We start from the raw sequence: 56,344 nt of genomic DNA on the forward strand, positions 1-56,344 counted from the left end.
CCAACGACACCCTCTACGGGTTGGGTGCCGGTGTGTGGAGCCGTGACGGCAACGTCGCTTATCGGGCGGGCCGTGACATCAAGGCCGGCCGGGTGTGGACGAATTGCTATCACGCCTATCCCGCGCACGCGGCGTTCGGCGGCTACAAGCAGTCGGGCATCGGCCGGGAGAACCACAAGATGATGCTCGACCACTACCAGCAGACCAAGAACCTGCTGGTGTCCTACAGCAACAAGGCCCAAGGCTTCTTCTGACGACCAAAGACTCTACCGACAAACCACTTTCAGGATTGGAATAAGGAAATGACACAGACACTCGGCGCACCAAGCGCCTCCGATACCGCCGAAACCATGCGGGCAGCCGTCGTCACCGAATTCGGCGCACCGTTACAGGTCACCGAACTCGACCTACCCACACCGGGCCACGGTGAAGCGCTGGTGAAGCTGGAAACCTCCGGCGTCTGCCACACCGATCTTCATGCCGCACACGGAGATTGGCCTGTCAAGCCGCAACCGCCGTTCATTCCCGGCCACGAGGGCTACGGAACCGTCGTCGCGCTCGGCGAGGGCGTCGACGACCTCAAGGTCGGCGACAAGGTCGGCAATGCATGGCTGTGGTCGGCGTGCGGCACGTGCGAGTACTGCCGAACCGGTTGGGAGACGCTGTGTGAGAGCCAGAAGAACGGCGGCTACTCCGTCAACGGCAGCTTCGGGAGCTACATGCTCGTCAACGCCGCCTACGCGGCGCGCATCCCGGACAACGTGGACCCGCTCGAAATTGCGCCCATCCTGTGCGCAGGCGTCACCGTCTACAAAGGCCTGAAGGTGACCGATACGCGGCCCGGTCAGTGGGTGGCGATCTCCGGCATCGGCGGCCTCGGACACATCGCCGTGCAGTACGCGCGCGCCATGGGGCTGCGGGTCGTGGCCGTCGACATCGACGACTCCAAGCTCGCCCTCGCCAAGCAACTCGGCGCCGAGGTGGTCGTCAACGCCAAGACCACCGACGTCGTCGAGGCCGTGCAGGCGGCCACCGGAGGCGTGCACGGCGTGCTCGTCACGGCGGTGCATCCGCAGGCGTTCGGACAGGCCATCGGTCTGACCCGGCGCGGCGGCACCATCGTCTTCAACGGGCTGCCGCCTGGCGATTTTCCGGCACCGATCTTCGACATCGTGCTGAAGGGCCTGACGATCCGCGGTTCGATCGTCGGCACGCGGCAGGACATGGCCGAGGCGCTGGACTTCTACGCCCGCGGCTTGATCCACCCGACCGTGCAGAGCGCCGGGTTGGACGACATCAACGAGGTGTTCGACAAGATGGAGCGCGGGCAGATCGACGGCCGCATCGTCATCGACTACCGCTGAGCTGGCGCAGGGCCCCGGACCGCCTCGGCTTCCGGGGCCCTTGCGCGTTTTGACCTGCGACGACACCCGCCGGTATGCTGCTCGGTTGGCGTGCGGTATGCACGGGTCCTCGGGTCAACGTCGGTCGCCGAGAACCGCCCAGTCGTCACGCCTGACCGGCAGCCCGGGTCACACCGGGATCCAACCCGAGAAGAGAAGGTAAGCGCTGTGCCTACGTACACGCCGAAGGCGGGTGACACCACGCGCACGTGGTACGTCATCGACGCCACCGACGTGGTGCTCGGCCGGCTCGCCGTTGAAGCAGCCAAGTTGCTGCGCGGCAAGCACAAGCCGACATTCACGCCCAATGTCGACGGCGGCGATTTCGTCGTCATCATCAACGCCGACAAGGTCGCCATCAGCGGCGACAAACTCCAGAACAAGTTCGCCTACCGCCACTCGGGTTTCCCAGGTGGTCTGAGGGCGCGTTCGCTCGGCACCGAGATGCAGAAGCATCCCGACCGCGTCGTCGAGAAGGCGATCGTCGGCATGCTGCCGCACAACAAGCTCAGCCGTCAGGTCCAGAAGAAACTGAAGGTCTACGCCGGCCCGGAGCATCCGCACACCGCGCAGAAGCCGGTGCCGTACGAGATCAAGCAGGTGAGCCAGTGACCGAGCCAACCGATACCACCGAAACCACGGAAGCCGAGGCTCCAGAGGTGACCGAGGCCGCCGCAGAGGCGACCGAAGCCCCCGAGGCCGTCGCGCCCGTGACCGAGGCCGAGACCGAGGCGGCTCCCGAGCCGCCGCGTGAGCCGCGCGAACCGGTCATCATCGACCGTCCCATCCAGACCGTCGGTCGCCGCAAGGAGGCCGTGGTTCGGGTGCGTCTGGTTCCCGGCACCGGCCAGTTCCATCTGGACGGGCGGACGCTGGAGGCCTACTTCCCCAACAAGGTGCACCAGCAGCTCATCAAGGCTCCGCTGGTGACCGTGGATCGGGTTGACGCCTTCGACATCTACGCCCACCTCGACGGCGGCGGCCCCTCCGGGCAGGCGGGCGCGCTGCGCCTGGCGATCTCCCGCGCACTGATCGTGGTGCAGCCCGAGGACAGGCCCGCGCTGAAGAAGGCCGGCTTCCTGACCCGCGACCCGCGGGCCATCGAGCGCAAGAAATACGGACTCAAGAAGGCCCGCAAGGCGCCTCAGTACTCCAAGCGCTGATCTGCTTCACCTCACCGCCCGGTATGCCACGCGCATGCCGGGCGGTGTGCGTTTAGCGGCCGAGGAAGTTTCCGAGGATCCCTGCGGCGGCGGACCCGGGTTGGCCCGCCTGCTGGCCGCCGCCCGTGCCGCTGACGAACGAGCCGGGCACCTCTTCTGAGGGCTGCACGACGACGAAGCCCTGACCGTTGAACGACATCGTGAAGGCCTCGCCGGTGGTACGGCCGATCAGCGTGCCGAGGCCGAACTGGTCGGCGCGGTGGAAGCCGGTCTGCAGTGAGGCCGACCAGCACACCGCGGCCTGCGGGTCGGCGTAGGTCGGCTGGTCGACCTGCAGCACCACCGGCGTGCCCTTCGTGGTGATCGCGATGCGGCCCTGACCCGAGAACACGCAGTTGAACAAGCCCGCGTTCGAGAGCATCCCGGCGCCCTGCACCCGGCGGATGTCGTAGGACAGCGTCGGCTCGAACGCGAGCACGTTCTTGCCGTTGATGGTCAGGCCGTCGTGTCCGCCCTCGAGGTCGATGAGGTGGATGTCGGAGGCCAGGTCGGCGAGGAACATGTCGCCGGTGCCGGTACACCTCATCAGCGGGACGCCTTCGCCGGTCAGATGCTGCTTGACGAACTGGCCGACGCCGCTGGCGCCCTGTCCTTGGAACGAGATGTTGCCCTGGTAGGCCACCATGGCGCCCTGGCGCACCATCATCTCGCCGTTGAGCGCGACCTTGAGCATCTTGCCGTTCTGCAACTTCATGCCCGGCTGAGTGGTTTGGGCTTCGGCGTTCTGCGGGGAGAACAGGTCGCTGCGCATGGGGTTTCCTTTCGTCCCTGGCGACGTTATCGAGTGCTCCGCTGCAGATAAATAGGGTGTTTCCCTATCTCGATCCGCGCGAGCGACCGGTTCTGTACGCGATTTCGCGGCGTTTCGTGCGCAGACACGGTCGCTCGCCGGGGAGGCGGTTGTGTCTTCCGGGGTCATCTATGAGAAATTTGACCGATGGCTCGCCTGTTCGGCACCGACGGAGTCCGCGGGGTCGCCAATCGCAATCTGACCGCTGAGCTGGCCCTCGGGCTGGGCTCGGCGGCGGCGCGTCGGCTGGCAAACTCCTCGCGGGCACGCCGTCGCGTCGCCGTGGTCGGCCGCGATCCGCGGGCCAGCGGCGAGATGCTGGAGGCCGCGGTCATCGCGGGGCTGACCAGCGAGGGCGTCGACGCGCTTCGGGTCGGTGTGCTGCCAACGCCCGCGGTCGCCTATCTGACCAATGCCTACGACGCCGAGTTCGGCGTGATGATCTCGGCGTCGCACAACCCGATGCCCGACAACGGCATCAAGATCTTCGGCGCGGGCGGGCACAAGCTCGACGACGCCACCGAGGACCGCATCGAAGAACTGCTCGCGGCCGGGCCGGGAGAGCGTCCGGTCGGTGCGGCCATCGGCAGGGTCGTCGACGCCGACGACGCACTCGATCGTTACCTGCGCCACGCAGGCAAGGCGCTCACCACCCGCCTCGACGAGCTGACCGTCGTCGTCGACTGCGCCAACGGCGCCGCGTCGGCGGCCGCGCCACGGGCATACCGCGCCGCGGGCGCGAACGTCATCGCGATCAACGCCGAGCCCAACGGGCTGAACATCAACGCGGGTTGCGGTTCGACGCATATGGAGACGCTGCAGCAGACGGTGGTGTCCCGGGGCGCCGACCTCGGGCTGGCCCATGACGGTGATGCCGACCGCTGCCTGGCCGTCGACGCCAACGGCGACATCATCGATGGTGACGCCATCATGGTGATCCTTGCGCTCGCGATGCAGGAGGCCGGCGAGCTGGCGTTCAACACGCTCGTCACCACAGTGATGAGCAACCTTGGCCTGCACCTTGCGATGCGCGCGGCCGGCATCGAGGTCCGCACCACCGGCGTCGGCGACCGCTACGTGCTCGAGGAGATGCGGGCGGGGGAGTACTCGCTCGGCGGCGAGCAGTCCGGCCACCTCGTCATGCCGGCACTTGGTACCACCGGCGACGGTATTGTCACCGGGCTGCGGCTGATGTCGAGGATGGCGCAGACCCGCGCGCCGCTGGCCGAGCTGGCGTCGGTCATGAAGCAGCTGCCTCAGGTGCTGATCAATGTCGAGGTGCACGACAAGGCCACCGTCGCCGATGCACCCTCGGTGCGCACGGCCGTGGCCAAAGCCGAAGCCGAGCTGGGTGACACCGGCCGAATCCTGTTGCGGCCCTCGGGGACCGAGCAGATGGTGCGGGTAATGGTGGAAGCCGCCGACGAGGACACCGCCCGGCAATTGGCCATCCGCGTCGCCGAATCGGTCAGCGAACAACGCTGAACTCCGGTGGAACCTGGAGGGTTTCGCCGACGTCGAAGTTTGTGTGGGAGAACCTGACACCGCGCGTGTCGACGTTGCGGCGGTGCTCGACGCTGCACGCCAGTACGACACGGCCGCCGACATCGTCGACGCCGCCATTCGAACTCATCTGACCGGCCTTCGGTTCGACGGCGCGGTCGCGGGTCGCATACACACAGCACACGGCGACGCCCTACGCCTGGCGATCGACGAGTTGGTGCACCGGCTGCACCAGTGGGCACGCGCCGCCACCGAGATCGCCGCCGAGCTGCGTTCGTGTGCAGATCGTTACGTCGACGTCGACGACCGCGGCGCGCGACGGATCGGCTGAGTCATGGCTGAACCGCTCGACGTCACCGCGCGGCTTGGCGACGGGCGTCCCGCCGTCGAAACCGTCGGCGAGTACGTGTGGGCGTGCCATCTGGTCGGCTACCAGAATCCGGATCTCACGCTGCACGCCGCACAGGTGCGTGACTGGTACGGCAGCGAAGACGGGTTGGACCTGCGGGCGCTGGATGCGGATCGCGCGGCCTTGGACGCGGCCGCAGCGGCGGCGGACAGCGCGCAACGGGTGCAGCAACAGCAGCTCGGCCCACTGGCAGGCGCGTGGCAGGGGCGCGGCGGCGATGCCTCACGCGAGTTTCTGGTCCGGCACGTTGAGGCGTCCGCGGCGGTGGCGTCGGCGGTGCGCAATGCAGCCGATGCCCTCGCCGCACTTCGCGACGAGCTGTGGCACGCGGTCGACGACAAGGTCGGCGCAGCCGTGGCGATCGAGGAGCGCCGCCAGACCGAGCGTGCCGAATGGCTGGCCGCGACGCGGACGGTGACCACAGGATCCGGCGACCGCGCAATGGCGAGCGAGCTCATCGACCAGCGGGTGAAGCCCTTCGTGGACAACGACATTCGATCCGACTGGTTGACCGCGATGCAGAAGGCGATGGCCGCCGTTTCCACCGCCTTCGATGACGCGACCAGCATCCTGACCGATGCCCCCGCCGCACCGTTCGAGGTGCCCGGCGATCTCGGCCCGGTGTCGATGCCGTCGTCACCCGCCAGTGCCCCGGTGGCCGAGGTGGCGGGCACAGTGCCGGCGGCGTCGATGGGTCCGCTTCCTGCGGCGATCGCCCAGGGCCTCGGGCCGACGGCCGCTCCGGCACCGGCCTTGGCCGCCGCACCGGAACCGCTCGCAGCGTCGATGCCGGCAGCCCCCGCGCTTGCGACACCACCACCGTCTGTGCCACCGGCGATGCCGTCGACGCCGCCGCTCGGTGAGCTGGGTGGCGGATTGCCCGGCGCCGCAGGCGGGCTTGCCGGGCTCGGCTCTCAGCTAGCCGACACCATCGGCGGTCTCGTCAACCGCCCTGACGACGCGCTGCCCGATCCGGCACCGCTGGAGGACAACGCCATCGGCGAAGACGAGCCGGGCACCGATGACGAGAAGTCGGTGGTCGACGAAGACGGCGAAGACGAATCCGACTCAGAGACAGACGATCTCACCGAAGTCGATGATCCCGCTGCAGAGCCCGTCGACGTGTGCTCGGATGACCCCGTCGACGATGTTGCCTCGCCAGATTCGGCCCCGACGCCGCCGCAGGCACCGATGCCACCGCCTACCCAGCCCATCGTGGACCCGCCGCCAAACGCCGAAGCGGTCGGAGCCGAGACGCCGTGCGAGATCGCCGCCGACGAGCTGCCCCAGGCGGGGCCGTGACGATGGTGGTGCAAATCGACGCAGGCTAGGGCAGCAGGCCCTGTAGCTCCTCGACGAAGCGCACCGACTCGCGCCGGTCGCCCGTCAGCGGATGCACCAGCAACGTCGTCACTCCGGCCTCCGCGAAGGCGGCAACGCGTTCCTTGACGAAACCGCTTGGCCCGATGAGCGATACGTGCCGCACCAAATCGTCTGGCACCGCATCGATCGCCTCGACCTTCTTGCCGGACAGGTAGAGATCCTGGATGTGATCGGCTACCTCGCCGAACCCGTAGCGGGTCGCCAGATTGTGGTAGAAGTTCTTGCCGCGAGCGCCCATGCCGCCGATGTAGAGCGCCAGTTGCGGTTTCGCCCACGCCAGCCGATCTTCGACGTCGTCGCCGATGGCCAGGGTGGCGCTGACCATGATGTCGAGCGGCCCAAGCTCCTGGTCGCGGTTGGCCATACCTGCGCGCAGCGAGTCACCCCAGGCCTCGTCGGCCTTCTCCGGATAGAAGAACACCGGCTGCCAGCCCTCGGCGATCTCGGCGGTCAGCTCAACGTTCTTCGGCCCAAGGGCGGCGATGGTGATTGGAATGCGTTCGCGGACAGGGTGATTGATCAGGTGCAGCGGCTTACCGAGTCCTGTGCCGCGGTCGTGGGGGAGCGGCAGCTGGTAGTACTTGCCGTCGAACTCCACGTCTTCGCGGCGCCACACCTGCCTGCAGATCTCGACGACCTCACGGGTGCGGCCGAGGGGGGCGTCGAACGGGACGCCGTGGAAGCCCTCCACCACCTGCGGCCCCGACGTCCCGATGCCCAACCGGAACCGGCCGTCGCAGACGTAATCCAGCCCGGCGGCCGTCATCGCCAGCAGTGACGGGGTACGGGTGTAGATCGGGACGACGCCGGAGCCCAGCTCGATCCGCGACGTCCTCGCCGCGAGGAACCCAAGCTGGCTGACCGCGTCGAACGAGTACGCCTCGGCGACGAGCGCGATATCCACGCCGATCTTCTCCAACTCGACGACCTCGTCGACGGCTTCCAGGAAACCGCCCGCGTAATTGAGAAAGATTCCGGTTCGCATCGAGGTCTCCTTAAGGCTTCAGCAGCGCGACGACCTTGTTCTCCAGGTCAACGGGGTCGTCGGCGAACGGATCCATCGTCGCCGCCTTGGGCAGATCCACTTCGGGGTCGGCGAAGTCGCGGTAGGTCTTGTCGCCGGTCAGCATGTGCAGCAGATAGCCCGTCATCAGCGCCCGCACCATCTTCTGGGTGTCGCGGTCGGCGCCGGGCAGGCCGACGACCCTGGCCAGGCGGCGACCCTCGATCAGGCCGCCCGCCTTGGCCTTCGGCATGGCGCGCAGCGTCGCGGTTTTCCACACCCGGGCCAACTCGATCGCATTGGACCGCAACGACATCGGATCGCCGGGGTCGGTGAGGATCAGGCCGGGGACCTTCAACGTCGCGGCGGCTTCCTCGGCGCGTGGTTTGGTCACCGTCGGAAACGCCGCTACGACGGCCTTCGGCTTTGCCGCCATGCCTGCGGCGGCGAACACCGCGGTCGACGCGCCGAAGCCGTGGCCCACGATGCCGAGCTTGGTGGGATGCACGCTGATCTTCCCCTCGCCAAGGCGCACCCCGGCGATGATGTCCAGCGTGGTGCCGACGTCGAACGCCAGGTTCAGCACCGACGGTGCGATGCCCTTCTCGGTGTCTGGCGCGGCCGCGACGATGCCCCACGAAGCCAGATGCTCGAGGGTGCCCTCGTAGCGCTCCGCCGAGGTCAGCCATTCGTGCGCGAACGCGACGCCGGGAAGGTTGAACCCGGATTCGGGGGTGTACACCACGCCGGGCAGACCGGCGAATGCCAGGTCGCCGCGCAGCACGCGATGCGGCCCGCGCCGTTTCAAGGCGGCGAAGAGCTTCTTCGTGCTGGCCACCTGACGACCGTAGCCCACAGCCGTAACCTCGACGTTAGGGTCCTCCTTTGTGAAATTGCGTCGGCCTGTCGCGCTGCTCGGGGTGGTGGCGCTGCCGGCCGAGATCAGCGGCCTGCGCCGGGATACATAATCTCTTCACAGCGTCTACACATACGACGTGGAGTAACGTCAAAGTCAGACATCAGGGGACGGGTCACGGTGTCCTGGAACGGCATTCGTCGTGCAGTGAACGAGTCAATTCGGGAGTTCACATGAAAAATCTGAGGAACATCGCAGCGGGTCTCGGCATCGCCGGGGCACTCGGGTTCGCGGCTGTTGGCGTCGGTGCGGGCACAGCGAATGCGGCGCCGCCGGTACAGGCGGACTTCGCGCAGTTTGGTCCCGGCTGGGGTCCTGGCCCATGGCTGCCTGCGCCACCGCCACCACCACCAGCATGGGGCGGCGGGTACGGCGGCGGGTACAACTACGGCGGCTGGAACAACTACGGGCCACCGCCACCACCGTGCCTAAGCGGCCCACTCGGGTTCATCCAGCTTTGCGCCTAGCGCTCCTTTAGGTACGAAAACCTACGTTATCGCCGTCGTCACGGCGACTGTGCAGTTAGCTGGATAGTCGTCTAGGCTTGATACCTATGTGTGGAATCGTCGGCTACGTCGGGACGCGGGACGCTCGCGGGGTCGTCGTCGACGCGCTGCGCAGGATGGAGTACCGCGGTTACGACTCCGCCGGTGTCGCCCTGCTCGACGGTGTCGGCGGGCTCACCGTGCGGCGACGCGCCGGACGTCTCGCCAACCTCGAAGCGGCGCTGGCCGAGGTCGATGCCGCAAGCCTCGTCGGCAGCACCGGTCTGGGCCACACCCGGTGGGCCACCCACGGCAGGCCGACCGACCGCAACGCCCACCCGCACCGAGACCAGTCGGGCAAGATCGCGGTCGTCCACAACGGAATCATCGAGAACTACGCCGAGCTGCGGCAGGAGCTGGAAACCGGCGGCGTGGAGTTCGCCAGCGACACCGACACCGAGGTCGCCGTTCATCTCGTCGGCCAGCAATATCGCGACGGCGACACCGCGGGCGATTTCGCGCAGTCCGTCTTCGCCGTGCTACCCCGGCTCGAGGGCCACTTCACGCTGGTGTTCGCCAACGCCGACGAGCCGGGCACGATCATCGCCGCCCGCCGATCCACACCGCTGGTACTCGGTGTCGGCGACGGAGAAATGTTCGTCGGCTCAGACGTGGCGGCGTTCATCGAATACACCCGCGACGCCGTCGAGCTCGGCCAGGATCAGGCCGTCGTGGTCACCGCCGACGGCTACCGGATCACCGACTTCCACGGCAACCCGGACGACGCCAGTGCCCGACCCTTCCGGATCGACTGGGACCTGTCGGCCGCCGAGAAGGGCGGCTTCGAGTACTTCATGCTCAAGGAGATCGCCGAGCAGCCCGCCGCCGTCGCCGACACCCTTCTCGGGCATTTCGTCGACGGCCGCATCGTGCTCGACGAGCAGCGCCTTTCCGACCAGGAGCTGCGCGAGATCGACAAGGTCTTCATCGTCGCCTGCGGTACCGCGTACCACTCCGGGCTACTGGCCAAATACGCGATCGAGCACTGGACCCGGCTACCCGTCGAGGCCGAGCTGGCCAGCGAGTTCCGCTACCGCGACCCTGTGCTGGACCGCAGCACGCTGGTGATCGCCATCTCGCAGTCCGGCGAGACCGCCGACACCCTGGAAGCCGTGAGGCACGCCAAGGAGCAGAAGGCCAAGGTACTGGCGATCTGCAACACCAACGGCAGCCAGATCCCGCGCGAGTGCGACGCGGTGCTCTACACCCGCGCGGGCCCCGAGATCGGGGTCGCATCGACCAAGACGTTCCTTGCGCAGATCGCGGCCAACTATCTCGTCGGTCTCGCGCTCGCACAGGCCCGCGGCACCAAGTACCCCGACGAGGTGGAGCGCGAGTTCCGCGAGCTGGAGTACATGCCCGAGCTGGTCAAACAGGTGCTGGGGACCCTGGAACCCGTCTCGGAGCTGGCCCGCCGGTTCGCCAAGTCGCAGACCGTGCTGTTCCTCGGCCGCCACGTCGGCTATCCCGTCGCGCTCGAGGGCGCGCTGAAGCTCAAGGAACTCGCGTACATGCATGCCGAGGGCTTCGCGGCCGGTGAGCTCAAGCACGGCCCCATCGCCCTCATCGAGGACGGCCTGCCGGTCATCGTCGTGATGCCGTCGCCCAAGAATGCGGCCGTGCTGCACTCCAAACTGTTGAGCAATATCCGCGAGATCCAGGCCCGCGGAGCGATCACCATTGTGATCGCCGAGGAGGGCGACGACACGGTCCGGCCGTACGCCGACCACCTGATCGAAATCCCCGCGGTGTCAACGCTTCTCCAGCCGCTGCTGTCAACGATTCCGCTGCAGGTGTTCGCCGCAGGTGTGGCGCAGGCCCGCGGCTACGACGTCGACAAGCCACGCAACCTCGCGAAGTCCGTCACCGTCGAGTAGGTGTGCAGAAGCGCCGCGAGGTCGGCACTTCCGAAGCCTCAAGCGGACGTTCGCGCCCACTCACTGGGGGACTTCCCAAAGTGGCGCCGGAACGCGCGCGTGAAAGTGCCGGTTTCACTGAATCCACTTGCCCGGCAGGCGTGGTGCACCGACGTGCCGCGCGCGATGAGGGAACTGGCGAATTCCAGTCGCCTCCTGCGAATCTCGGTCGCCGGAGAGCGGCCCTCCTCGGCCAGCAACTGTTGAACCGAGCGAAGCGAGACGTGCAGCTCGGCGGCCAGGGTGGCCGCGGTGAAGCCCGGGTCGCGGAACCGGGTGCGTACGTGGGCCAGCAGGCTCGCCCGCAGCGCCGCACGTGACGGGGCCGCGGCCGCTTCGACGGCCGCGAGGACATCACGCTCGTCGTCGTGGGTTCCTTTGGCTGCCAGTCGTTCCGTCGCATCGGCGAAGGAGAGCAGTCGGGCGCCGCCGGTACCGATCGGCCGCGTCGACCACGTGACGGGAATTGGTCGTCCCGCGCGGGTGATGAACCACTCAGGCGCCGACGTGGCATGCGAACCGCGCCCATCCAGGATCGGGCAGGAATCCGATGGGTACCGCGAACCGTCGGGCCGCCACTCGTGCAGGGTGTCGTGGCTCGGTGCTCCGATCACATCACCCGCAGACCGGTAGCCCAGCATGCCGAGCGCTGCCTGGTTCGCCAACGCAACGTTTCCGTTGGACCCTATGACCCACAGCGGGGTCGGCGCCATGTCGATCACCGCCGACAGCATGTCGGAATCGACCGCGGTCGCCGTGGGATTTGCTTGGGGCCCCATTCGTCTGACTCCGCATCCATGAGTTGAGGGGACGCTACGTCCGGGGAGTTTCGAAGCCTTTCCCTGTCCGTTACGCGCTAGTTAATCGACCCAGTTGATCGGCGGCCATGCGCGAATTGCCGCATTGTGTGCGCCTCTTGCCATTTGCGGGCGCGGCGCCAGCGGCTGACATAGAGGGACCAGCGGTCGACGGTGATCGCGCCGCTCCCAACACGCAAAGGAGAAGAGAATGGCGTACCACCCCCCAACGCCACCGACCTCAGAGATCGAAGAGCGTCGCGCCGCGACCGGCATCAGTTGGCAGAAGCTGGCCGACCACATCGATCGGCCGCTCGTCTGGACCGTCGCCGCCCTGCTGGGAAGTCATCCGGTGCCGGCCAAGGAAGCCTCGGCCATCGGGGAGCTGCTCGGCCTCAGCGACGAGGCCGTCGCGGCGATCCAGCGACAGCCCTACCGGACGGCCGACGATTCGCTGTTGTCCGACCCGACGATCTACCGGTTCGTCGAGCTCATCAATGTCTACGGGCCGACTTTGAAAGCCCTGATCCACGAAGAATTCGGCGACGGGATCATGAGCGCCATCAATTGCAACGTGTCATTTGACCGCCGTCTGGATCCCGATGGCGACCGCGTCGTCGTGACCATCGATGGCAAGTTCCTCCCCTACCACTGGTGACCCTCGAGAAGGAATGAACCCATGTCATATGTGAAACCACAGGAACTCGCTATGCGGATCATCGACGCCGGCGAGTCCAAAGTGTTCATGTCCACCCGGGATACTCTTATCCGCTCCTACATGGCAGGAGCGGTACTTGCTCTCGCTGCCGCGTTCGCGGTGACGATCACGGTCAAAACCGGTGAGCCCCTTTTGGGCGCCGTACTCTTTCCGGTCGGCTTCTGCATGCTTCACCTACTCGGATTCGACCTGCTGACCGGGGTGTTCACCCTCGTGCCGCTGGCATGGCTCGACAAGCGTCCCGGTGTGACTATCGGTTCCATGCTTCGCAACTGGGGACTTGTCTTCCTGGGCAACTTCGCCGGTGCGCTGACCGTGGCCGTATTCATGGCGATCTACTTCACCTACGGCTTTGACATTCCGCCGGACGCCGTCGGCCAGGCAATCGGCAAAATCGGTGAGGGCCGAACGGTGGGATACAGCGACCATGGCGCTGCAGGCATGCTTACGCTGTTCATCCGCGGCGTGATGTGCAACTGGATGGTTTCGACCGGCGTTGTCGGCGCAATGATGTCAGACAGCCTGCCCGGCAAGGTGATCGCGATGTGGATGCCGATCATGGTGTTCTTCTACCTTGGTTTCGAGCACTCGATCGTGAACATGTTCCTCTTCCCGTCCGGGCTCCTGCTCGGCGGCAACTTCACCATCGGCGACTACCTGCTGTGGAACGAGATCCCAACGGTAATCGGCAATCTGGTCGGCGGCCTCATGTTCGTCGGCTTGGTGATATACGCAACTCACGGCAAGACCGCGCCCTTTCGGCCGCGGCCGAAGGGCCTGGTGTCGGTGGACGAGAGACTGCCGGTGCAGAGCAACGCCTGATCGGTGCTTCTGCCGGTGGCCAGGCCCTCGCGGTGCGTCCTACAGCCCCGTGGCGGGCCCCACGGGTACTGGTAACCGGCAAACCCGCGCCGGGAGGCCAAGTGGCCCCTCCTCGAATCGGCCGGTCAAATCTGTGTCGTTATGAGCACCGCGCCACGTAACCTAGGGCAACGATGCGGTACTACTACTCCGCTGATGCGATCCGCGAAGCCGAAGCACCGCTGCTGGCGTCGCTGCCCGACGGTGTGCTGATGCGGCGGGCGGCCGGCGGCCTGGCCACCGCGATCGCCCGCGAGCTTCGTGTGCGCACCGGCGGTATCGCGGGTCGGTCGGTCTGCGCGGTCGCCGGCTCCGGCGACAACGGCGGTGACGCGCTGTGGGCCGCGACGTTGCTGCGTCGCCGCGGCGCATCGGCCGCCGCCATCCTGCTCAATCCTGAACACACCCACTCCAAGGCGCTGGCCGCTTTCCAGAAGGCGGGCGGGCGGGTGGTGCAAAGCGTCCCGGCGACAACCGATCTGGTGATCGACGGTGTCGTCGGCATCTCCGGCACCGGCGCGTTGCGCCCGGCCGCCGCGGAGGTATTCGCCGCCGTCGACGAGGCGGGAATCCCGGTGGTGGCCGTCGATATCCCCAGCGGCGTCGACGTGGCGACCGGCGCCGTCAGCGGCCCCGCCGTGCACGCCGCGCTGACCGTGACGTTCGGTGGCCTCAAACCTGTTCACGCGCTGGGGGACTGCGGGCGCGTCGAACTGGTCGACATCGGCCTGGACCTGCCTGCGCCCGACGTCATGAGTTTCGACGCGGCCGACGTCGCCGCCCGCTGGCCGACGCCGGGTCCCAAGGACGACAAGTACACCCAGGGTGTCACCGGCGTCCTCGCCGGCTCGGCGACGTATCCGGGTGCGGCCGTGTTGTGCACCGGCGCCGCGGTGGCCGCCACATCCGGCATGGTGCGCTACGCGGGAAGTGCTGCACAGCAAGTGCTTTCGCATTGGCCCGAAGTCATCGCATCGCCGAGCCCTTCGGCCGCGGGTCGGGTTCAGGCGTGGGTCGTCGGACCGGGTCTCGGCACCGACGACGCAGGCGCCTCGGCGTTGTGGTTCGCGCTCGACACGAATCTGCCCGTGATCGTCGACGCCGACGCGCTGACGATCCTCGCCGCGCATCCCGATCTTCTTGCCAACCGCACCGCGCCGACGGTGCTGACGCCGCACGCAGGGGAGTTCGCCCGACTGAGTGGATCGCCGCCGGGCGACGACCGCGTCGCGGCCACCCGCAGGCTGGCCGACCACTTCGGGGCGACGGTGCTGCTGAAGGGCAACATCACCGTCATCGCCGAGCCGGGCGGCCCCGTCTACCTCAACCCGGCCGGCCAGTCATGGGCGGCCACCGCGGGATCGGGCGACGTGCTGTCGGGCATCATCGGCGCGCTGCTCGCCGCGGGCCTGCCCGCCGGTGAAGCGGCCGCCGCGGGGGCGTTCGTGCATGCCCACGCCGCCAACCTCTCGGCCGTAGACCCCGGACCCCGTCCCGCTCCCACCTCCGCGTCGCGCATCCTGGCCCACGTCCGTACCGCAGTCGCTCGTCTGTAGATCGCCACGAAAGGACTTTTCATGCCCCCCAGGCACACCCAAGGCCCAGTGATCGCACCGGCATACACCGGGCGGATGTCGATGGCGCCCGTGCCGTCGCTGCGGATGCCCGACGAATCGATGAATCCTGATGCCGCCTACCGGTTCATCCACGACGAGCTGATGCTCGACGGCAGCTCCCGGTTGAACCTGGCGACGTTCGTGACCACCTGGATGGACCCCCAGGCCGAGAAACTGATGGCCGAAACGTTCGACAAGAACATGATCGACAAGGACGAGTATCCGGCCACCGCCGCGATCGAGGCACGCTGCGTGTGTATGGTCGCCGACCTGTTCCATGCCGAGGGGCTGCGCGACGACGACCCATCAAGCGCGACAGGGGTTTCCACGATCGGATCAAGCGAGGCGGTGATGCTGGCCGGACTCGCGTTGAGCTGGCGGTGGCGTGAACGCGTCGGCAAGGATTGGCGCAAGCGCAGGCCGAACATGGTGATGGGCTCCAACGTGCAGGTGGTGTGGGAGAAGTTCTGCCGCTACTTCGACGTCGAGCCGCGGTACCTGCCGATGGAGAAGGGCCGCTACGTCATCACGTCCGAGCAGGTGCTGGAGAACATCGACGAAGACACCATCGGCGTGGTCGCGATCCTGGGCACCACGTTCACCGGTGAGCTGGAACCGATCGTCGAGATCTGCGAAGCGCTGGACAAACTGGCCGCCGACGGCGGGCTGGACATACCCGTGCACGTCGACGCGGCAAGCGGCGGCTTCGTCGTCCCGTTTTTGCATCCCGACCTGATCTGGGACTTCCGGCTGCCGCGGGTGGTTTCGATCAATGTCAGCGGCCACAAGTACGGCCTGACCTACCCCGGCATCGGGTTTGTGGTGTGGCGCAGCCATGAGTATCTGCCCGAGGAGCTGGTCTTCCGGGTGAACTACCTCGGCGGCGACATGCCGACCTTCACGCTGAACTTCTCCCGGCCGGGTAACCAGGTGATCGGCCAGTACTACAACTTCCTGCGGTTGGGACGCGAAGGCTACAGCCAGGTGATGGGATGCCTGTCGCAGACGGCGCGCTGGCTCGGCGACCAACTTCGCGACAGCGAGCACTTCGAGTTGATCTCTGACGGTTCGGCGATCCCGGTGGTCAGCTTCCGGCTGAAGGGCAATCCGGGCTACACCGAGTTCGACGTCTCGCATGCGCTGCGGGCCTACGGCTGGCAGGTGCCCGCCTACACCATGCCGGAGAACGCCACCGACATCGCCGTGCTGCGCATCGTCGTGCGCGAAGGGTTCTCGATGGACCTTGCGCGTGCGCTGCGCGACGACACCGCCACCGCGCTCAGACATCTCGACGAGCTCAAGCCCGGTGGGCATTTCGACGAGCTGCAGCCGTTCGCGCACTGAGGGCGAGGCCGTGCAAGTCCCCGAGGTGGCGTTCGACGTCGACGCTCTGCGGGAGAAGTACGCGCGCGAACGCGACAGGAGGCTGCGGCCGGACGGCATCGCGCAGTACGTCGAGACCGCAGGAGCGTTCGCGGGATTCGCCGACGACCCGTGGCGCGATCCGCATTTCACCCGGGCACCGTTGCACGACGACGTCGACGTCGCGATCATCGGCGCCGGATTCGGCGGACTGCTGACCGGGGCCCGACTGCGGGACCTCGGTGTGCAGAGCATTCGGCTCATCGACAAGGCCGCCGACGTCGGCGGCACCTGGTACTGGAACCGATACCCGGGCATCGCGTGCGACGTCGAGTCCTACGTGTACATGCCGCTGCTGGAGGAACTCGGCTACCTCCCGACCGAGAAATACGCGAAGGGCGACGAGATCTTCGCGCACTGCAGGCGCATCGCCGAACACTACGACCTGTACCGCGACGCCTGCCTGCAGACCGAAGTCACCCAAATACGGTGGAACGACGAGCTTTCGCGGTGGGTGATCTCCACCAACCGCGGCGATGCGATCCGGGCGCGGTTCGTGTCGATGGCCAACGGGTACCTGCAGAAGCCGAAACTTCCCGGCATCGAAGGCATCATGGACTTCCGTGGGCACGCCTTCCACACCAGCCGGTGGGACTACGGCTACACCGGTGCCGATCTGGCCAAGCTGGCGGACAAGCGGGTGGGCATCATCGGCACCGGCGCGACCGCGATCCAGTGCGTGCCGCACCTTGGCAGGTCGGCGGGCAGGCTGCTGGTGTTCCAGCGCACCCCGTCAACGGTCGATGTGCGCGGCAACCGGCCGACCGATGCGGAATGGTCGGCAGACCTCAAGAAGGGCTGGCAGCGTCACCGCATCGAGAACTTCCAGCTGCTCACCGCAGGCGGCGAGGCCGACGAAGACCTGGTCAACGACGCCTGGACGAGCATCGTCAAGAAGCTCTTCGTGATGCGGCAGCGCAACATCGTGGGAATGTCGGACGAAGACCGTTTGCGCACGGTCGAACTCGCCGACTTCGCCAAGATGGAGGAGATCCGGGCCCGCGTCGACGCGATCGTGGTAGACCGCGCCACCGCAGAAGGACTCAAGCCGTGGTATGGCTACTTCTGCAAGCGGCCGTGCTTCCACGACGACTACCTGCAGACATTCAATCGCGACAATGTCACGCTGGTCGACACCAAAGGCCTTGGCGTCGAGCGGATCACCGCAGACGGCGTCGTCGTCGACGGCACCGAACACCTCGTCGACTGTCTGATCTTCGCGACCGGATTCGAGGTCGGCACCGACTATTCGCGGCGCACCGGGTTCGATCTCGTCGGACGCGACGGCCTGACACTGACCGAGAAATGGGGCGACGGCGTCCGCACACTGCACGGCGTCAGCGTGCACGGCTTCCCGAACAGCTTCGTGCTGAGCATCGCCCAGTCGGGCTTCACCGTGAACTTCCCGTACCTACTCGACGTCCAGGCAACCCATACGGCGTGCGTGATCGCCTGGGCGCTCGAGAACGGGATAGAGCGGCTCGAGGCGTCCGCCGACGCCGAAGCAGCGTGGGTGGACACCATCGTCGAGCGGTCCGCGGCCAGCGCCGAGCGCGCGAAGGCGTGTACGCCCGGCTACTACAACCGCGAAGGCCAGGCCAACGCGAAGACCCGCCAGGGCAGCTTCTTCTACGGCAGCCCAACCGAATACGCCGACATCCTCGCCGCTTCGAGGGCCTGCGGCGCGCCAGAGGGCTACGAGACGTCGTGACGGTATTTCGCTACCTGCCCGGCCGCATCATGGCGCTCACACGTCGCCGTCCGTCGCCGCGAGTGGTGATCATCGGTGCGGGTTTCGGCGGGCTGGCTGCGGCAGTGGCGTTGCGGCGAAGAGGGTTCGACGACCTGACTATCATCGAACGCGCCGACGGCGTCGGGGGGACGTGGCGCCGCAACATCTACCCGGGCGCGGCGTGCGACATCCAGAGCCATCTGTACTCCTTCTCGTTCGCGCCGAACCGCGCGTGGAGTCGCACCTACGCGTATCAGCCGGAGATCCTCGACTATCTGGAGTCGGTCGCCGACGACTTCGACCTCCGTAGACACCTGATGCTGAACACTGGTGTGCACAGCATGGGATGGAACGCGCAGGCGTCACACTGGGACGTGCACCTGACGAACGGCGAGACCGTGGTCGCCGATGTCGTGGTGAGCGCCGTCGGGCTGTTCGGCTCGGTTCGGTACCCCGATATCGACGGCCTCGCAGACTTCTCAGGCACGCTCATGCACACCGCGCAATGGGATGCCACCGTCGACCTGACCGGCAAACGGGTGGCGGTGATCGGAACAGGGGCCAGCGGTGTGCAGGTCGTGCCCGAACTCGCGGACGTCGCAGGGGAATTGACGGTCTTCCAGCGCACGCCGCCGTGGATGGTCCCGAAGGAGGATCGGTCCTACAGTGCCGACGAGCTGACCCGCTACCGTCGGCTGCCCTGGGCATCGTGGCTGCAACGATGGCGGCTGTGGAAGCTGCAGCACGACAACACCGCGCTGACACCCGACCATCCGCGAATGGCCGTCGTCGAGGAAATGTCCCGTAAATTCCTGCACAAGCACGTCGCCGACGACCGGTTGCGCGACGCGCTGACGCCGCGGTACCCGTTCCGCTGCAAGCGGGTTCTGCTCGGCGAGAAGTACTACACCGCACTGCAACGCGATCATGTCAACCTCGTCACCGACCCCATCGCCCGTGTCACCGACTCGGAAATCGTCACCGATGACGGCACGGTGGTCGAAGTCGACGCCATCGTTGCCGCGACGGGATTCGAGACAAGCAGCTACCTTTCGGGCCTTGACGTCGTCGGCGTCGACGGCGAAAGCCTGCACCAGCGTTGGGGTTGCGACCCGCAGGCCTATCTCGGGACGGCGGTCAGCGGGTTTCCGAACTTCTTCATGCTCTACGGCCCGAACACCAACCAGGGCGCCAACTCGATCATCTACATCCTGGAGGCGGGTGCTCGGCTTGTCGCGAGTGCCGTCAGCCGTATCGCGCGCCGTGGCGGCTTCGTCGATGTTCGTCCCGACGTCGAGCGCTGTTTCAATGAACAGATTTCCGCTGATCTGGCACAGACCATCTGGACGCGGTGCGACAGCTATTACCGCTCGCCGTCGGGCCGCATCGTCACCCAATGGCCTCATTCGGAACTCGATTATGCAAGAGCGACATGGCGAGTGCGGTCACGCGACTGGGTGCACAGTGGCCCCGCGTAGCGCGGACAAGTCGACCGCGCTGCTGATCGACGGCACCCTGACTGACGGTGGCGGTGGAACTTTCGCCACCATCAACCCGGCGACGCAGGACCCGCTTGGCACCGCGGCCGACGGCGACGCCACCGATATGGACCGCGCCGTCGCTGCGGCCCGCACGGCGTTCGACGAGTCCGACTGGCCACGCGACACAAGCCTGCGGGTTCATTGCCTGCGGCAGCTACGCGACGCGCTGAACACGGAGATCGAGATGCTGCGCGCCATCACCGTCGCCGAGGTCGGCGCGCCGATCACCCTGACCTACGGCGGTCAACTGCAGATACCCGTCGACGATCTCGAATTCCCGGCCAGGACTGCGGAAAAGTACTCCTGGGAAACCGATCTCGGCGTCTGCGCGCCACTCGGTATCGCGAGCAGGCGAACGGTCGTGCGGGAACCGTACGGAGTCGTCGGCGCGATCACGCCGTGGAACTTCCCGCATCAGATCAACCTGGCCAAGATCGGTCCCGCCATGGCGGCAGGCAACACCGTCGTACTCAAACCTGCTCCCGATACTCCTTGGTGCGCAGCGGAACTCGGTCGGATCGTCGCGGAGAAGACCGATATCCCGCCCGGCGTGCTCAACATCGTCACATCCAGCGATCACCGCGTGGGAGCCCAACTGGCATCCGATCCACGCGTGGATCTCGTCTCGTTCACGGGATCGACCGTGACGGGAAGCGCCGTGATGACGGCCGCCGCGCAGTCGGTGAAGAAGGTCCTGCTGGAACTCGGCGGTAAATCGGCTTTCATCGTGCTCGACGACGCCGACCTGCAGACCGTGTGCGCGAAGGCGGCCGTTGCGGTGGCCCGCCACGCCGGACAGGGATGTGCCTTCACGTCGCGGCTGCTGGTGCCACGGGACCGCTATCGCGACGCCGTGGCGGCCGCGGCGGCCGCGATGCAAGAGGTCGTGGTCGGTGATCCGGCGGACCCCACGACGGTGTGCGGCCCGGTGATCTCCGCGCGGCAGCGAGACCGCATCGCGGGGTTTCTGCGGCTGGCGCTCGACGAGGGCGGCGTCTTCGCGTGCGGCGGCGGTCGCCCGGCGCATCTGCCGCGCGGCTTCTACATCGAGCCGACGGTGATCGGCGGGTTGACCAACGACGCGCGGGTGGCGCGCGAGGAGATCTTCGGGCCGGTGCTGACCGTGCTTGCCCACGACGGCGACGCCGAGGCGGTCCGCATCGCAAACGACTCGCCCTACGGGCTGTCCGGCACCGTGTACGGCGGCGAGGTGCGGGCAGGCTGGGTGGCGTCGCGGCTGCGGGTCGGCACCGTCAACGTCAACGGCGGCATCTGGTACTCGGCCGATATGCCCTTCGGCGGCTACAAGCAGTCGGGCCTCGGCCGGGAGATGGGCCTTGCCGGGTTCGAGGAGTACCTGCAGACGAAGGCGATCGCCACGACCGTGCGCTAGTTGTCAGCGCCGAGCCTGCTGGGAGATCGCGCTGAGCGGCAGATCCGCGATCTGTTCGCAGTTTCGAGGGGCATTCCGGGCGTCTGGGACAATCGGCGGTGGTGATATGACGATGTCCACGACCGAACTGACGACAACACTTTCGCCCGGCGCAAACGCCGAGGCGGTGGTCGACCTCGGCGCGATCGCCAACAACGTCCGCATCCTGCGCGAACTCGCCGGCTCGGCGCAGGTGATGACGGTTGTCAAGGCCGACGGCTACGGCCACGGCGCCCCCCAGGTCGCACGGGCGGCACTGGCCGCGGGCGCGGCCGAGATCGGCGTCGCCACCATCTCCGAGGCGCTTGCGCTGCGCCGCGAAGGCATCACCGCGCCCGTGCTGGCGTGGCTGCATCCGCCAGGCACCGACTTCGCCCCTGCGCTGCAGTCCGACGTTGCGGTGGCGCTGTCCTCACCGCGGCAGCTGCACGAGCTGCTCGCAGCGGCCAAGCTCACCGGTGTCACCGCCAACGTCACCGTCAAGGTCGACACCGGGCTGAGCCGCAACGGCGTGAGCCCGGCCGACTTCCCGGCCATGCTGACGGGACTGCGGCCCGCGGTGGCCGACGGGGCGGTCCGGCTGCGCGGCATCATGTCGCATCTGGCGCACGGCGACGACCCCGACAACCCCGTCAACGACCTGCAGGCACGGCGGCTGACCGAGATGCGAGACCAGGCCCGCGACCGGGGGGTGCACTTCGAGATCGCGCACCTGTCCAACTCGCCCGCCGCGATGTCGCGCCCCGACTTGGCCTATGACCTCGTCCGCACCGGCATCGCGGTATACGGACTGAATCCGATCCCCGAACGCGGCGACACGGGGCTGCGGCCCGCGATGACGCTCAAATGTCCGGTGACACTGGTCAGGTCGGTCCGCGCCGGCGACGGAGTGTCCTACGGGCACGCCTGGATCGCCGACCGTGACACCACGCTGGCGCTGCTGCCGGTCGGATACGCCGACGGAATCTTCCGGTCCCTGAGCGGACAAATGAACGTGCTCATCAACGGAAGGCTGCGGCCCAACGTCGGCCGCATCTGCATGGACCAGTTCGTCGTCGACCTCGGTCCCGACGCAGGCGATGTCAGCGAGGGCGACGAGGCGATCCTATTCGGCCCAGGCACCGACGGCGAACCCACCGCACAGGACTGGGCCGAGACTTTGGGCACCATTCACTACGAGGTTGTCACCAGTCCGCGAGGTCGGGTCGTCAGGACGTACCTGGGCACCTCGGCGGAGGATGCAGCCGGTGAGCGATAACGACCCGAAACGGCTGCGGCGCAGGACGAATGCCGGTCTGTTGGCGGGTGCCGCGGGGCTGGCGGCCGTCGGCACCATGGCGGGGGTGACCATCGCGCGGTCGATGACGAGACGCACCACGCGCGACGACCGCTACGAGGGCGAGGATTTCGAGCTGATCGACTCCGGTCGTAGCTCGGTGGTGACCACGCCCGACGGAGTGGATCTCGCGGTGCGGGAGGTCGGCCCGCAGGACGCCCCGCTGACGGTGGTGTTCTCGCACGGATTCTGTCTGCGGATGGGCGCCTTCTACTTCCAGCGCGCACGGCTGGAGCAGCAGTGGGGCCCGCAGGTGCGGATGGTGTTCTACGACCAGCGCGGGCACGGCCTTTCGGCGGAGGCATCGCCCGACACCTACACGGTCGAACAACTCGGCAAGGACCTCGAGACCGTGCTCGCGGTGACGGCGCCCAAGGGGCCGGTGGTCCTCGTCGGACACTCGATGGGCGGGATGACCGTGCTTTCGCATGCCAGGCAGTTCCCGCAGCGCTATCCCACTCGCGTTGTCGGCGCCGCCCTGATCTCGTCGGCAGCAGAGGGCGTCGCAAGGTCGCCGCTTGCGGAGATCCTGAAAAACCCTGTGCTGGAGGCGGTCCGGTTCGCGGTCCGCTACGCACCCAAGACCGTGCACCGGACCAGGGGGGCGGCCAAGTCGGTGATCGCCCCGATCCTGCGGGCGGCGTCCTACGGCGACGAGAAGGTCAGCCCGAGCGTCGTCGCCTTCTCCGAGAAGATGATGCACGGCACTCCGATCGCCACGCTCGTCGAATTCTTGCATGCGCTTGAGGTGCACGACGAGGAAGCGGCGCTGCCCATACTGGCGAAGGTGCCGACACTGATCGCCTGCGGCGACCGCGATCTGATCACACCCGTCGAGCATTCCGAGGCGATGGCCGCCGAGCTGCCGTCATCGGAGCTGGTGATCGTGCGCGGCGCAGGCCATCTGGTGCAGCTCGAAGCGCCCGAGATCATCGACGACGCGCTGGTCCGGTTGGTCGACCGCGCCACACCGTCGAAACTCGTCGCGTTGACAAGGCGATTGCGCGATCGGGCCAGACCCCGTGGCTGAACAATCGGCGGGGACGGCGGAGCTGCCCACCGCAGAGGACACCAAGGCACTCGGCGCCAAGCTCGGTGCGCTGTTGCGCGCCGGTGACGTGGTGGTGCTGTCAGGCCCGTTGGGTGCGGGAAAGACTGTGTTGGCCAAGGGAATCGCCGAGGCGATGGATGTCGACGGGCCGGTCACGTCGCCGACGTTCGTGCTGGCCAGGGTGCATCGGGCGCGGCGGTCCGGCGCGCCCGCCATGATCCATGTCGACATGTACCGGCTGCTCGACCACGCGGGCGCCGACCTGCTCGGCGAACTCGACTCACTGGACCTCGACACCGACCTCGCCGATGCCGTCGTCGTTGTCGAGTGGGGTGAGGGCCTCGTCGAGCGGCTCTCGGATCGGCACCTCGACATCCGCCTCGAGCGCGCAGCGGAGACCGAAGTGCGCACGGCGATTTGGCGGTGGAGCAGACCATGACGACTGTCGTCCTCGCGATCGACACCGCGACGCCCGCCGTCACCGCAGGAATCGTGCGACGAGACGGCGACAGCATCGACGTCCTCGCCGAACGGGTGACCGTCGACCCCCGCGCGCACGCCGAACAGCTCACCCCCAATATGCTTGCCGCACTTCCTGAGGCAGGAGTCGCGGTGACGGAGCTGACCGCCGTCGTGGTGGGTTGCGGCCCGGGGCCGTTCACCGGGTTGCGGGTCGGTATGGCCACTGCCGCGGCCTACGGGCAGGCTCTCGGCGTTCCCGTGTACGGCGTGTGCAGCCTTGACGCGATCGGGGTCGATACCGCGGGGGACGTGCTCGTCGTCACCGACGCCCGCCGACGCGAGGTGTACTGGGCGCGCTACCGAGACGGTGTGCGCGTCGACGGTCCCGCCGTGAGCGCACCCGCCGATGTCCCGACCGACGTCGGCGCCGTTGCCGGTTCGCCTGAGCACGCGGCGCTGTTCGCTCTGCCACGCCAGCCGGCGGTCTACCCGACGGCCTCGGGGCTGGTGCGTGTCGTCGACTGGACGGTGCCGCCGCAGCCGCTCGTTCCGCTGTATCTACGGCGGCCTGACGCCAAGCCGCGGGCCGTCCCTCCGGTGCGGCCATGACGGTCGTTTACGACGAGCTGACCCCCGGCGACGCCGCGCGGTGCGCGCAGCTGGAGGCGCAGCTCTTCCATGGCGACGACCCGTGGCCCGCGGCGGCCTTCCTGCGTGAGCTCGCAGCGCCGCACATCCACTACGTCGCCGCCCGCGCAGACGACAAGCTCGTCGGCTACGGAGGTATTGCGCGGCTCGGGCGAAAGCCGCCCTACGAGTACGAGATTCACACCATCGGTGTCGATTCCGGCTACCAGGGCCAGGGTATCGGCAGGCAGATGCTGAATCGCTTGCTGCACTTCGCCGGCGATGACCCCGTCTACCTCGAGGTGCGGACCGACAACGTGGCCGCGATCGCCATGTACGAGACCGCAGGCTTCGTCAACATCGGGTTGCGCAAGCGGTACTACCGGGTCAGCGGCGCCGACGCCTACACCATGCAACGACCGGCACGAGGAAGCGGGACATGACGACCATCCTGGCCATCGAAAGCTCATGCGACGAAACCGGAATCGGCATCGCGGCGTTGGCCGCCGACGGCGCCGTGACACTGCTGGCCGACGAGGTGGCTTCCAGCGTCGATGAGCACGCCAGGTTCGGCGGCGTGGTGCCCGAGATCGCGTCGCGCGCGCACCTGGAAGCGCTTGGGCCCACCATGCGTCGCGCCCTCGACGCGGCAGGCATCGAGCGGCCCGACGTCGTCGCGGCCACCATCGGGCCGGGTCTGGCGGGCGCTCTGCTGGTGGGGGTCGCCGCGGCCAAGGCCTACGCCGCCGCATGGCAGGTGCCGTTCTACGCGGTCAACCATCTCGGCGGGCACCTCGCGGCCGACGTGTTCGACCACGGCCCGCTACCGGAATGCATCGGTCTGCTGGTCTCCGGCGGCCACACCAACCTGCTGCATGTGCGGTCGCTCGCCGAACCGATCGAAGAACTCGGCAGCACCGTCGACGACGCCGCGGGTGAGGCCTACGACAAGATCGCGCGGCTGCTCGGCCTCGGCTACCCCGGCGGCAAGGTGCTCGACGACCTGGCCCGCGAGGGCGACCGCGACGCGATCGTGTTCCCGCGCGGCATGACCGGCCCGCGCGATGACCCGTATGCGTTCAGCTTCTCCGGGCTCAAGACGGCTGTCGCGCGCTACGTCGAGAAGAACCCCGCCGCGTCGCAGGCCGATGTGGCCGCAGGATTCCAGGAGGCGGTGGCCGACGTGCTCACGACGAAGGCGGTGCGGGCCGCCGTCGAGCTCGGGGTGTCGACGCTGCTCATCGCCGGCGGTGTCGCTGCGAACTCACGGCTGCGGGAGCTGGCGCAAGAGCGTTGTGCGGCAGAAGGTTTGACACTTCGGATCCCAAGGCCCCGGTTGTGCACGGACAACGGTGCGATGATTGCGTCGTTCGCCGCGCACCTGGTGGCGGCGGGCGCGCCGCCGTCGCCGCTCGACGTCGCGAGCGATCCCGGCCTGCCGGTGGTGAAAGGACAACTGTGAGCATCGACAAGCTCGAGATCACCGAGCTGCTGTACCGCTACGCCGAGCTCATCGACGCCGGTGACTTCGACGGGGTCGGGCGGCTGCTGGCCCGCTCGACATTCGGCGGCGCCGCGTCGGGGTCGGTGTCGGGCGCCGAGAACATCGCCAAGCTGTTCGCGATGACCACCCGCCGGTACCCCGATCACGGCAACACCCCGCGCACAAGGCATCTGGTGCTCAACCCGATCGTCGAACTGGGCGGCGACGGCACGGCCGAAACGCGGTCGACCTTCTGCGTCGTGCAGGACACCGAGACGGTGCCGATCCAGCCGATCGTCGTGGGGCGTTACTACGACGCGTTCGGCCGCGACGACGACGGTTGGTACTTCACCGAGCGAAAGGTCGAGATCCAGATGATCGGCGACGTATCGGCGCACTTGATGGTCGATCCGCGCCAATATGACAAGTAGTGCGGCAGACTGCCTGCCGTGCACTACGACCTGCGTCTGCGGCCTGCGCAGCCCACGACGCCCGCAGCCGATGCCTTCACGATCCACCGCCGAGAGGTTCCCCCGAGCGACGGCCGCCGAGGACGTCTACGACCTGGCGGCCTGGAGCCGCGACATCTACCTGTTGGTGCACGACCTGCTTGGACACGAGCGCTGCGGCGTGGTCGGGGGCGACCTCGGCGGCGCCATCTCCTGTGACCTTGTGCACCGCTATCCGGGGTTCGTCGAAAAGCTGGTGTTCTTCGACTCAGTGCCGCCGTTCCTGTTCGACGACTTCGCCGCGGCTGGAATCGATATCGCCTCGATACGCGCGATCGGCGACGGGCCGACGAGCGACTACCGCTACCGGCAGGGCGTGACACCCGACGAACTCGCCGCCGAACTCGACACGCCCGCGAAGCGCCGCCACTACATTGCCGAATTTCTATGGGCACCGGATGTGGGCCTCGCTGGGTACCTTCACCGCGGCCGACGTCGATTTCATGACCGAGCCGTTCTCGACCGAGCAGCGGTTGCGCGCCGGTTGGGCCGCCTATCAGCTCATGCACGGCCGGAAGGTCAGCGAGCCGCCGATCCTCGATCGCAAGGTCGACGTCCCGACATTGCTGCTCTACGGCATGGACGACCACGTCGTCGGCCCCGACTTTCTGCCCACCTGCGAGGTGGCATTCACCGACCGCACCGGCCCCTTTGTGCTGCCCGGGGCGGGGCATTTCCTTCAGTGGGAACGTGCCGACCTATTCAACCCGCTGGTCAGCGCATATTTCGGCGATGTGCGTGTTCGCCACGGGCGATAGGCATGGGCCGACCTTGAGTGCTAGCACTCTCATGTATAGAGTGCTAGGTGGCAGGCGGCCACGCTCTCGACCGGCACCCGCGACGACGGCGCGAGGGCTGGGACGCATGCCGATACCTACTAGAGCTGTCAACACCCGAACTACTGGAAGGGCTCCATCGTGGCGAGCGTGAACATCAAGCCACTCGAGGACAAGATCCTCGTACAGGCCAACGAGGCCGAGACCACGACCGCATCCGGTCTGGTCATCCCCGACACCGCCAAGGAGAAGCCTCAGGAAGGCACCGTCGTCGCAGTCGGCCCCGGCCGGTGGGACGAGGACGGCGAGAAGCGGATTCCGCTTGACGTCTCCGAGGGCGACACCGTCATCTACAGCAAGTACGGCGGCACCGAGATCAAGTACAACAACGAGGAGTACTTGATCCTGTCCGCGCGCGACGTGCTGGCCATCGTCAACAAGTAACAGCGAACGTGACCGCCCCGGGCGATCCCCGCGTAATAGCGGCGGATTCCCGGGGCGTCATGCTCAGCAAGGACGGAAACGCTTATGGCAAAACTGATTGAATTCGACGAAGCCGCTCGCCGTGCAATGGAAGCGGGCGTCGACAAGCTCGCCGACGCGGTGCGCATAACGCTCGGCCCCCGAGGCCGGCATGTGGTGCTGGCCAAGGCGTTCGGCGGCCCAACGGTCACCAACGACGGTGTCACCATCGCGCGTGAGATCGACCTGGAGGACCCGTTCGAGAACCTCGGCGCTCAGCTGGTGAAGTCGGTGGCCACCAAGACCAACGACGTCGCCGGTGACGGCACGACAACCGCAACCGTGCTGGCGCAGGCCATCATCAAGGCGGGTCTGCGCAACGTTGCCGCCGGTGCCAACCCGATCGCGCTGGGCTCGGGCATCAGCAAGGCCGCCGATGCGGTCTCCGAGGCCCTGCTGGCAGCGGCCACCCCGGTGACCGACCAGAAGTCGATCGCGCAGGTCGCCACCGTGTCCTCGCGCGACGAGCAGGTCGGCGATCTGGTCGGCGAGGCGATGACCAAGGTGGGCAAAGACGGTGTCGTCACCGTCGAGGAGTCCTCCACGCTGGACACCGAGCTCGAGATCACCGACGGCGTCGGCTTCGACAAGGGCTTCGTCTCGGCGTACTTCATCACCGACTTCGACGCTCAGGAAGCGGTGCTCGAGGACGCGCTGGTGCTGCTGCACCGCGAGAAGATCAGCTCGCTGCCCGACGTGCTGCCGCTGCTTGAGAAGGTCGCGGAGGCCGGGAAGCCACTGCTGATCATCGCCGAGGATGTTGAGGGCGAAGCGCTTTCGACACTGGTGGTCAACGCGATTCGCAAGACGCTGAAGGCCGTCGCGGTCAAGGCGCCGTTCTTCGGAGACCGCCGCAAGGCGTTCCTCGAGGACCTCGCCATCGTGACCGGCGCCCAGGTGGTCAACCCCGATGTTGGGCTGCTCCTGCGTGAGGTCGGCCTCGACGTGCTGGGCACCGCCCGTCGCGTCGTCGTCAGCAAGGACAGCACCGTGATTGTCGACGGTGGCGGCACACAGGACGCCATCGACGGTCGGTCGGCGCAATTGCGCGCCGAGATCGAGGCAACCGACTCCGACTGGGACCGCGAGAAGCTCGAGGAGCGGCTGGCGAAGCTCTCCGGCGGCGTCGCGGTCATCAAGGTCGGCGCGGCCACCGAGACGGACCTCAAGAAGCGCAAGGAAGCCGTCGAGGACGCCGTCTCAGCCGCGAAGGCCGCGGTCGAGGAGGGCATCATCACCGGCGGCGGTGCCGCCCTTGTGCAGGCCCGGTCGGCGCTCAAGTCGCTGAAGGAGTCACTGTCCGGCGACGAGGCGCTCGGTGTCGGCGTGTTCTCGCAGGCGCTGTCCGCGCCGCTGTACTGGATCGCGACCAACGCAGGGCTCGACGGTTCGGTCGTCGTCAACAAGGTCAGTGAGCTACCTGCCGGGCACGGCTTCAACGCCGCGACGCTGGAGTACGGCGACCTGGTCGCCGACGGTGTGGTCGACCCGGTCAAGGTCACCCGCTCTGCGGTGCTCAATGCCGCGTCGGTGGCCAGGATGATCCTCACCACCGAGACGGCGGTCGTCGAGAAGCCTGCCGAGGCTGAAGACGATGGCCACGGCCACGGCCACGGCCACGGTCACTCGCACTAGCACGTCCTACGCGTAGCACCCCCGGTCCTGTTGGGCCGGGGGTGTTTGCGTCACAGGAGATGCAGTCGAACATCGAGCGTGCAACCACTGCGAAAAGGACGCGGATTTCTGGCATTCAGTTCAATGCCTGAAATGCCACCAACTAGGCGATCCGTAGCGACACTTGACCGAGCGCGTCGAGGCCGCCGTGGGCGAAGTTGCTCCATTGGGCCCGCGTCCGGTGCGCAAGGTCGGTGTCGATTCCGCGCGGTTCGGGACCGAGCATGGGGGCATCGGACCAGGACTCCGGCAATCCGAAAAGTAGCGGCAGGTCGATGCAGTGACAGGCCCCCAGCGGTGCCTGCGGTGGCGACCAGTCGACGCAAAAGGTGGCGGCACGGCCGCCCGCCGAGGTCCACGCACTGGCAAGTTCGATTGCGGGCCGACCGAATACGCGCCGCGTCATCCTGCGCCCGATGACCGCAGTGGCGGCCTTTCCGATGGGGCCGATGCGCCGGAGTTCTCGTCCTCGCGGACTCAACGCGACGAAAGGTCGCGCATCGTCACGGGTGTAGCCGGCCAGGATCTCGACGCGCGAAGCCGCATCGGCCATGCGGGATTCCAGCTCGCTGGCGGGCGGTAACGGCGCACGACCCATGATCGGCGCGAAGGCCATTGCGCCGAGCAGGCCGAACTGCTGAGCAGTTGTGATAGCGGCGACCTGCGCGTCGAGCAACCGTTGCGTACTGGCTTCGCGGGGCGGGACGCCGGCGAGCGTTGTTGCCGCCGCTTCGCGCATCGCGGCCGTCATGGTGGTCCTGCCCTCTGGCAGGCTCAACGGAGCGCTGTGAAGGATGGCCCGCGAAAACATTCCTGAAGTCTCCGGGCACAACAGCAGCGACATCACCGAATCCCCGCCTGCGGATTGACCGAAGATCGTTACGCGGGTGGGATCACCACCGAACGCCGTGATGTTGTTCTGCACCCACCGCAGCGCACAAATCTGGTCCCGCAAGCCAAGGTTTTCGGTATCTCGGTCGTGCAGGTTGAGGTATCCGAAGACGCCCAACCGGTAGCTGACATTGACAACGACCACCCGGCCCTCGCTGACGAGCAGATCCGGGTCGTATTTGACCGCTTCGCCACTGCCCGAGACGTACGCCCCACCGTGGAACCACACCATCACCGGCAGGCGGTCGGCATCTGCCGGGGCGGTGATGCTGAGCACCTGGCAGTGCTCGCTCATCGCGAGCCCGTCGATGACCGGTCCTGTGACGAACTCCAACCGCGAGGGCAATTGAGGGCAGGCCGGGCCGCGCTTGGTCGCATCGACGACTTCGGCATGGGCGGGAAGCGGTTTCGGGGCATTGAACCGCTCTGCTGTGGCATAGCGGATGCCGCGGGCATGTATGAGGCCGTCGTTCTCGTCCGTCACCAGCGGGCCACAGGTGGTGTCAATTCGCCGTGTCGCCACGGGATCACGGTACTTCGGCGGCGACGAAGGTCGACATCAGTGCATCGACGTCGGTCATCAGGCAGCGGCAGCCAGCCGTCTGCGCGTTTGGCAATGCGCTGTACCGCCCTTGGACTGGTGCGCATCCCAGATTGCTGCCACCGCCGCCCAGCATGACGGGGATTCTCGACGCGGGCTTGGGCAGCACCGAGGCGTTGTCGATGACTACGCGAGGACTGCGAAGCGTGGAATTGCCCTCAACTGGCCCCAAATGAGGGCGCGAGGGCGCGGCCCACGGCATCGCCAGAATCGCGGTTCACTCGGAACCTCGTCGAGGGGCTGGCATGGAGGTGAGCAGCCGTTGTTCGATGACGTCGGCACCGTGGGCCGCCCCACCGGTAGCGGCATAACCGTCGGCGACGCGGCGGGCGCCCTCGGTCATCTTCATGGCCTGCAGAACCTTGTCGCGCATCCGGCGAGCGGTGAGGTCCCTCGGCGACAGCCAGGTGCCGCACTTTGCCACTTCGACGCGCCGGGCGACCTCCAACTGATCGCGTCCGTAGGGAACTACGCACACCGGTACGCCGCGCGTCAGCGCCTTTTGGGTGACGCCCATTCCACCGTGGGTGATCGCGCATGCCGCGCGGTCCAGCACCAGGCTGTGGGGTACGAACTGGCACACCGTGGCGTTGGCCGGTGCCCTGAGGTCAGTCGGTACCCCTGCGGGGAATGTCGCCACGACGTGGACGGGCTGGTCCGCCAGTGCGGCGAGCGCTACGCGTGCCAGCTCGCTGTCGCCCTGGTCTTCCGACGACGTCGAGGCCAGGACGATCGGTCGGTCGAGCTGCGTCAGCCACTCCGGCTCCGTCGGGGGCGCCGGATCATAGGAGCAGGCACCGATGAGCTGAATAGAGTCGTCCCAGTCCGGATGTGGGTAGTCGAATGGCTGGGCGGTGGCCACCAGCGTCAGTGGCGCCCGCCGCCCATAGTCGTCGATCGAGTTGAGCGGCGGAAGGTCGAGTTCCGCGCGAATGACGTTCATCGGGCCGACCCATGAGTCGAGCGCGGTGAACCTACGCCGGAGCAGCGCGTCACGAAGCCGGCCGATCGGGCCGGGCCAGGGGCGCACCCCGGGCCCCCACGGTGGCGTTCCCTTCGATCGCAGATAGGGCAAGAACGCCCAGAACGAGGCCCAGGGCAGCCCGCTGGCTTCGGCCACTGCGAATGCGCCCCAGCAATTCGGGTCGACGATCAGCACATCGGGACGAACGTCGTTGATCGCCTTGGTCAGCTCGGGGACTTCATATTCGGCCCGCCGTGCGAACAGGTCTCGCACGCGTGTCAGCCCCTGTTGGAGATTCGTGGCGCCCCCATCGTCGAGGGGCATGTGCTCGATGCGGGGATCGACTGGCGCCGTGGCGAACCCCATGCCCAGGCCGGCGTCCACTCCGGCGGCAAGGGTTCGCAATGCGATGTCGTGACCCCGGTCGCGCAGCTCCGTCAGCAGAACGCTGATGGGGAAGAAGTGACCCATCGCGGGAGTGGTGTAGGCAAGTATCTTCGCCATGGCAAAGCCTTTCGTGATTGAGCCAGTAAGCAGTCGGGCAAGTTGAGTCGGTGGTCCGGCCCTGCTAAGGCGGCGGGTGGACCGAAATGATCGGCGTTTCCGGTTCGGCTGCAAGCGCAGGCCCGCGGGTGAGGACCAATAGCACGGCCGCTGCCCCCAAGGTGGCGCCGAGCATCACTACACCCATCGGTACGGCAGTGCCGTGACCGGCGATGCCAACCAGCGGTGAGGCGATTGCCCCCGCTGCGTATTGGCTGAAACCAAAGATCGCCGATCCGGTGCCGGCCGCGTGGCGGGCCGCTGTCGTCGCGAGCATGACCGCGTGGCCGTACACGAACCCGATGGCCGCCATGAAGCAACCCATCAGGGCAATTGTTGGCCCGCGGCGTACACCGCCCAGCGTGACCGTCGCCAGGAGGAGCGCACTGATCGTTACCAGCGCACTGACTCCCGAGACCACCACTCGGCGGGGTGCGACGCGTTTGACGGTGAGGCGTGCGCCGCAACCGCCGGCGGCAACCGCAAGTGAACAAGCGGCGAAGGTGTAGGAATACGCCGCTGGCGACAGACCGACGATGTTCTGCAGCACGAAGGGCGAGGCCGATACGTAGCCGAACATCGCCGCCGAGACGAGGGCGGTGGCGGCTGTGTAACCGAGATAGTGGCGGCTGGCCAGCACACCGCGGGTACTGGCGGCCCACGCTTCTAGCCCGCTAGGGCGGCGGTACCGTTCGGGCAACGACTCGTCGACGACCAGCACCACGCCGAGAAGAGCCAGCAGGTTCATCGTCGCCAGCACCAGGAAGACCGCCCGCCAGCCCGCGGCGGTCACGACGAGGCCGCCGATCAGGGGGGCCGCTGTCGGCGCGAGCACTGCCGTGACGTTCATGGTCGAAAAGAGCCGCAGGGCAACGTGTCCGCGCGCGCGATCGGCGATGATGGCGCGGGCGATGACCACCCCGGCGCCGGCTGCGAAACCCTGGACGAATCGCAGGCCCACCAGAATTTCAATCGACGGGGCGACGGCGCACGACACGCTGGCCCCGAGGCAAGCCGCTGTCCCCACGATCAGAGGCGGACGCCGGCCCCACCGATCGGAGAGCGGGCCGAAGACGAGTTGTCCGCAGGCCAAACCGATGAGGAATGCGGTCAAGGTGAGTTGGATCGACGACGTGGAGGCGTTGAAGTCACGCGCCATCCCAGGGAAGGCGGATAGGTACATGTCGATCGAGAAGGGCGCCACCGCGTTGAGTGCCGTGAGTACGGTGATCAGGACCGGTGAGGGGGTCACCAGCCGCTGGTCCTCGCCGGGGGAAGGTCCGGCCACGGCAAATCCGTCATCGCGGTTCAGCTCGCTCATCGTCACTTTCGCGCGTCCCGCGCTGTGGTTGCAGGCACGCTGGTCAATTCGCAATAGGGCACGGCTACTTCAGCCTCCGATGCTGGCGGTGCGCAGCAGTGAATGGTTGGTGGGCGGGACCACGTCGCCGATGACGCGGGTGACCGGTTGCCGTCGGTGCGACGGGGTCGGCAGATCCCGGCGGCTCGTCAGCCGACGGTCAGGCCGGGCTCCCAATGTGCCTGGGCACGCTGGAGGTGCTGCGTCACCGCGTGCACGTCCGCAGGGACCAGGGCGCACTGACCGCACCACACGAGGCTGGCCTTCGACTTGCCGGTGATCGACATGGCTTTCACGCTAACGGCGATACCACCCGCGTCGTGGGCCACTTGAGGGCAGCGAGTGGGGGCCAGTCCGGACCGACGTGTTCTAGATTGAAACCATGGACCGCAATCACTGACGTGCACGCCACGACTGGACCTACGAGCTCGGTCGCCGGACTGGACCTCCACCTGGATCGCCCCGGCGGCAGGGTGCGTGACAGCGTGATGGACGCCATCCGCGACGCCATCCGCGCGGGGCGGTTGCCCTCGGGGACGCGGTTGCCCTCGAGCCGCGCGCTGGCCGCCGACTTGGGGCTCGCCCGCAACACCGTGGCGCGTGCGTATGCCGAACTCATCGCCGAAGGCTGGCTGACCTCACGCCACGGCTCGAGCACATTGGTCTCCCCGCGCGCGGCCGAAGTGGTCCGCTCCGTTGCCGCACCACGGCGGCAACCGGCGCCGCGCCGGCTCCACCACGACCTGCGCCCCGGACATCCGGATTTGTCGTCCTTTCCGCGGACCGAATGGAGCCGTGCGGTGATGCGTGCGCTGAACGCGGCCCCGTCCGAGGCGTTCGGCTACGCCGACCCACACGGCCGGCCGGAGCTTCGCCATGCCCTTGCCCAATATCTCGCTCGCGCGCGTGGAGTTCGGACCCGCCCGTGCAACGTCGTCGTGTGCAGTGGGGCCGCCGAAGGGCTGGGCCTCGTCGCCGGCGCCTTGGCCGACGCCGGAGTCACCGCCGTCGCCGTCGAGGAGTTCGGGCTGGCCACCCAGCGGGCGACGCTCGCCAGAGCCGGGTTGCATTGCCCCCCATTGGCGGTGGACTCCAACGGGGCCGACGTCGCGGCGCTCGACGACATGGCCCAGGTGGGCGGTGTGTTGCTCACGCCGTCGCACCAGTTCCCGCTGGGCGTATCACTGCATTCCGATCGGCGCGCAGCGGTCATCGATTGGGCCCGCCGAACCGGTGGCGTGATCATCGAAGACGATTACGACGGGGAGTTCCGCTACGACCGCGGCCCCGTCGGCGCGCTGCACGGCGGTGATCCCGACCACGTGGTCTACATGGGCACGGCGAGCAAGTCGCTGGCGCCGGGGCTTCGGCTTGGCTGGCTGCTGGTCCCGGACCGGCTCGTCGAAGCGGTGGTCCGGCAGAAGGGCGAAACCGAGGAGACCAGTGGCTTCGTCGAACAGCTGGCAATGGCCGACTTCATCGTGTCCGGTTCCTATGACAGGCACATTCGCACCATGCGGGCCGAGTACCGGCGCCGCCGCGAGCAACTCGTCGCGGCGGTCGCCCTAGCGTCACCGACCGTCGTCGTGAGCGGGTTGCCAGCGGGTCTGCACGTCACGCTCGAGGGGCTCGGTGACGACCAGCGCGCGCGGGCCCGGCAACCGGCGTGGCAACGGCTCGGAGTGGAGCGGCTCGAGCTGTTTCGTCATCCCGAAACACGCAGCGCGCGTGAGGGTGTGGTGGTCGGGTTTGCGGCACCCGCACCGAGCGCGTGGTCGGCGGCCGTGGACGCGCTGCTCCGACTGCTGCCCTGACTTGGCCCCGGACTGGCCCCCACTCGCCGCGCTCAAGTGGCCCCCGTTTCGCGCGCTGCCAGAACTATCGTGAAAGCCATGTTGGTCTCAGGAAACGTCAAGATCACCGATCTTCTGTCCGCCACGCCGCCGTCGATCCCGCAGCGTTCACACGCCATGATGCAGCTGGTCGCACTTCCTCCAGCAGACGACGGCGTGGGTCCGCATCGGCATTCGGGGCCAGTCTTCGGGTACATGTTGGAAGGTCGAATGCTCTTCGAACTCGAGGGTGAAGCACCCAGGGAAATCGTTGCGGGCGAGGCGTTCTGGGAGCCCGGTGGCGACGTGGTGCACTATCAGATGAGGAATTTGGACGCGACGGGCTGGACCCGCTTCCTTGCAGTGTGCATCTGCGCTCCCGGGGTCGACATGATCACCATGCTCGAGCCTGACGAGATCGACGCCCGCGATGCCCTGCGGCATCCCAGTGCCCGTCGACACGCAAACTGAACACCATGCGAGCGATCGTCGCGCGTGACCGCGCCGCAGGTATAGCCGGCCTCGCGGCAGAGGAGATGCCCTATCCGCACGCCGCCGAGAACGACGTCATCGTCCAGGTGTACTCGGCGGGGTTCACACCGGGTGAGCTCGATTGGCCGGCCACCTGGACCGACCGTGCCGGGCGCGACCGAACGCCGACCATTCCCGGCCACGAGGTCTCCGGGGTGATCGCCGAACTGGGTTACGGGACGACTGGCCTGGCCGTCGGCCAACGGGTCTTCGGGGTCACCGACTGGTGCCGCAACGGCACACTGGCCGAATTCGTGGCAGTGGAGGCACGCAACCTTGCACCGCTATCGGCCGGAATCGATCACACCATGGCTGCGGCGCTGCCGATTTCAGGCCTCACGGCCTGGCAGGGACTCTTCACCCACGGACGGCTCGAGGCTGGGCAGACCGTTTTGATTCACGGCGCCGCAGGCGGTGTCGGCTCGATAGCGGTGCAACTCGCACGGGAGGCGGGGGCGCGGGTGATCGGTACCGGCCGTGCCGCCCACCGGGAGACGGTCCTTGGCATGGGAGCGGAAGTCTTCGTGGACCTGGATCGCGATCGACTCGAACGAATCGGTGAAGTGGACATGGTGTTCGATGTGATCGGAGGTCAAATACTGTGTCGCTCAGCGGCATTGGTCCGGCCGGGCGGTGTACTTGTAAGCATCGCAGAACCGCCGCCGAGCCCACCTGACAACATCCGGGCCGTCTTCTTCGTCGTCGAACCTGACCGCCAGGGGCTTGCCGAATTGGAGCACAGGCTCAGAGATGGGCGGCTGCGCCCACTCATCGGAGTGACACGACCCCTCGAAGAGGCCGCTGTGGCGTTCGGCCCGACGCACGGTGGTGGCGGCAAGACGATCATCCGAGTCATCGATGACGTGCCCGAAATTGTTGGCGAAGAGGCTGTTTCATGACCGTGCCATCGGTCCTACTGGTCCCGGGTGCTTGGCACAGGCCCGACCACTTTCGGCTGCTGGTCGACGAACTGTCGGATGTCGACGTGCACACCGTGACGCTGACGAGCAGTGGTGACGACCCCGCGGCGCTGCAGGATATGCATGCCGACGCCGGTGTGATTGCGCGAGCCGCCGCAGCGATCGGCGGGCCCGTTGTCGTGGTCGCGCACTCGTACGGCGGAGTGCCCACCACGCAGGCATTCCGACAGGCGGGAAACGTCGCTCGCATCATCTTTCTCGCCGCGTTCCAGCTTCTTGCCGGTGAGTCGTTGTTATCCATCAACTGCGGTTCACTGATGCCGTGGGCGAGACGCCGCCGACAGAAGGGGATCGGCGACTACGTCGAGGTCGTTACGCCGATGACCGTGTTCTACAACGACGTCGAGGCCGAGACCGCCCGGTATGCGGTGGCTCGACTCGGTTATCAGTCCTACGCGTCGATGAGTCAGCGACTGACCGAGACAGCCTGGCAGACGATCCCGAGCACGTACGTGATCTGCGAAGCCGACAACGCGATTCCTGTCGCGGCTCAGGAGGCAATGGCCCGCCGCGCCGATGACGTTGTGCGCTTGCCGACGTCGCACTCGCCCTTTCTGTCCCAGTCCGCAATGCTGGCCGGGTTGATCCGGCGATCGCTCGCCCGCGCCTGAAATGCAAGGAAAGGAGAATCAGCATGGGAGCACCGAATACTGAGCTGATAGGAGTCGACGCCGCATTCCCGCAGACGCAGGCGGCCACTGCCGCGGTGTCGGTGGCTACTCGCTTCTACTCGCCCGCGTTACTCCACCACTGCTTCCGCTCGTACCTGTGGGCAGCGAAGTACGGAGCCGCGCACGGCATCGCCTTCGACGAGGAACTGCTCTATGTCTCGGCGATGCTTCACGACCTCGGTCTCACCGATGCATTCGACACCCACCGAGTGCCCTTCGAAGAATCGGGTGGAAACCTCGCGTGGGTGTTCGGGGTAGCGGCCGGTTGGCCAGTTGAGCGGGCCGCAAGAGCCGAGGAGATCATCGTGTTGCACATGCGCCCCGACGTGTGTGCGGCCGATGACCCCGAGTCGCACCTCTTGCAGGTCGCCACCAGCTGGGACGTCGCAGGGCGCCGGCCGGAGGAGTTTCCGGCAGAGCTGCGCGCGTGGATGCTTGCGCGCCATCCCCGACAAGGATTCGGTGACGAGTTCATCGCGTCCTTCGAGGACCAGGCGCGACGCAAGCCGGACAGCGCCGCCGCGGCGTCGATTGCCAACAACGGTGCGAGACGGATCAGGGCCAACCCGCTCGACGGCTGAACCGGGGGCGCCCCCTACTGGGGCGTCGGCTGAATGGATACGAGACGGAACGTGCCCCCCTCGGCGTCGTCAGGCGCGAACCGGACAACCAGGATGTCGGGAGGAAACTTGCTGGCAAGGTCGTTCAGGGTCCTCGGCAGGAACGCCTTCGCCTTGGCGTTGCCGTACCAATTGGGATCGGTCGGGTCGACGCCGACAGTGTTCACGATGTCGATCGTGGCGTCCCATTGTTGAACCGGGTCCGGCGGCGGATCTCCGAATCCCGCCGACTTCAGGTATGCATCTCCTTGTCCCGCAAGGGTAATCGCAGCGCCACCACCGACTGGCGTCCCGGTGATGGTCCCGTCGACGGCATTGGCCGTCACTGACGTCAGTCGCGCGGTGCAGACATTGTCGACAACGCTGGGCGGTGAGCAGAAACCGGGCAGCGGGGAACCATGAGCCGCGGCGACGTTCAGAACTACCGGAAGAGCCAGGACAGATATGGCGGTGCCGATGGCGGTCATCGCGCGGCTGCACGCGTTTGGCATCGAGATATCCCTCCTTCTCAAAGCATCGAGTCGTCGGCGGTCGACGTCACTGGAACTCTTTGCCAGGATCTGAACGGGTGTGTGCGATTCAGGCGGCCACGACGGCGCGGTAATGCGCCTTGCCTGAACGCACCTCTATCACAGCTTGATTGATGTCGGCCATCGCGTGGGTGATTTTGCAAGCAGATCTTGGCGTCATTTGTTCGCGAACCTTGACGTCGGTCCCTGAGTTGGGAGAGCGATTGTTCGCGAAGGCTGACATCAGCTTCGCCCGGCAGGTTGCCGTGCTTGCCGTGCCAGACGGGTCAGTGTCCGGTCGGGGCGCTATGGCGCTCGCGGTTCCGCGGCTCTGATGACTGAGCGGCTTATTGATCAGTTGATCTGATCTTAGATCATGTCTTCTAGTTCCGCTGATTCGGATTTAGGGTCGGACCATGCGATCGGAGAAGGGCCGTCCGGAGTCCTTCACCCGGGCCGCACGCAAGGCTCAGATCGTGGGCTGCGCGATCGAGGTGATCGCCGAAGTTGGCTTTGCCCAGGCATCGATCCGCAAGATCGCCGATCGAGTGGGCATCGCGATGAGCGCTGTGCTCTACCACTTCGGCAGCAAAGATAACCTGGTCGATGCGATCGTCGAGCATATGTACCGAACGATGCTTGCGCGCGTCGTCCCAGCGCTCGACGCTGCGCCAACTTCGGCGGAGAAGCTCGATGTCTATATCCGTTGCTGTATAGAGTATTTCGGCACCCACCGCGTCGCGCTGCAGGCGCTGGCCTCGCTGGGCACAGGTTATCGACCTAGCGACGGGCGACGCTTCGAAGAACTCGGACTCAGGCCGGACATCGCCGCGCAGTTGGCCTCTCTCGATCCCGCGATCATCCTGCGGGCCGGCCAGAATGACGGCGAGTTCGGGGACTTCCCCGTCGAGTCGACCGCCACAGCGCTGCGCGGTGCGGTCAACGGTGTGGTCGAGAAGATTCTGCGTGAACCCGATTACGACGCAAAGGGTTACGGCGAAGACTTAGTCGAAATGTTCGGCCGCATTGTCAGAGGCGCACGATGCGCATCGCCGCGATCGGGGGGCGGCGACGTAGTGCCGCACATCCCGTCCTAGCAATCCGCCCACTAGGAGGACCACCATGGCCGCAGATCCCGAAATCGTTAAAGCGATCATAACCGCCGGAGGACTACTCGGCGGCGGTGTCATGATGGCCGGAGGCGCGATCGGAGCCGGCATTGGCGACGGCATGGCCGGGGCGCAACTCGTCGCGGGCGTCGCACGCCAGCCTGAAGCTCAACAACGAATGTTTGTGCCTTTCCTGATCACGGTGGGTCTGGTTGAAGCTGCATTCTTCATCAACGTCGCTTTTATGGCCCTCTTCGTGTTCGCCACACCTGGGCTCTAAGCATCTGGGGAGCCACGACAAACACCCGTCGGCGCTCACCGTTAGCAATAAGTATCCCTCCGGTGGGGTTAGACATGAACGAATCACATTCCACGGGAAAGGTTTCGGATGAAAGGCAACGAAGCCCTGCACCACGCCAGCGCGCAGGAACCCGTCGCCGGTGGCGGCATCGCGCTATCAAGTGTCATACCCAACAGCCGGTTGGCGCAGTTCTCCGAGAGAGTCGGTATTGCTGCAGTGAACCGCTTGCCACTTCGGCTGCGCCCGCATGTGTTGCGGGCATCGCGCCAGGCACGGCCATCGCGGAAAGTTGCGGCTGGCATACCCGTCACAGAGCAAACAATGAGTGGGGTCCAGATCACCTGGCTGGGTCGCCAACCCGGAAAAGACGTCATCATGTACTTGCACGGGGGCGCTTACATGGCCGGACCGGTCTTCCTCCAATGGAAGCTGCTCGCCGAGATTCATCGCCAGACCGGGCTCGCTGCGGCGATGGTGCTCTACCGCAGGCCGCCCCAAGACCCCCACCCGGCTGCCCTCGACGACGTGGTCACCGCCATTCGGTCATTGCACGCCAACGGAGAACTGCGTGAGGGGCATTGGGTATTGGCCGGCGACAGTGCTGGAGGCCAACTCGCGTTGAGTGCGGCACAGCAGCTCCGCGACACCGACGGCCCGATGCCTGCGGGCATGATGCTAACCGCGCCGCTGGTGGACATGGAGTTAGCGCATCCGGATACGGTCGCGGCCATCGACGCTGCTGGCATCAAACGCGACGAGAAGTTCTGGTGGGCATTCAAGCTCTATGCCAACGGGATGCCGTTCAGCGACCCGACACTCTCACCGATCAACGCCTCGGTCGCTGGACTGCCACCGGTGCACCTAAATGTCGGCACCGAGGACTTCTTCCTCCACGATGTTCGCCGGCTCCGCAATGCAATGCTCCGCAATGGAGTTCGTGTCAGCTACATCGAACAGCAGGGCGCCGAACACGTCTACGCCCTACGTAGTGGCACACCCCAGGCGCGTTGGGCGGTCGCTGAACAAATCCGATGGCTACGCGAAGTCCTACCGAGCGCTACACCGTCAACCGACAGCGCTATCGATGGCGGCAGCGCCGCCGCTGATAGCTGAGCTATAACTTCCACGCTGGCTAAGTACCACGGCTGCCGGTGAGGACTTCGATGAGTCCGAAATCTCGGGTTGAGCTGTATGCGGCCATTCGTCGTGACGCCCGAGAGGGCATGTCCGGCCGCGAACTTCAGCGTTCGCACGGTCTTGGCTGGCGCACCGTCCAGGCCGCGCTGGGATCGGCGTGGCCAGCGCAACGGGCACCGTACCCGACGCGGGCGTCAAAGCTCGACCCATTCAAACCAATCATTGATCTGATCCTCGTCGCCGACCTCGATGCACCACGCAAGCAGCGTCACACGATCACCCGCATCTTCGACCGTCTGTGCCGCGAGCACGACATGACTGATGTGTCCTATCCGGTAGTACGGGCCTACGTCCAGGAAAGGCACGATCCATGACCGCACGGCGTGGACTGACCGAACAAGCCGCCGACGCCGCGATCGACCAGGCCTGCCGCATGCTGCGGCTACCCACCATCCGACAGCACTTCCCCGAGACCGCCGACAACGCTGCACGACACCAGCAGTCCTATCGCGCGTTCCCTGCCGAACTGCTTATGGCCGATGCGACGACCGCGCCCGCCGCCGCTCCCAACGCCGCATCCGCGCAGCGGCCTTTCCGCGCGAGAAATCTCTGCGCGCTTTCGATTACGACGCCAACCCCAATCTCGACCCCGCCGTCATCAACACCCTGGCCACCTGCGACTGGGTCCGCAAAGGCCAACCCCTGTGCCTCATCGGCGACAGCGGAACCGGCAAGAGCCACCTCTTGATCGCTCTGGGCACCGAAGCAGCCATGGCAGGCTTCCGCGTCAAATACACCCTGGCCGCCAAGCTTGTCAACGAACTCGTCGAAGCCGCCGACGAGATGACCCAGACCAAGACCATCGCCCGCTACGGCCGAGTCGACCTACTCTGCATCGACGAACTGGGCTACATAGCCCTGGACAAGCGCGGCGCCGAACTGCTCTTCCAGGTACTGACCGAGCGCGAGGAGAAAGCCTCCGTGGCCATCGCGAGCAACGAAGCCTTCAGCGGCTGGACCAAGACCTTCACCGACCCCCGACTCTGCGCCGCCATCGTGGACCGCCTCACCTTCGGCGGCAACATCATCGAAACCGGCACCGACTCCTACCGCGTCGCCCATACACTCCGCAACCGCGGCAACCAACCCGAGAAGTGACGCCAACATTCACCAACACAGCGGGACGCCCAAGGCCAACACCGACGTCAAAATTCACGCACAAACGACGTCATAGAATCCGAATGAAGCCACGTAGGTCCGCACAATGGGCCGAATGTACCGCCTACCTGAGCGCCGACGGGTACGACGGTAAGGGCTTCCGATGAGTGGGACTTCTCGGGTTGCGTGGACGCTTCATTACTGGGCGCGGCTGAGTGCTCGGGTAACTTCATCGGCGCTGCGCTGTCCGGATTGGATCGCCCCGTCGATGTAGCCGGCCCACGCGGTTGCGGTCTCGGTGCCGGCCCAGTGCAACGGGCCTATGGGTGTCCGGAGAGCTGGGCCGAAGCGGGTCAGGGCCATCGGGGCGGCGAATGCGCCGTAGCAGCCGCGGGTGTATTCCTCGGCGGCCCAGTCACGTTCGAGGTAGGCGATGGGGTTGGCTGCGGATTCGCCAAAGTAAGCGACGAGGTCGTCTAGCACTGTGCTGCGCCGCTCCTGTGGTGAGAGCTTAGAGGCGAAGTCGGCGTGCCTGGCTTCAAGGAACCCCACGAGGACGCCGGGGCTACCGGTCGGCGGTGTGTTGTCAAAGACGGTGCCGAGTGGTCGTGAACCGCTGTTGGCCTGTCCGCTCAGGCCGTCGGCACGCCAAAACGGTTCCGGGTAGCCCACGTTGATCTTGATGACCCGCCCCATCGGCATGCGCTGCACCAGTTGGTCTCGATCCGTCGGTAGGGCTGGCTTGAACCGAATACGCGCGGCCAACGGTGGAGGGATGGCGACGATAACGCGCCGCGCCCGGTGAGTGGTGCCTGCGGCGGTGTAGAGCACCACATCGCCTGAGGTCCAGTCGATGTCGGTGATCGGCTTCTCGAGCACGATGCGGTCGGCCAGTTCTTCGGCGATGGTCAGCGCGATCCGCTGGGAGCCGCCCACGATGCGGTCCTGTTGGGCACCACCGGCGACGTTGATCAATGCATCAAGACCGCCCGCGGCATGGATGTAGAACAGAGCCCATAGCGCCGAGATATCCTGTGGCCCAGCGGCGAAGATGGCTTCTGTGGCCATACGCATGATGGCCTGTCCACCGTTGGTATTGAGTCTTCGGTCCAGCCAGGTCGCGAAGGTCTGTCCGTCGAGACGGTCACCGCCGCGGGCCGTCCAGGGTGCGTCCAGAGGGATTTTTCGGGCGGCGCGGCGCAATGCCCACTGGGCACTTCCGACGTCGGCCATGGCCACAGGATTGAACAGCGGAATGCGGCCGGTGTACGTGCTGCGGGAGTTGCCCAGTTCGAGGATGTGGCGGCCGCTGGTGTGGGTGGGGAAGGTAGATAGCCCCAATTCCTCGATAAGGGCCAACACCCGGTGTTGCCCGGGACCGACCCACTGCCCGCCCATCTCAATGGTGACGCCGTCACACAATTCCTCGGTGAGCAACCGGCCACCGACCCGATCGCGCGCCTCCAAAACGACGACCTCGCGGCCCCGTCGCAGGATCTCGCGTGCGGCGACCAGGCCGGCGACCCCGGCTCCAACGATCACCACATCCACGGGCTTAGACACGCTGTCCTCCGGTTGATCCATCGCTCGGCGGTCGTTGCGAGAGTTTGCGCTGGGGGCGCGCCTGATATACGCAGATCCCCGCGACGTAAGTCTCTTCCACAGCGAGGGAACCGATGTTCTCGGGTTCGACGTCGGCGGGGTTGCGGTCAATGACGACAAGGTCGGCTTGCTTACCGACGGTGATGCTGCCCGCGGCGTGGGACACACCAAGCGCGGCGGCCGATCCCGTCGTGTAAGCGTGCAACGCCTGGCCGACGGTTAACGCTTCGTGGGGGCTGTAGAGAACTCCGCTGCGGGCGCGGCGTGTGACCGCAGCCTGAATGGCGGGAAGCACGCGGTAGTCACCTGAGGGGTAATCCGAGGATCCAGCCAGCTGGACTCCGGCAGCAGTCAGTGTCTTCAGCGGCAGGGCAGGTAGCGATGGCGGGGCCGGCGCTTCGAACAGCTCCGGACCGAGGTCTTGGACCCAGATGGGTGATACTACGGCGATAGCGCCGACGTCGGCGATACGGCCTGCCAGCTCGGCCCCGCAGAAAACCGTGTGCTCCAGGCGCGGTCGCCCGGGCAGCTCGTCGAGTCGATTTGCGAACTTGCTGAGCGCGCGGGTGGCCTGGTCGATGGCTTCGTTACCTATGGCGTGCTGGGCCACTTGTAGCCCGTGATCGGCTGCGCTGGCGATGGTGGCCGCCAGGTCGTCGTCGTCCCAGAACAGCAGACCGTGGTGGTATTTGCGGTCGCGGCCGAATCGAGCCGGACCGCCGTTGCGCGCGGCGTGTAACGCCGCGCGCATCGATGCCAGGCCACCGCCGCCCACCGACGTGCGCACTACTCGGCTCACCGCTTGCAGCAGTTCGCCAACGGATAGGCAGACCGCGCAGGCTTCGCCGCCATCGAGAAACAACTTGGCGGCACCGACTGGAGATCGCGTCGGCCCGCTGCCGGTCGCTGGTCCCGAGGTGCGGTGGGCTAGCAGGGATTCATTGCCAATTGGCATGCGGTGCACGGTGAGTGGGAGCAGACCACCTGCGATGGCTCGCTGATACAGGTCATCAAAAAGTGGCGAAACGGCGGCATCACCGACTCTCGTGATCCCGGCCATCAGGAGTTCCTGGGCGTGGGCTGCCGCTTCGGTGAGCCAGGAGTCCGTGGCGGCGCCGACCAGTGAATTCCTGGACTGCGCCTCGGCCAGAAACAACGCAGCTTCGCTAATGTCACCACGGGGCAGCCGGTCGCGGCCGAGTGGGATCCCGCCGCCGATTGGCACCGTTGTGGGTGGTAGCCAACCCATCGCGTCAAAACCAGCGCTGTTGAGCGCACCGGAGTGCCAGCCGAGTGCGCCGATAAACAGGGGTCGTTCGGGGCATGCTCGGTCCAGCTCGTGGCGAGTGGGATGGCGGCGTTCGCGCAGCGTTGTCGGTGAGTAGCCAAACAACCGCACCCACCCCGAGTTTGGAGCGTGGGCGGCGAACTGTTCGACGAGGCCAAGCATGTCGTCGATGCTGGTTCCCGCGGGCAGGCGCAGGTCGGTCGAACGACGGTCCAGCGCAGCAAACAAGAAGTGGTGGTGGGCGTCGATAAATCCCGGCAGCAACGCGCGGCCTGCGAGGTCTACCTCTTCGGCTCCTACGGCACGCGCTGTCGGGCGCAGCTCGTTCTCTGTGCCCACCGCGGCGATCTGTCCATCGGTCACCAGCACGGCTTCGGTGGTCTCGGCGGTGAGTGGTGCATCTTCACAGGTGACGATCGCTCCACCGAAGAAGAACAGTGATCCGGCCATGCGTGGCCTTTCGGTTGTGTCGTTAACCGCGGGTCAGGCCCCTAGCGCCCGAGGACAAGATCGCCGAGCTCAGGACCTCTGACCCAGGCGTCCCTCGTCACGGCCCATCCCAGCTGTCGGACATGGATGACAAAATAAACAATTCGCGTATGTTTGTCTATCAACCTAGGATCGCAAAGTGGCACGCGGCAACACCCCAATTCGTATCCTCGACGCGGCCGTGCGCTGCGCGGGCAAGATCGGTCTCCGACGGGTCACCGTGGACGACATCGCGAAAGAGGCCGGGCTCGCCCGCGTGACTCTCTACAGCCACTTCCCCACGAAAGAGGAGATCCTGCGGGCTGCCCTGCTCCGGGAGTTGGCTGTCTTCCTGGCCGCACTGGAGAACGAGTTCGCTCGACACGATGACCCCGAGGTGAGGGTTGTGGAGACGGTGGTCGTCGCGGTGCGGACATTGCGATCTCACGAGGTCGTCCAGCACCTGCTGCGGACCGAGCCTGAGTTGCTGTTGCCATTCCTCGTCGGCGACAGCCCGCCAATGGGTCTAGCGCGAGAATGGGCGGCTACGCAGATGCTGAGCGCGTCTGACATCAGCTTTGCCATCGACCCGCAGCCCGGCGGTGAGCTGGTGATGCGTCTGATCCACTCGCTCGTACTTAGCCCGGCCTCTAGCTACGACCTCGACGACGACGACCAACTACGCCGCCTTGTCAAGGCCTGGTTCGTGCCTCCACTGCTAGGTGGTTCACCCAAAGCAACGTGACGGCAGGCGCCTGGAAAAACCCATCGACGGCGTTCAACTTCTCGGCCGAATACGACCGCATCCGGAAAGGTCCAGACGCCGAGGCCGAGCTTGATCGAGCGTTTGGCGACGAAGGCCGCACAGACCGGAAATGAAGACGGCGCAACGGAACGGCTGAAGCGACCGACCGACGAGATCGGCGGGTGCGGGCGATGCGTCGCTGACGTCACTGCCTTTGACAGTGCGGTAGTTCTCGCGGTACCGATCGATCTGATCGGCGCGCAGTGGCACCGAGAAGATGCTGACGTTGTTGGGGCGGTCACCGGGTGGCCTGCGCTGCGCGAGATTGCGGGCACCGATGCGAAAACCTGCGACCGCACCCCCGAGGCAAGCGATCAGCATGGCGCCTGCGACTCCGGCCAGATCACTTCGGGTAGCCAGCGCCGCGACGAACAACCCGAGCGAGGCAAAGCCCATCAGGAGAAATACGTACGCCAGGTAAGTCACAGAAACACGTCGAAAGACGTCAACCATCGTTATCCCTTCTCGAGCCTTAGCGACCGCTCGCTTGGCGGTCGAAGCAACGCTACGCGTAGCGTAGTGCGCTACACCCAGCGTAGCGTTTGGCGAGCCGGCGTTATTCCCTCGGTGAGCAGACAGGAGTTCTTGATGGCACAGCAAGGGCGCGTTGAGGACGGCATTGCGGATTCGACGCTGCGCCTGTTGCGTACCGGAGGACCGCGCGCGGTGACGGTTGAGGCGGTCGCGGCGGATTCGGGCATCGCGAAGACGACTATCTACCGCCGGCATGCCAATCGACGGGATATGTTGTCGAGCGCTCTATCGCGGGTCGCGTCGCCGACACCTCTTGATCCGCAGACAGAAGCGCCCGATCGGCTCAGGTGGCTCATCGACCATGCGATCGAAACGATCGGGGACGGCATCGGACTCGGCGGCCTTGCCGCGATGCTCACCGAGGACGATCCCGAATTCACCACCCTTTTCCGGCAGATCCTCATCGACCAACGGGCCAAACTGGCGGCTGCGATCGACACGGCCAGGGCCGACGGGTCGATGCGCGCCGATATTGACACCGAGGCATTGATAGACGCCGTGGTCGGCGCCTACATAGCCGAGCGCGCTCGCACGGGAAGCATCGCGGACGGCTGGAGGGAGCGGCTGTTCGATCTTCTGTGGCCCGCCGTGCAGGCGTGACACCGTGCCGAGGGGTGCTGCCAGCGGAAATGGGCGAAGCTCACAGCTAATGGCAAGGTGGCTGGCATGAGCCGGATTTCCTGCAGGTTGAACCGCAACTGGTTGGCGTTGGCGATTACGAGCATCGCGACTTTGGGGGTGCTGACGGCCTGCGCGGGTCCGTCCCTGCCCGACAACACACCCGCATCCAGCTTTAAGGACGGCGTCGCAGGCGCTCCGGAAGCCCCTGCCCCGCCCGAGCAGGGACCCATGCCGGTGCAGGACGCACAGCGCGACGTCGTCAAGACCGCATCGATGACCATCAGGGTTGCCAATACCTCCGAGGCTGCGGACAAGGCGGCCGTCATGGTGGAGGACGCCGACGGTCGGGTCGACAGCCGTAGCGAGGATGCCGGATCAGACCGCGGTCTGGCCCGCACCTCGGTCGTGTTGCGGGTTCCGGTGGCCAAGCTCGACGGTGTGGTGCGGGACTTGAAGACTCTGGGAAGCGTGCAGACGGCCGAGACCAGAGCCGAGGATGTCACGGCGCAACGGGTCGATATGGACGCCCGCATCAAGGCCCTGCAGACCTCGGTGGATCGCCTCCTGGCCATCATGCGCGACGCGAAGGATCCCGAGGCGCTCATCTCTGCAGAGAATGCTCTCTCCCAGCGGCAAGCGGATCTGGACAGCCTGCGTGCGCAGCGCGACGCGCTCGGCGACCGCATCGAATACAGCACCGTCGATGTCACCTTCGTCGCCGAGACGATCGGTGGCCCGGCACCCAAGGAGTACCAGGGCTTTGTCGGGCAGATCGAACGAGGTTGGGACGCAATGGTTTCCGTCGTCGGCAACCTCGTGCTGCTGTTCGGCCTGCTGCTGCCATGGCTGGCTGTGCTGGCCGTCGCCGGTGGCATCGGCTATGGCCTGATCCGGCTGCTCAGGGCACGCCGACCCTAGCCATGCGGGTCGACCACGGTCACTTCAACGATGTCGTGATGTCGATCTCCGAGGTCAGGGTCTGATGAACCGGGCAATGGTCGGCGATCTGCAGTAGCCGCTGCCGCTGACTTTCGTCGAGCGCGCCCGTTAACTCGATGTCGCGATCGACGTGATTGATCCACCCCTTGGTCGTCTCGCAGTGAACGCAGTCTTCTGCGTGGATACGCGAGTGCCGCAACGTCACCCGAACCCCGTCAAGCGGCCAGCCTTTGCGGTCGGCGTACATCCGCAGCGTCATCGAGGTACATGCGCCGAGCCCGGCCAGCAGCAGATCGTAGGGTGTCGGCCCGGCGTCGTCGCCGATTGGCCGTGGCTCGTCGGCGACCAGTCGGTGATTGCCGACGGTGATCTGCTGCGTATACGTTCCCGACCCCGCCTCCGACACGGTCACCGCGCCCTCGGACGACGCCGTTTCGTTGCCATTCTCGCGTGTTGTCATGTCTCTCCTCGGCGGTCTCGACGCCCGATCAACGCCGGACCGGATCGTCGCACGCCTGAGTGCCACCGTCGGCGAGTTTCGCACCAAGAATCCGCCAAGACGGCCAATGCACTCTCTGCGAGACGGGCCACCAACGCCCGACCGCCACAGATAGGACTGAACATGAAGCTCACAATGATCGCGGCGCTCTCCATCGCGACCGCCGCAACCTTGCCCCTCGCTGCCATCGCGAACGCCTGTGGTGGAGGTGGCGAAATCCCTGAGGATAACGACTTCGTGACTCCGTCGGGAAACATCGTCTGCAGCATCTACTCCGATAGCTCCGGCGTGAATTGCGAAGTCCGGGAACACACCTGGGTGATGCCGGCATCCACAACCGGCCCGTTCGGCAGGGCGTGCGACTTCAATTTCGGGGGTCTGGAGTTCTATGTGAGTCAAGCCAAGCCGGCCAACCTCGGGTGCTACGAGGGGGCAAGCAAGTTCGATGCACCCGGCCTGAAGACTCTCGACTACGGCCAGACCTACTCCCGTGGTGCCATCACTTGCGACAGTGAGCTCGCTGGCGTCACATGCACCGACACCACCACCGGGCACTTCTTCCGCGTATCGCGCGAGAGCTACGAACTGGGGTGAGTCGGGCAGCAGGGCCGGGGCCACATCGTCACTCGAGAACCCTATTGTCGCTGTGTGGTCGACGACGCAAACCCGTGGAAAGACGAGCTCGTCAAGATCGCCGAACGACTGGAAGCCAAGACCGGGCAGACGCGGTGGACCGACCGAACGGGCTTGCTCATCGAGCGGGACTTCGTGGCGAGCGCGTACGCAATGCGCAAGCTGGTCGAGGCGGCTGGCGGGTCGGCCGCACTCAGGCAACGTCGAATCCCGGTCAGGCGTTTCGAACTGACCGGGAGCCGCCCGCTGTCGGCCGACGACATAACGGATTGCTATGACTTCGACAACGGTCGTCGAACGATGCTCTCCCTTGTCCAGCTGTGTCACGAGATCCTGCACAGCGTTGTCTTCGCCTTCTGCTGCGGCGAGACCGAAGACCTCTTCGACGGCATATACGTGTCATCGGACGGTGACAAGAACGAGTACGTATACCTGGTGTTGGCATCCGATTTCATTGCCCTGTGTGGTGACATCGGCACGCTGGATCTGCAGCCAAGATGACTTGTGCGCAGCGGATTTGACGGTCCCCGTAGTATTGGTTTGTAGCTCCCGTTATGCAGAAGCGCTGACGGTGTGAGCGAAACCACTTGAAAATAAAGCAATAACGGAAATGTTCGCCTGCGCCTGTTCATTGCGCTGAGTCGAGTCGTCCGGTGTAACAGAAGGGGGAATGCTGTGGAGTTGACCCGTGATCGTGCGGGCCAGCCATGGCGGGCACGTCACCGCGAGATCTTGAGCCGAATTGTCCGGGAGACCGGGCCGCCAACGGATGCCATGCCGCGGATAGCGGATTCGCAGCGCCGCGAGCGCGACGACGCTTATTACGCGCTCGTCGGCGAGGTGCTCGATCTAGCCGGCAACATCGGTGCCATTTTGATGGCGTCCGGAACGCCTGCGACGGCCACTATGGACCAGGTCTCGGCCATCGCCGCCGCGTACGGCATCGAACGGTGCGAGGTCGACGTCATCAACACGACGATCCACGTCGCCGCGTACCGAGGGCCGACGATGCCCGCGGCCACCACGCTGCACATCGTGCAATCGCGATCGATGGACTTCAGCCGCCTGGCTGCCGTCGACCGCTTGATCGGGCGGATCAAGGCGGGCCAGGTGTCTCCGTCGGTGGCCCGCGACGAGCTCGAAACGATCATCACCGCGCCGCATCCGTACAAGCGCTGGGTAGCGACCCTCGCCTGGGGTGCGCTGGCGTTCGCGACGGCGGGAACCCTCGGTGCGAGCCTGCTGGCCTGTCTGGTCAGCGCCCTGAGCGCGATGGCGATCGACCGCGTCAACCGGCGACTGAACAGGCACGGGCTGCCGTTCTTCTTCCAGTACGCGGTCGGTGGGGCGATCGCGACCGCCCCGCCGATCCTGCTCTACGCGCTCAGCCCCAAGCTGGGGTTCCAATTCGAGCCGACGGTGGCCATCGCGGCCGGACTTGTCGTACTCCTTGCCGGTCTTTCGCTGGTTGGCTCGGTCGGCGACGTCATCTCCGGTGCTCCGGTCACCGCCGCCGCCCGCTTCTTCGAGCTGGTGATGTTGACGGCCGCGACGATCGCCGGGGTGGCGTTGGTGCTTCACCTCGCCAGCCGGTTCGGTGCGCCGTTCGTCGGAATCAGCGCGGCCGCGCCGCCCGCCCTTGCCGAGCTGCCGGCACGCGTCGCGTTCGGCGCGGCGAGCGCGGCGGCCTTCGCCCTGGCCTGCTATGCCGAACGGTCCGCCGCGATGGCCGCTGCGTTCGGCGGGGCCGCAGGCACCATCGTGTTTCTTCTGGCCCAGGGCGCCGGCTTGGGTGCCGTGGTCGCGTCGTTCGTTGCAGCCGTGCCCATCGGCTTGGTCGGCCGGCTGATGGAACGTCGCAATCTCGCGCCGCCGCTCGTGGTGTCGATCACGGGCATTGTGCCGCTGCTGCCGGGTCTGTCGCTGTTGCACGGGATCTACGCCGTCCTCAACGATCAGCACGCCGTCGGGTTCGCTTCTGTCTTGGGTGCGCTGGCGATCGGTACTGCTCTGGCGGCAGGCGTCACCTTGGGCGAATGGGGTTCGTGGAAGGTTCGCGGGCGCCGGGTGCCGCGCCGCCTCCGCGCTGCGCGACCTGCCGGGAACAGGCTCTGAGGTTTCGCTCAATAGATACAAGAGCCCCCGACGCACTTCAAAACAGTGCTCGGGGGCTTTTGCGTCTTGTCGTGGTTAGGACGCGCGGCGGATGCCTCGCTTGAGGAGCATTTCACGCTCCGACTCCGAGAGCCCGCCCCAGATACCGTAGGGCTCGCCTACGGCGAGGGCGTGCGTGCGGCACTGGGCGATCACCGGGCAACTCCGGCACATCTCTTTCGCGCGCATCTCGCGCTGTGCGCGGGCCCGGCCACGCTCCCCGTCAGGGTGGAAGAACACCGAAGAATCGACTCCTCGGCAAAGACCGTGCATCTGCCAATCCCAGATGTCTGCGTTAGGTCCCGGTAGCTGCTGCGGTTGTGGCATGTGGAAAACCCCTCTCTACGCACCGATTTGGATACCGCACGGGTGCGTGAGTTGTGGAACCGAACCGAGCACAAGTCGCCGATGACTACTCGTGCACACAAAGTAGGGGCGCTTAGCAAAATGAGTCAATAGCCCGATCATGTGCTCAAGGACATATCCGCAGGCCGAGAATTTACATCACGTTCATCGGTTCGACCCGCGGTCATCGATGAGGGTGATAGCCAAAGGCCCGGTAATACACGATGACTCGTGTTTTCGCAGTTCGCTCCGTACGCCGTCGCGGAGATTTTCTCGAGCGGCCCGTCGGCGGTTGACATGGCTGTAACACGGGGCGCACAAACTGTTAACTAAAGAGATTCCGCACCAAACGAATTGCCCGTGCCCATCGGTATCGGGATCACCTTGCCCTATTGATAACGTCGGCGGCTGATGATCGCCAACGCCGCTTTCGGCGATGACCCTGGGCGCTGGCCGCTGCCTGCTGCACGCTCCGCCGACGAGCTGTGGCTCCGCGCAGTCGTCGCAGGCGGGCAGGGCCGCTACGCAAACGCCTACGCCGACCTCGCTTCCGTCCGACGGGCACACCGTGTCGGGCGGCTGGCCTCGCTGTCCCACAGCACCCAGGCGTCCTTCCTGCGTCAGCTCGGATGGCACGACGAGGCGCGCGGCTGGGACGGTCGCGCGCTGGCGATCGCAGGAGCAGATCCCGAGGGCAGCGCCGACGCACTGATCGGTCTGGCCGCCGACGCCCTCGGCGTGGGGAGATTCGCCGCGTCCGGGGCGGCACTTGCGCGGGTACGGGGTTTGCTCGACGGGGGACCGCCGCGGCTTGCCGTCCGATTGGCGTGGGTGTCGGCCGAATTGGCGATGGCGACCGGCGATGGCGCGACGGCAGTGGGTCACGCCGAGCATGCGGTCGAGCTGTCGGCCGCCTTCGGCTCGGCGCGCCACGTCGTGAAATCCGACGTCGTGCTCGCCGCGGCGCTCTGCTGCGACGGAAGGCTCGACCGCTCGCGCGGGGTGGCAGACGCCTCGCTTGACATCGCGCAGCAACTGGGACTAATCCCGCTGAGCTGGGCGTTGGCATGTCTGCTCGGCGAAATCGGCAGCGGGAACCGCTCCGAAGATCAAGTCGTTGGAATTCGCGATGTGTCCGCTGATACGGTGCGGCGCCGTGGCGGCGTGTTGCAAGATCGCTGAGCCGGGCTGCGTCGACCCGACAGTTAGTGTTTAGCCCAGTTACTTAAACGCCACCTGTCCCATTAGTAACGCTGGAGAGAGCTTCACCGATGACAATTTCGGGAGAACGTCTCGATGCTGTCGTTGCTGAAGCCGTGGCGGGCAACCGGGACGCGCTCCGGGAGGTGCTGGAGACCATCCGTCCCATCGTTGTCCGCTACTGCCGGGCGAGGGTCGGGACGGCCGAGCGGAGCGGTCTCTCAGCTGACGATGTGGCACAGGAGGTGTGCTTGGCCGCCATCACGGCGCTGCCCCGTTACAAGGATCAGGGACGACCGTTCCTGGCCTTTGTGTACGGCATCGCCGCCCACAAGGTTGCCGACGCGCATCGCGCGGCCGCCCGGAACCGCTCTGAGCCGACGGAAGTCGTGCCGGAGCGCTTCGCCGCGGAGGCCGGTCCCGAACAACTCGCCATCGAGGGTGAAGCCGCACAGCGGATGAACAGGCTATTGGCGATCCTGCCCGAGAAGCAGCGGGAGATTCTGATCCTGCGCGTGGTCGTCGGCATGAGCGCGGAGGAGACCGCGGAGGCGGTCGGCAGCACGGCTGGCGCCGTCCGGGTGGCACAGCACCGGGCGCTGGCGCGGCTGAAGTCGGAGATCATCGCGACGGGGCACGACCATGCCTGATTTCCGGCGCTGGGGTGCAAACGGAGGCGATCCGTCGCTCAACGCCATCGCGCGCACGGATCGCTACCTGGACTCGCTCGCTGCCGAGCAGCCGGTCTATGCGACCGATCCCGCCGACGCCGAGCTAGCCAGCCTGATGTCAGGCTGGCGTGACGAAGTGCGCAGGCCGCCTGCGAGGGTTGCGTCGCAGCGCGACGCCGAGATCGTGCTGCAGCGCGCGTTGGCCTCGCGGCGACGGACACGGATGTCGATGGCCGTCATGGGCTCCGTTGCCGCTGCGCTGCTGTGCCTGGGCGGGTTTGGTGCCCTCGTCTACGGGGCGGCGCCAGGCGATGCGTTGTATGGGCTGCGGGTGTCGCTGTTCGGTGAGCAACAGGTGACCCGCGACGACCAGGTCACGTTGGCCGCCCAGACGGAGATGCAGCAGGTCCAGCAACTCATCGATCAGGGCAACTGGGAGGCCGCCCAGGACAAGCTGCAGACCATCACGTCGACCGTGCAGACCGTCGAGGATCCTCAGCGCCAGCAGGAGCTGCAACAGCAGCTGAACCAGTTGACGGTCAAGGTGGAGAACCGCGACCCCGAGGCCACGGTTCCGGAGTCCGCGTTGATCAACCCGGCGGTGCCTGCCGCCCCGGCGGTGCCCGAGGGTCCGGGGCTTTCGCTACCAGTTGAGCTGCCGTCGTTGCCCAGCCTGCCGGTGCCACCGTCTGGACCCGGGGTGCCGCTGCCCGACATCTCGCTGCCTCAGATACCGCTGCCTCAGATGCCGCTGCCGGGACCCGGTGTCCCGCCGGATATTTCGCTTCCTTCGCTTCCTGTGCCCAAGCCGATCCCCGGGTCGAAACCGGGCCAGGATCAACCGAAACCGGGCCAGGATCAACCGAAGCCGGGCCAGGACCAACCGAAGCCAGGCCAGGACCAACCGAAGCCAGTGCCGGACGAACCCGAGCCTGCGCCCGCGCCGGACGAACAGCCCGAACCGATCGAGCCGCCCAAGCCGCTCGAGCCGCCCAAGCCGGTCGAACAGCCGAAGCCGGTCGAGCAGCCGAAGCCGCTGATCCCGGGGGACATCCCGATTCCGAAGCCCGCGCCTGCGCCCGAACCGCCGCCTGTGCAGGAAGCTCCGGTAGCGCCGGTCATACCGGTTGCGCCCGCTCCGAAGCCGCCACCTGCCCTAGCGCCTGTGCAGGAAGCACCGCCGGTGGAGCAGCCGACGACGACGATTTTGCCCGTGCCGGGGCAGAAGCCGAAACAAGGGGACTGACGAATCAGCTCTCAGCGATAGCCGTCGGGCTCCGTCGTCGCCTCGTTGAGCGAAGCGTCGGCGTAGCCGCGGCAATAATCCCAGGTCACATACGCGTCGGGCTCGGGATCATAAGCAGGTTCGTGAGGTCGCACGGTCCCGTCGACCAACAGCTGCAAAAGATTGGCCCGCAGCATGTCCCAGTCGTGATAGTGGTCCTGCTGGCATTCGTCACAGCACACCACAAGGCCGCGAATTCCCTTGTGCGCCAAAAGGGCTTCATAGACAGCGAGGTCGGCCAGATCGGCCTCCACCGCGGTGCGTTCCTGCGCGTCCAGTGGCTGGCCGGGTTCCAGCGCGTCCAGCGCCCCCGAGGGGTCGCATGGGTCGTCGGCGAACGGATCCGGCGGCAAACCAGGTGGCAGGTGGTCTCGCACGGTTCCACCCTAGCTAGCGACACTGGCTCCCGCCAGCGGTTGCCATCGAGGGGCGGCACCCCGCCG

The 56,344-nt window shown here is 66.4% G+C and carries 58 protein-coding genes and 2 pseudogenes; 46 read left to right on the forward strand and 14 right to left on the reverse strand.

What is annotated here, in order from left to right:
• The 4 genes from D6M19_RS27225 to rpsI all read left to right on the forward strand — a co-directional run.
• On the forward strand, nt 1–254 hold a 254-nt coding region (locus tag D6M19_RS27225), incomplete at its 5' end, for an aldehyde dehydrogenase family protein (protein WP_123028404.1).
• A gap of 48 nt (nt 255–302) precedes the next feature.
• Nucleotides 303–1,364: an alcohol dehydrogenase AdhP gene (gene adhP, locus D6M19_RS27230; RefSeq protein ID WP_123028405.1), complete on the forward strand. Its 1,062-nt coding sequence runs from the start codon at nt 303–305 to the stop codon at nt 1,362–1,364.
• Between the two features lie 207 nt (nt 1,365–1,571).
• Nucleotides 1,572–2,015: a 50S ribosomal protein L13 gene (gene rplM, locus D6M19_RS27235; protein WP_123028406.1), complete on the forward strand. Its 444-nt coding sequence runs from the start codon at nt 1,572–1,574 to the stop codon at nt 2,013–2,015.
• Nucleotides 2,016–2,062: 47 nt separating this feature from the next.
• Nucleotides 2,063–2,566: a 30S ribosomal protein S9 gene (gene rpsI, locus D6M19_RS27240; protein WP_123028469.1), complete on the forward strand. Its 504-nt coding sequence runs from the start codon at nt 2,063–2,065 to the stop codon at nt 2,564–2,566.
• Nucleotides 2,567–2,618: 52 nt separating this feature from the next.
• Here the strand turns inward: rpsI and D6M19_RS27245 are convergent, their stop codons facing one another.
• The gene (locus D6M19_RS27245; RefSeq protein ID WP_123028407.1) at nt 2,619–3,377 is read right to left on the reverse strand and encodes an AIM24 family protein; all 759 of its coding nucleotides are present in this window, start codon (nt 3,375–3,377) and stop codon (nt 2,619–2,621) included.
• Nucleotides 3,378–3,563: 186 nt separating this feature from the next.
• Between D6M19_RS27245 and glmM the strand changes: the two genes are divergently transcribed.
• From glmM to D6M19_RS27260, 3 genes are read left to right on the forward strand one after another with little or no spacing between them, the layout of a single operon-like run.
• Nucleotides 3,564–4,901, forward strand: coding sequence for a phosphoglucosamine mutase (gene glmM, locus D6M19_RS27250; protein WP_123028408.1), 1,338 nt, complete (start codon nt 3,564–3,566; stop codon nt 4,899–4,901).
• A gap of 43 nt (nt 4,902–4,944) precedes the next feature.
• On the forward strand, nt 4,945–5,250 hold the full coding sequence (locus tag D6M19_RS27255) for a type VII secretion target (RefSeq protein ID WP_123028409.1): 306 nt from the start codon (nt 4,945–4,947) through the stop codon (nt 5,248–5,250).
• 3 nt (nt 5,251–5,253) lie between these two features.
• Nucleotides 5,254–6,630: a hypothetical protein gene (locus tag D6M19_RS27260; RefSeq protein WP_123028410.1), complete on the forward strand. Its 1,377-nt coding sequence runs from the start codon at nt 5,254–5,256 to the stop codon at nt 6,628–6,630.
• Between the two features lie 25 nt (nt 6,631–6,655).
• Here D6M19_RS27260 and D6M19_RS27265 read toward each other — a convergent pair whose 3' ends face one another.
• Both D6M19_RS27265 and D6M19_RS27270 read right to left on the reverse strand, forming a co-directional pair.
• Nucleotides 6,656–7,696 (reverse strand): LLM class F420-dependent oxidoreductase, encoded by a 1,041-nt coding sequence (locus D6M19_RS27265; protein ID WP_123028411.1) that lies wholly within the window; start codon nt 7,694–7,696, stop codon nt 6,656–6,658.
• Between the two features lie 10 nt (nt 7,697–7,706).
• Nucleotides 7,707–8,552 (reverse strand): dienelactone hydrolase family protein, encoded by an 846-nt coding sequence (locus D6M19_RS27270; protein WP_123028470.1) that lies wholly within the window; start codon nt 8,550–8,552, stop codon nt 7,707–7,709.
• 251 nt (nt 8,553–8,803) lie between these two features.
• Between D6M19_RS27270 and D6M19_RS27275 the strand changes: the two genes are divergently transcribed.
• Both D6M19_RS27275 and glmS read left to right on the forward strand, forming a co-directional pair.
• Nucleotides 8,804–9,097 (forward strand): hypothetical protein, encoded by a 294-nt coding sequence (locus D6M19_RS27275; RefSeq protein ID WP_123028412.1) that lies wholly within the window; start codon nt 8,804–8,806, stop codon nt 9,095–9,097.
• An 86-nt stretch (nt 9,098–9,183) separates the two neighbouring features.
• Entirely contained in the window at nt 9,184–11,052 is a 1,869-nt protein-coding gene (gene glmS / locus D6M19_RS27280) for a glutamine--fructose-6-phosphate transaminase (isomerizing) (protein WP_123028413.1), read from the forward strand.
• 38 nt (nt 11,053–11,090) lie between these two features.
• On the opposite strand, the gene D6M19_RS27285 is transcribed toward glmS, so the two are convergent.
• Nucleotides 11,091–11,870 (reverse strand): helix-turn-helix domain-containing protein, encoded by a 780-nt coding sequence (locus D6M19_RS27285; RefSeq protein WP_123028414.1) that lies wholly within the window; start codon nt 11,868–11,870, stop codon nt 11,091–11,093.
• 229 nt (nt 11,871–12,099) lie between these two features.
• Here D6M19_RS27285 and cynS point away from each other — a divergent pair, with 229 nt between their 5' ends.
• The 18 genes and pseudogenes from cynS to groL all read left to right on the forward strand — a co-directional run bounded on the left by cynS (nt 12,100) and on the right by groL (nt 29,611).
• The gene (cynS, locus tag D6M19_RS27290; protein WP_123028415.1) at nt 12,100–12,546 is read left to right on the forward strand and encodes a cyanase; all 447 of its coding nucleotides are present in this window, start codon (nt 12,100–12,102) and stop codon (nt 12,544–12,546) included.
• A 21-nt stretch (nt 12,547–12,567) separates the two neighbouring features.
• Entirely contained in the window at nt 12,568–13,428 is an 861-nt protein-coding gene (locus D6M19_RS27295; RefSeq protein WP_123028416.1) for a formate/nitrite transporter family protein, read from the forward strand.
• Between the two features lie 173 nt (nt 13,429–13,601).
• Nucleotides 13,602–15,023, forward strand: a complete 1,422-nt coding sequence (locus D6M19_RS27300) for an NAD(P)H-hydrate dehydratase (RefSeq protein WP_123028417.1) — start codon at nt 13,602–13,604, stop codon at nt 15,021–15,023.
• A gap of 21 nt (nt 15,024–15,044) precedes the next feature.
• Nucleotides 15,045–16,427, forward strand: coding sequence for a glutamate decarboxylase (locus D6M19_RS27305; RefSeq protein ID WP_123028418.1), 1,383 nt, complete (start codon nt 15,045–15,047; stop codon nt 16,425–16,427).
• A 10-nt stretch (nt 16,428–16,437) separates the two neighbouring features.
• Nucleotides 16,438–18,216 (forward strand): flavin-containing monooxygenase, encoded by a 1,779-nt coding sequence (locus D6M19_RS27310; RefSeq protein ID WP_234835070.1) that lies wholly within the window; start codon nt 16,438–16,440, stop codon nt 18,214–18,216.
• 29 nt (nt 18,217–18,245) lie between these two features.
• Nucleotides 18,246–19,715: a flavin-containing monooxygenase gene (locus D6M19_RS27315; RefSeq protein WP_123028472.1), complete on the forward strand. Its 1,470-nt coding sequence runs from the start codon at nt 18,246–18,248 to the stop codon at nt 19,713–19,715.
• Nucleotides 19,702–21,171 (forward strand): aldehyde dehydrogenase, encoded by a 1,470-nt coding sequence (locus D6M19_RS27320; RefSeq protein ID WP_234835071.1) that lies wholly within the window; start codon nt 19,702–19,704, stop codon nt 21,169–21,171. Before D6M19_RS27315 ends, D6M19_RS27320 begins: the two co-directional genes overlap by 14 nt.
• Nucleotides 21,172–21,283: 112 nt before the next feature.
• Entirely contained in the window at nt 21,284–22,468 is a 1,185-nt protein-coding gene (alr, locus tag D6M19_RS27325) for an alanine racemase (RefSeq protein WP_123028473.1), read from the forward strand.
• Between the two features lie 76 nt (nt 22,469–22,544).
• Nucleotides 22,545–23,576, forward strand: coding sequence for an alpha/beta fold hydrolase (locus D6M19_RS27330; protein ID WP_234835079.1), 1,032 nt, complete (start codon nt 22,545–22,547; stop codon nt 23,574–23,576).
• Entirely contained in the window at nt 23,569–24,036 is a 468-nt protein-coding gene (tsaE, locus tag D6M19_RS27335; RefSeq protein WP_123028421.1) for a tRNA (adenosine(37)-N6)-threonylcarbamoyltransferase complex ATPase subunit type 1 TsaE, read from the forward strand. The genes D6M19_RS27330 and tsaE overlap by 8 nt, the downstream gene beginning before the upstream one ends.
• Nucleotides 24,033–24,668, forward strand: coding sequence for a tRNA (adenosine(37)-N6)-threonylcarbamoyltransferase complex dimerization subunit type 1 TsaB (gene tsaB, locus D6M19_RS27340; RefSeq protein ID WP_123028474.1), 636 nt, complete (start codon nt 24,033–24,035; stop codon nt 24,666–24,668). The genes tsaE and tsaB overlap by 4 nt, the downstream gene beginning before the upstream one ends.
• Nucleotides 24,665–25,129: a ribosomal protein S18-alanine N-acetyltransferase gene (gene rimI / locus D6M19_RS27345; RefSeq protein WP_123028422.1), complete on the forward strand. Its 465-nt coding sequence runs from the start codon at nt 24,665–24,667 to the stop codon at nt 25,127–25,129. The genes tsaB and rimI overlap by 4 nt, the downstream gene beginning before the upstream one ends.
• Nucleotides 25,126–26,148 carry a tRNA (adenosine(37)-N6)-threonylcarbamoyltransferase complex transferase subunit TsaD gene (gene tsaD, locus D6M19_RS27350; RefSeq protein ID WP_123028423.1) on the forward strand — a complete coding sequence of 341 codons (1,023 nt, stop codon included), beginning with the start codon at nt 25,126–25,128 and terminating at the stop codon, nt 26,146–26,148. The genes rimI and tsaD overlap by 4 nt, the downstream gene beginning before the upstream one ends.
• Nucleotides 26,145–26,600, forward strand: a complete 456-nt coding sequence (locus D6M19_RS27355) for a nuclear transport factor 2 family protein (protein ID WP_123028424.1) — start codon at nt 26,145–26,147, stop codon at nt 26,598–26,600. Before tsaD ends, D6M19_RS27355 begins: the two co-directional genes overlap by 4 nt.
• A gap of 70 nt (nt 26,601–26,670) precedes the next feature.
• A pseudogene (locus D6M19_RS35190) lies at nt 26,671–26,838 on the forward strand (hypothetical protein); the annotation flags it as partial.
• Nucleotides 26,839–27,076: 238 nt separating this feature from the next.
• Nucleotides 27,077–27,436 carry an alpha/beta fold hydrolase gene (locus tag D6M19_RS34970; protein WP_234835072.1) on the forward strand — a complete coding sequence of 120 codons (360 nt, stop codon included), beginning with the start codon at nt 27,077–27,079 and terminating at the stop codon, nt 27,434–27,436.
• A gap of 159 nt (nt 27,437–27,595) precedes the next feature.
• Nucleotides 27,596–27,898 (forward strand): co-chaperone GroES, encoded by a 303-nt coding sequence (groES, locus tag D6M19_RS27365; RefSeq protein WP_114738974.1) that lies wholly within the window; start codon nt 27,596–27,598, stop codon nt 27,896–27,898.
• A gap of 84 nt (nt 27,899–27,982) precedes the next feature.
• The gene (groL, locus tag D6M19_RS27370) at nt 27,983–29,611 is read left to right on the forward strand and encodes a chaperonin GroEL (protein ID WP_123028425.1); all 1,629 of its coding nucleotides are present in this window, start codon (nt 27,983–27,985) and stop codon (nt 29,609–29,611) included.
• Nucleotides 29,612–29,753: 142 nt separating this feature from the next.
• Here groL and D6M19_RS27375 read toward each other — a convergent pair whose 3' ends face one another.
• From D6M19_RS27375 to D6M19_RS34975, 4 genes are all read right to left on the reverse strand, one after another.
• Nucleotides 29,754–31,064: a carboxylesterase family protein gene (locus D6M19_RS27375; RefSeq protein WP_123028426.1), complete on the reverse strand. Its 1,311-nt coding sequence runs from the start codon at nt 31,062–31,064 to the stop codon at nt 29,754–29,756.
• 295 nt (nt 31,065–31,359) lie between these two features.
• Nucleotides 31,360–32,610: a glycosyltransferase gene (locus D6M19_RS27385; protein ID WP_123028428.1), complete on the reverse strand. Its 1,251-nt coding sequence runs from the start codon at nt 32,608–32,610 to the stop codon at nt 31,360–31,362.
• A gap of 64 nt (nt 32,611–32,674) precedes the next feature.
• Complete coding sequence (locus D6M19_RS27390) at nt 32,675–33,937, reverse strand: multidrug effflux MFS transporter (RefSeq protein ID WP_234835073.1); 1,263 nt, start codon at nt 33,935–33,937, stop codon at nt 32,675–32,677.
• A 221-nt stretch (nt 33,938–34,158) separates the two neighbouring features.
• Nucleotides 34,159–34,305 carry a hypothetical protein gene (locus D6M19_RS34975; protein ID WP_164478716.1) on the reverse strand — a complete coding sequence of 49 codons (147 nt, stop codon included), beginning with the start codon at nt 34,303–34,305 and terminating at the stop codon, nt 34,159–34,161.
• 96 nt (nt 34,306–34,401) lie between these two features.
• Between D6M19_RS34975 and pdxR the strand changes: the two genes are divergently transcribed.
• From pdxR to D6M19_RS27420, 5 genes are all read left to right on the forward strand, one after another.
• A complete protein-coding gene (gene pdxR, locus D6M19_RS27400; protein WP_234835080.1) occupies nt 34,402–35,823 on the forward strand; it encodes a MocR-like pyridoxine biosynthesis transcription factor PdxR in 1,422 nt (473 codons plus the stop codon).
• A 78-nt stretch (nt 35,824–35,901) separates the two neighbouring features.
• Nucleotides 35,902–36,312 (forward strand): cupin domain-containing protein, encoded by a 411-nt coding sequence (locus D6M19_RS27405; protein ID WP_164478717.1) that lies wholly within the window; start codon nt 35,902–35,904, stop codon nt 36,310–36,312.
• Nucleotides 36,313–36,317: 5 nt separating this feature from the next.
• Nucleotides 36,318–37,271 (forward strand): NADP-dependent oxidoreductase, encoded by a 954-nt coding sequence (locus D6M19_RS27410; protein WP_123028432.1) that lies wholly within the window; start codon nt 36,318–36,320, stop codon nt 37,269–37,271.
• Nucleotides 37,268–37,963 (forward strand): alpha/beta hydrolase, encoded by a 696-nt coding sequence (locus D6M19_RS27415; RefSeq protein WP_123028433.1) that lies wholly within the window; start codon nt 37,268–37,270, stop codon nt 37,961–37,963. The genes D6M19_RS27410 and D6M19_RS27415 overlap by 4 nt, the downstream gene beginning before the upstream one ends.
• Nucleotides 37,964–37,986: 23 nt before the next feature.
• On the forward strand, nt 37,987–38,604 hold the full coding sequence (locus D6M19_RS27420; protein WP_123028434.1) for an HD domain-containing protein: 618 nt from the start codon (nt 37,987–37,989) through the stop codon (nt 38,602–38,604).
• 14 nt (nt 38,605–38,618) lie between these two features.
• Here D6M19_RS27420 and D6M19_RS27425 read toward each other — a convergent pair whose 3' ends face one another.
• A complete protein-coding gene (locus D6M19_RS27425; protein ID WP_234835074.1) occupies nt 38,619–39,134 on the reverse strand; it encodes a hypothetical protein in 516 nt (171 codons plus the stop codon).
• Nucleotides 39,135–39,568: 434 nt separating this feature from the next.
• Here D6M19_RS27425 and D6M19_RS27435 point away from each other — a divergent pair, with 434 nt between their 5' ends.
• The 5 genes and pseudogenes from D6M19_RS27435 to istB all read left to right on the forward strand — a co-directional run bounded on the left by D6M19_RS27435 (nt 39,569) and on the right by istB (nt 42,857).
• Nucleotides 39,569–40,249: a TetR/AcrR family transcriptional regulator gene (locus tag D6M19_RS27435; protein WP_123028437.1), complete on the forward strand. Its 681-nt coding sequence runs from the start codon at nt 39,569–39,571 to the stop codon at nt 40,247–40,249.
• Between the two features lie 25 nt (nt 40,250–40,274).
• Nucleotides 40,275–40,541 (forward strand): F0F1 ATP synthase subunit C, encoded by a 267-nt coding sequence (locus tag D6M19_RS27440; RefSeq protein ID WP_123028438.1) that lies wholly within the window; start codon nt 40,275–40,277, stop codon nt 40,539–40,541.
• 342 nt (nt 40,542–40,883) lie between these two features.
• Nucleotides 40,884–41,675 (forward strand): alpha/beta hydrolase, encoded by a 792-nt coding sequence (locus D6M19_RS27445; RefSeq protein WP_164478718.1) that lies wholly within the window; start codon nt 40,884–40,886, stop codon nt 41,673–41,675.
• A gap of 50 nt (nt 41,676–41,725) precedes the next feature.
• Nucleotides 41,726–42,073: a hypothetical protein gene (locus D6M19_RS27450; RefSeq protein WP_164478719.1), complete on the forward strand. Its 348-nt coding sequence runs from the start codon at nt 41,726–41,728 to the stop codon at nt 42,071–42,073.
• Nucleotides 42,070–42,857, forward strand: a pseudogene (gene istB / locus D6M19_RS27455) (IS21-like element helper ATPase IstB). The gene D6M19_RS27450 and the pseudogene istB overlap by 4 nt, the downstream one beginning before the upstream one ends.
• 198 nt (nt 42,858–43,055) lie before the next feature.
• Here istB and D6M19_RS27460 read toward each other — a convergent pair.
• Both D6M19_RS27460 and D6M19_RS27465 read right to left on the reverse strand, forming a co-directional pair.
• Nucleotides 43,056–44,420 carry a flavin monoamine oxidase family protein gene (locus tag D6M19_RS27460; protein ID WP_206428653.1) on the reverse strand — a complete coding sequence of 455 codons (1,365 nt, stop codon included), beginning with the start codon at nt 44,418–44,420 and terminating at the stop codon, nt 43,056–43,058.
• Nucleotides 44,413–46,197, reverse strand: coding sequence for an amidohydrolase (locus tag D6M19_RS27465; protein ID WP_123028442.1), 1,785 nt, complete (start codon nt 46,195–46,197; stop codon nt 44,413–44,415). Before D6M19_RS27465 ends, D6M19_RS27460 begins: the two co-directional genes overlap by 8 nt.
• A 178-nt stretch (nt 46,198–46,375) precedes the next feature.
• Here D6M19_RS27465 and D6M19_RS27470 point away from each other — a divergent pair, with 178 nt between their 5' ends.
• From D6M19_RS27470 to D6M19_RS27485, 3 genes are all read left to right on the forward strand, one after another.
• Nucleotides 46,376–46,960: a TetR/AcrR family transcriptional regulator gene (locus D6M19_RS27470; protein ID WP_123028443.1), complete on the forward strand. Its 585-nt coding sequence runs from the start codon at nt 46,376–46,378 to the stop codon at nt 46,958–46,960.
• A gap of 648 nt (nt 46,961–47,608) precedes the next feature.
• Nucleotides 47,609–48,154, forward strand: coding sequence for a TetR/AcrR family transcriptional regulator (locus D6M19_RS27480; protein WP_123028476.1), 546 nt, complete (start codon nt 47,609–47,611; stop codon nt 48,152–48,154).
• 66 nt (nt 48,155–48,220) lie between these two features.
• Nucleotides 48,221–49,093: a DUF4349 domain-containing protein gene (locus D6M19_RS27485; protein ID WP_123028445.1), complete on the forward strand. Its 873-nt coding sequence runs from the start codon at nt 48,221–48,223 to the stop codon at nt 49,091–49,093.
• 19 nt (nt 49,094–49,112) lie between these two features.
• Here D6M19_RS27485 and D6M19_RS27490 read toward each other — a convergent pair whose 3' ends face one another.
• The gene (locus D6M19_RS27490) at nt 49,113–49,574 is read right to left on the reverse strand and encodes an OsmC family protein (RefSeq protein WP_123028446.1); all 462 of its coding nucleotides are present in this window, start codon (nt 49,572–49,574) and stop codon (nt 49,113–49,115) included.
• 174 nt (nt 49,575–49,748) lie between these two features.
• On the opposite strand from D6M19_RS27490, the gene D6M19_RS27495 reads away from it, so the two are divergent.
• The 3 genes from D6M19_RS27495 (at nt 49,749) to D6M19_RS27505 (ending at nt 52,361) form a co-directional block, all read left to right on the forward strand.
• Nucleotides 49,749–50,207, forward strand: coding sequence for a hypothetical protein (locus tag D6M19_RS27495; RefSeq protein ID WP_164478720.1), 459 nt, complete (start codon nt 49,749–49,751; stop codon nt 50,205–50,207).
• Nucleotides 50,208–50,261: 54 nt separating this feature from the next.
• Complete coding sequence (locus tag D6M19_RS27500; RefSeq protein WP_123028448.1) at nt 50,262–50,747, forward strand: hypothetical protein; 486 nt, start codon at nt 50,262–50,264, stop codon at nt 50,745–50,747.
• 174 nt (nt 50,748–50,921) lie between these two features.
• Nucleotides 50,922–52,361, forward strand: coding sequence for a threonine/serine exporter family protein (locus D6M19_RS27505; protein WP_234835076.1), 1,440 nt, complete (start codon nt 50,922–50,924; stop codon nt 52,359–52,361).
• A gap of 75 nt (nt 52,362–52,436) precedes the next feature.
• Here the strand turns inward: D6M19_RS27505 and D6M19_RS27510 are convergent, their stop codons facing one another.
• A complete protein-coding gene (locus D6M19_RS27510; protein ID WP_123028449.1) occupies nt 52,437–52,727 on the reverse strand; it encodes a WhiB family transcriptional regulator in 291 nt (96 codons plus the stop codon).
• A gap of 429 nt (nt 52,728–53,156) precedes the next feature.
• Here D6M19_RS27510 and D6M19_RS27515 point away from each other — a divergent pair, with 429 nt between their 5' ends.
• The 3 genes from D6M19_RS27515 to D6M19_RS34980 all read left to right on the forward strand — a co-directional run bounded on the left by D6M19_RS27515 (nt 53,157) and on the right by D6M19_RS34980 (nt 55,862).
• Nucleotides 53,157–53,927: a tetratricopeptide repeat protein gene (locus tag D6M19_RS27515; protein WP_123028450.1), complete on the forward strand. Its 771-nt coding sequence runs from the start codon at nt 53,157–53,159 to the stop codon at nt 53,925–53,927.
• Nucleotides 53,928–54,016: 89 nt separating this feature from the next.
• Nucleotides 54,017–54,595, forward strand: a complete 579-nt coding sequence (locus tag D6M19_RS27520; RefSeq protein WP_123028451.1) for a sigma-70 family RNA polymerase sigma factor — start codon at nt 54,017–54,019, stop codon at nt 54,593–54,595.
• Entirely contained in the window at nt 54,588–55,862 is a 1,275-nt protein-coding gene (locus D6M19_RS34980) for an anti-sigma-D factor RsdA (protein WP_234835077.1), read from the forward strand. Before D6M19_RS27520 ends, D6M19_RS34980 begins: the two co-directional genes overlap by 8 nt.
• 11 nt (nt 55,863–55,873) lie before the next feature.
• On the opposite strand, the gene D6M19_RS27530 is transcribed toward D6M19_RS34980, so the two are convergent.
• Complete coding sequence (locus D6M19_RS27530) at nt 55,874–56,278, reverse strand: DUF5319 domain-containing protein (protein WP_123028452.1); 405 nt, start codon at nt 56,276–56,278, stop codon at nt 55,874–55,876.
• Nucleotides 56,279–56,344 lie beyond the last annotated feature (66 nt).

This window comes from Mycolicibacterium stellerae, from assembly GCF_003719305.1.
GTDB classification, from domain to species: Bacteria; Actinomycetota; Actinomycetes; order Mycobacteriales; family Mycobacteriaceae; genus Mycobacterium; species Mycobacterium stellerae.

Bases quoted from the DNA above. Each gene is read 5' to 3' on its own strand.
- D6M19_RS27405 (WP_164478717.1), top strand. From the start codon at position 35,902: ATGTTGGTCTCAGGAAACGTCAAGATCACCGATCTTCTGTCCGCCACG.
- D6M19_RS27300 (WP_123028417.1), top strand. From the start codon at position 13,602: ATGCGGTACTACTACTCCGCTGATGCGATCCGCGAAGCCGAAGCACCG.
- D6M19_RS27515 (WP_123028450.1), top strand. From the start codon at position 53,157: ATGATCGCCAACGCCGCTTTCGGCGATGACCCTGGGCGCTGGCCGCTG.
- D6M19_RS27450 (WP_164478719.1), top strand. From the start codon at position 41,726: ATGAGTCCGAAATCTCGGGTTGAGCTGTATGCGGCCATTCGTCGTGAC.
- D6M19_RS27420 (WP_123028434.1), top strand. From the start codon at position 37,987: ATGGGAGCACCGAATACTGAGCTGATAGGAGTCGACGCCGCATTCCCG.
- D6M19_RS27275 (WP_123028412.1), top strand. From the start codon at position 8,804: ATGAAAAATCTGAGGAACATCGCAGCGGGTCTCGGCATCGCCGGGGCA.
- D6M19_RS27265 (WP_123028411.1), bottom strand. From the start codon at position 7,696: ATGCGAACCGGAATCTTTCTCAATTACGCGGGCGGTTTCCTGGAAGCC.
- adhP (WP_123028405.1), top strand. From the start codon at position 303: ATGACACAGACACTCGGCGCACCAAGCGCCTCCGATACCGCCGAAACC.
- tsaD (WP_123028423.1), top strand. From the start codon at position 25,126: ATGACGACCATCCTGGCCATCGAAAGCTCATGCGACGAAACCGGAATC.
- tsaB (WP_123028474.1), top strand. From the start codon at position 24,033: ATGACGACTGTCGTCCTCGCGATCGACACCGCGACGCCCGCCGTCACC.
- D6M19_RS27330 (WP_234835079.1), top strand. From the start codon at position 22,545: ATGGCGGGGGTGACCATCGCGCGGTCGATGACGAGACGCACCACGCGC.
- D6M19_RS34970 (WP_234835072.1), top strand. From the start codon at position 27,077: ATGTGGGCCTCGCTGGGTACCTTCACCGCGGCCGACGTCGATTTCATG.
- groL (WP_123028425.1), top strand. From the start codon at position 27,983: ATGGCAAAACTGATTGAATTCGACGAAGCCGCTCGCCGTGCAATGGAA.
- D6M19_RS27435 (WP_123028437.1), top strand. From the start codon at position 39,569: ATGCGATCGGAGAAGGGCCGTCCGGAGTCCTTCACCCGGGCCGCACGC.
- D6M19_RS27440 (WP_123028438.1), top strand. From the start codon at position 40,275: ATGGCCGCAGATCCCGAAATCGTTAAAGCGATCATAACCGCCGGAGGA.
- rimI (WP_123028422.1), top strand. From the start codon at position 24,665: ATGACGGTCGTTTACGACGAGCTGACCCCCGGCGACGCCGCGCGGTGC.
- D6M19_RS27285 (WP_123028414.1), bottom strand. From the start codon at position 11,870: ATGGGGCCCCAAGCAAATCCCACGGCGACCGCGGTCGATTCCGACATG.
- D6M19_RS27520 (WP_123028451.1), top strand. From the start codon at position 54,017: ATGACAATTTCGGGAGAACGTCTCGATGCTGTCGTTGCTGAAGCCGTG.
- D6M19_RS27315 (WP_123028472.1), top strand. From the start codon at position 18,246: ATGGCGCTCACACGTCGCCGTCCGTCGCCGCGAGTGGTGATCATCGGT.
- alr (WP_123028473.1), top strand. From the start codon at position 21,284: ATGTCCACGACCGAACTGACGACAACACTTTCGCCCGGCGCAAACGCC.
- D6M19_RS27495 (WP_164478720.1), top strand. From the start codon at position 49,749: ATGATCGCGGCGCTCTCCATCGCGACCGCCGCAACCTTGCCCCTCGCT.
- D6M19_RS27425 (WP_234835074.1), bottom strand. From the start codon at position 39,134: ATGCCAAACGCGTGCAGCCGCGCGATGACCGCCATCGGCACCGCCATA.
- D6M19_RS27260 (WP_123028410.1), top strand. From the start codon at position 5,254: ATGGCTGAACCGCTCGACGTCACCGCGCGGCTTGGCGACGGGCGTCCC.
- D6M19_RS27245 (WP_123028407.1), bottom strand. From the start codon at position 3,377: ATGCGCAGCGACCTGTTCTCCCCGCAGAACGCCGAAGCCCAAACCACT.
- D6M19_RS27445 (WP_164478718.1), top strand. From the start codon at position 40,884: ATGAGTGGGGTCCAGATCACCTGGCTGGGTCGCCAACCCGGAAAAGAC.
- D6M19_RS27490 (WP_123028446.1), bottom strand. From the start codon at position 49,574: ATGACAACACGCGAGAATGGCAACGAAACGGCGTCGTCCGAGGGCGCG.
- D6M19_RS27415 (WP_123028433.1), top strand. From the start codon at position 37,268: ATGACCGTGCCATCGGTCCTACTGGTCCCGGGTGCTTGGCACAGGCCC.
- glmS (WP_123028413.1), top strand. From the start codon at position 9,184: ATGTGTGGAATCGTCGGCTACGTCGGGACGCGGGACGCTCGCGGGGTC.
- cynS (WP_123028415.1), top strand. From the start codon at position 12,100: ATGGCGTACCACCCCCCAACGCCACCGACCTCAGAGATCGAAGAGCGT.
- D6M19_RS27385 (WP_123028428.1), bottom strand. From the start codon at position 32,610: ATGGCGAAGATACTTGCCTACACCACTCCCGCGATGGGTCACTTCTTC.
- glmM (WP_123028408.1), top strand. From the start codon at position 3,564: ATGGCTCGCCTGTTCGGCACCGACGGAGTCCGCGGGGTCGCCAATCGC.
- D6M19_RS27485 (WP_123028445.1), top strand. From the start codon at position 48,221: ATGAGCCGGATTTCCTGCAGGTTGAACCGCAACTGGTTGGCGTTGGCG.
- D6M19_RS27305 (WP_123028418.1), top strand. From the start codon at position 15,045: ATGCCCCCCAGGCACACCCAAGGCCCAGTGATCGCACCGGCATACACC.
- D6M19_RS27295 (WP_123028416.1), top strand. From the start codon at position 12,568: ATGTCATATGTGAAACCACAGGAACTCGCTATGCGGATCATCGACGCC.
- D6M19_RS27510 (WP_123028449.1), bottom strand. From the start codon at position 52,727: ATGCCACAACCGCAGCAGCTACCGGGACCTAACGCAGACATCTGGGAT.
- D6M19_RS27465 (WP_123028442.1), bottom strand. From the start codon at position 46,197: ATGGCCGGATCACTGTTCTTCTTCGGTGGAGCGATCGTCACCTGTGAA.
- D6M19_RS27410 (WP_123028432.1), top strand. From the start codon at position 36,318: ATGCGAGCGATCGTCGCGCGTGACCGCGCCGCAGGTATAGCCGGCCTC.
- D6M19_RS34980 (WP_234835077.1), top strand. From the start codon at position 54,588: ATGCCTGATTTCCGGCGCTGGGGTGCAAACGGAGGCGATCCGTCGCTC.
- D6M19_RS27480 (WP_123028476.1), top strand. From the start codon at position 47,609: ATGGCACAGCAAGGGCGCGTTGAGGACGGCATTGCGGATTCGACGCTG.